This window comes from Halanaerocella petrolearia, assembly GCF_054657875.1.
Genome location: NZ_BAAHXW010000001.1, coordinates 1,324,824 through 1,382,494 on the forward strand (window position 1 = coordinate 1,324,824; position 57,671 = coordinate 1,382,494).

The following is a 57,671-nucleotide window of genomic DNA, read 5'->3' on the forward strand; positions in this document are numbered from 1 at the left end:
TCAGTATCTCTCGTTAACTGTTTCCATCTTAACTTGGTCTCTATCTCATGTTCTTGATTAACAACTAGAGAAGAAAACTTAAATTTATTCTTATTGACTTCAAATCCATATTGGAATTGATCAAAATAGTTCCTAATCAAATTCTGTTGAAAGAAAGAACGATCTTGACCATAAAAAACTCTAGGATTAAAACTTAATTGGTCAATTAAAATTCGATTATACTTTAGATCAATAAATTCTTCTGTTAGGTCTCTTTTCTTTCTCTTAGTAGACAGACTAAATTTAATTCCTCTCTCCTGTAAAGCAGCTTTAATTTCTGGGATCTTTTCTTTAGTATCTTGATAACCAGTTTTGATAAGATCTTGAGCAGCAGTAAAGTCTAAAAAAGAATAGGCCCCTACATTACTATAGATTACTTGATCAGCATAATGATTAATTATCCGGTTAGTATTATTTAATTCAATCAATTCCATATATCTACCTGCAATTTGACCTGGTGTCTCATATGTATTAGTTTCAATGTTACCTTTAGCTGTAGTAGCAATCACAAAATCTGCCCCTAATACCTTAGCTGCTTTGGCTGGTGTATTCTCTACCAAACCAGGATCAGCAAAGATCTTACCATTACGCTGATAGCTAGGAAAAAAATAAGGGATAGCATAAGAGGCCTGCAAAACATCAGAGATATTGCCTGTAGTAGTTAAATATTTATTACCACTAGTCAACTCTAGACTCAATAGAGCCGTAGGCAGAGGAAAGTCTTCTAAATCTTGATAAGGAGCTACATTCTCTATAAATTGATCAAGTTTAGCTGTTCTTAAAATTGAATCGCGACTGGCTAGATTTAAATCTAACATATCAGCAAATGATGTTTTAGTTACTATCTCTTCTATCTGTTCTATAGGCAGACCACTACCATATAGTGTCCCAATAATTGAACCCATACTAGTACCTACTACAATATCAATTGGAATTTTAGCTTCTTCTAAAGCCTTGATAACTCCTATATTAAATAAGGCTTTAGCTCCTCCTCCTGTTAAAGCTAGAGCTACTGTAGGATGATCAAATTGGTTAAAACGATGATAGTCTTCTATTATATATTGATCTCCACTCTCTTTTATTCTAGTAATATTACTATCTGCCTGCACATAAATACCACTATTAACTACTAATAAAATAACAATGAGTACCTGTATTAACCTCTTCATCTATATTATGCTCCTATTTCAGTAACTGAACAGTAAGTTCTTTTTGCTCATTACTTATCACTGGTTACTGCCCTTTAATAATCATAATAATTTCTCATATGCTCTCCAGCAATCTCATCAAATTTATCAAGCATCTCCTGATCCCAATCTGTCCACTTAGGAATGGCATATTCTTTAGTAGAATTAACTCGTCTATTCATCATTTTGTCTATCATTTTATCTGTTTCTGTTTTAGGTAAATCTATGTAATCAGCAATTCTATATATACCTTTAAAATTATCATCTTTGAATATATCCTCAAATGTTACTGTAATGGCATTATCCATTTCTTTAACACTCTGATAGATAAATCCATCTTTCTTCTGCCAACGCCAACATATCTTCTCAAATCTACTCATCTGGTTCCACTGATCATAATATGGATCATCAGGAAAATAAATAGCTCTTAATCGTGAACCATCACTTTCAGTATACCAGTTACGACTCATTCCAGAACGTACATAATCTCTACCATCTCTTACTATATGAACTACTTTAAAATCATCACCAAATGTTTCACTTAAAGGCCCTAATAAAGAAAATAGTCGATTATTCGATTCAACATATTTATCAACTTTCATTTTCTTGACTTTTCTACAAAGTGCTCGTCTATTTCTTTCAATCTTTTTGGTAGCATATGAACCTGTTACTTTACCTGTAGCATAATTAATAGCTAACCTCAAAAAGACTGGAGCAGGTTCATGAACTCCATATACTCCAGAAAAATCATTTAGAAAATGAGCAAAAAACTTAGTTCCAGTCCGACCTGTTGAAACAATAAAATATTTATCCACTTCAGACCAATCTTGTTCTCCTAATAGCCTTAACCTCATTCTTATCTTATCTAATTTATAAGGCCACTCTTCATCTATATTACCTAAAAAATTATACAAACTTCCCTCACTCATTTTATTCACTCCTTACTAATTTATAGATAGTCTAGTTCTTCTAGTAACTCTACAACTTCATCATGTTGCATCACTTCTGCTACCCGTTCTTGATTTTCTTCTTTTTTCCATTTTTCTACAGACTTAGAATGAATCTGTTGAGCTTTATCATACCAAGCATTACTATCCTTAACATTAGTATTTTTAAACCAATTATCTAATTCTTGGGTAGGTTCTTCACCAATAAAATTAAAAATTTTATTAATAGTATCTTGATACGATAAAATTAGATCTTCATACTTAATAGTTAATACCTGTGGATGATCTACAAATTTCAATCCAGCTTTTACATCCTTTACCCATCTCTCTGGTGATACCCAGTATTTATCTGGCGCAGATGGGTGCTGAGATAACATTACATCTCTTCCATCCCTTACTATATGAATCAACCTGACTTCTTCTCCAAAATAATCTAATATCTTATCAAATTTAAGTACATTACTAGGGCTTTTCTCACACCACCGAGTACACTGGCTAGGGATCTTATGAGTCAAAGCATACCTATATAGCCTATCCATTCGAGGTAAACTCTTATTATCCTCTGTATACCAGTTGACAAAAGCAGCAGTTTCATAAGGAAAAGTATAAATATTGGGATGAGCTCCTATAATTGATAACAATAAAGTTGTCCCTGAACGACCACAAGCACCGATGATAATTGGAGTATCATTAAATTTACTTTTAAATCTCTGTTTTCCTAAATAATTGATAATATAATTCATTTTCTTTTTTACTATATTAAGTGCCATACTTCCCTCCTTTATAAATAATTTAATTCATCTAATAATTTAACCACTTCATCATTCTGCATCACTTCTGCTACTCGTTCTTGATTTTCTTCTTTTTTCCACTTTTCTACAGACTTAGAATGAACCTGCTGAGCTTTATCATACCAGGCATTGGTTTTTTGGACATTTGTATGTTCAAAATAAGAATATAACTCTTCAGTACACTCTTCATTAATAAAATCACATAATTTTTCAATAGTTTCTTCATAATTTAAAACTAAGTTCTCATATTTAATAGTCAATACTTGAGAATGATCCTTATACTCTAATCCTTTCTTTACATCATTCACCCAACGTTCTGGTTTCACCCAATACTTATCAGGAGCATTTGGGTGTCTAGATAATGTTACATCTCTTCCATCTCGAACAATATGTATTAATTTTATATCTTCATTAAAATAATCTAATATTTTATCAAGATACCGAATATTTTTTGGAGTCTTTTCACACCACCTAGTTACATTATTAGAGATATCATATTTTAAAATCAAACGATAAAATTTATCTAACCTAGGAACTTTATCTCCTTGACCTTTCTCATTCTTAAACAGATATTGGACTTCATTATACCAATTAATAAATACTCCAGTTTCTTTAGGAAAAGCATAAATATTAGGATGAGCTCCTATAATTGATAACAATAAAGTAGTTCCTGAACGACCACAACCAAAAACCATAATTGGTGTATCACTAAATTTAGCTCTTTCTTTTTTTCTACCTAAATAAGTTATTACAGGATTTATTAACTTTTTAAATCCATTCAATGCCATTATGATCTCACTCCTTATAATTTAAAACTGATCTATATTCCCATTCTCATATAACAGATTACATTTATCAGTAATATCTCTTCTATTACTTTCTTTGTAAAATTTTCTCCTCAATCTCATCAATCATTTTTTCAAAAGAAAACTTCTTTTTAGCAATTTCAACACTTTTTTGACCTAATTTATCACGATCTGGATGCTTAATCATCTTTAATATTTTATCTGCTATATCATCAGGATTCTTATTTTCAGCTAAATAACCATTTATATCATCAATTACAAATTCAGAAATAGTAATGGCACCAGTAGTCACTATTGGTAACCCAGACATCATCGCTTCTAATATCACCCAGGGGGCTCCACCTTCATAAATAGCAGTATGAACCATAAAATCTAACTGTTTTAAAATCGAAGGTATATCTTCTCTAAAACCAGTGAAAATAACCTTATCTTCTAATTCTAACTCTTTTACTTTATCTTTAAATAACTCTTTTTTAGGTCCATTACCTACAAATAACAATTTCAGTTTCTCATGCTCTGCTAAAACTTGAGGTAAAGCTTCAATTAAATATTGTTGTGCTTTCTGTCTACAGAGTTTACCAATATTTCCAATTATCAATTCATCATCTTTAATTCCAAACTCTTTTCTAATATCTGATTCAATCTCAGAATCAATAAATTCATCCTTCTTGACACCTTTATAGATTAACTTTATCTTTTCTTCTGATAGATAATTAGATGGTAGATCCTTTAGATTCTCATCTCTAGTAACTTTAGAGATAGACATAAAGTCTGTTACACAATTCTTCAATAACCAGCGATTATAAAACCGATTATTAATCGGTTTAGCCATTGCTCTACGATATATTATTCTTTCTACTCCTGCTAACTTAGCAGCTAAAGAAACAAACTTAAAATGAGAGGACTGACAAAAAAAGACAGCATCTATTTTATTCTTTTTAAAGTACTTAACTAGTTTAAATATTCGATAAGGATTCACAAAAGTAGCTCCATCTATTGAAGAGATATGCTCTACATTAAATCCAGTTTCTTTACATTTTTTATAAAAGGGTGTCTCTTCAGTGGCTCTAATAAATATGTTATAGCCTCTTTGAGCTAAAGCAGAAGCTGTTTGATAATGCCAAGCTTCTACTCCTCTCCAGACCACTCCACTATTAACAAATAGAATATTCATATTTTTTTAATATCTTCCTTCCTGATATCTTTGCTTAAATCATCTTGATTACTAGAAAAATCATTAATAATAATCATATTTATAGCTATTAAAAACCAAAAAAATCGTAATGGCTCAGTATCACCAAAACTAAACTCTGTTAATCCTTGGATATTAAATACAATAAATGATCCTAACGAAGCTAAGATAAATAATTTCCATTGCTTATTATCTATTCTTCGATACCATTCATATAACAGTTTTAAAATCTTAAACATTAACCAACTAAAAGCAAGAAAACCAATAGTCCCTGTAGTAGCAAGAAAATGAAGAAAATTATTATGGGCATGGCTGTATTTCTGAAATCCAATACCATTGTATTCACTTGCATAATCACCTTTTCTATTTGCCTCTTTAAATCTTCCTATTCCAACTCCATTAATAAAATTATCTTGCCACATCTCAATAGTAGACTTCCATAAAGCTACTCTTGTTAAATTAGACCTCATATTTCTATCTAAATCATTCCAATTTGAAACGTTAATATCCACTACAAAACTACTTTTAAATCTATTGATAAAATCATGTGGTAAAAATAAAGTGCCTACCAACAGACAAATGACTAGCCCAATAATTAGTTTTTTATCTTGTATCCAAATTAAACTTACTATTCCTCCTATAAACCCTAACCAAGCGCCTCTTGATTTAGTAAATAATAAATTCAATGCCATAATAACTATTATTAGCAATGAACTTACGTTAAGTTTCCAATTTAAATTACCCCATAGTAAATAGCTAATCATAAACAATAAAAACATAGCCAATAGACCACCAAAAGCTAAAGATAACATAAACCCATGGGCTCTATTCACATCTAAATAAAAATGTTGATAAAGACCTAATCCACTTGCTACTAACATTGAAAACAGAGCAACATATGATAATTTCTTGACAGTTTCAAGTTCAGTAATTGTATTAACAATCACATAATAAAATAATATAGCTAAAATAAATTTATCGACACTATCTAGAAATTGTAATCCCCAATTATCTAATCCTGAAATAAATAAACTAGCTACAAAGAGTAAAATGGTCCTATCTAAATCAGTCTTTTTAAATTGATAATCTTTAGTCACAATAATTCTAATCAACCATAATAAACAAGCCAAACCTAACCCTATACTAGATAAACCCTTTGATGTCAATGAAGCTAAAGCAAAAAGAAAAATACTTATTATTATTCCATTATCTAAGAAAGCCATTAGTTTTGAATTATCTGTATCTTCTTTTGGCAATAGATTACCTCCTTGTATATTATTACATCTTCTATTCTTTCTCTATCAATTTAAACTAGACTATACCTTAGTTAGTAAAAAAATTACTTTCTTTATTAATGGTAAATTGATCTGGTTGATAAATATCAATCTTAAATTTATCTAAAATGGCAAAAGCCTTTTCCTCATCAGAATCTGAAATCTTATTTTTCCATTTTTTTATTAAAGATTCTTTGTCATTTTTATTAATAAATTTCCTAGCTTTTGTGTCAGCAGTAGTTCTAGAAGGTCTACCAACCTGTTTATAAAGTTTATCTAAATCATCTAAGTTTAATTCTTGATATAATTTATTTAAACTCTTTTCTTCTTCAATCACCAGTTCTTCATAACTTATAATCAACCAGTTTTTATTCTCTGAAAACTTAAGAGGCGGTAAGTTCTCAATACACCACTGTAAGATTCTAACTTCAAATTTTGATCCATTCTTCAAAATAGAATTACTAAATTCAATTAATTCTTGATTTAGAAACTGTTCTCTGTATTCTTTATTATTTAAATAATGTCTAACACGCCCTTCCATATTTTCCTTTACTAAAGATAAAGCAACTGCAATAGGATGCCTCAATAAATAAACTACTTTAACTCCAAACTCCTCTTCAAATTCATTAATTAAATCTTTTCCTCTTAAAATCTTAAAAACTCTTCTATTAGTAAAGTAATCAAATTCACCTCTAAATATATGTTTGAACTTTTGTTGGCCAACAGATAATCTACCTTTTATGATTCGACTGAAAAAATCTAAAAATTTCTTTTCTCTATTCGAACTTCCATATATCTCAGACCATGTAGGATCAATATCTGTTAAGAATCCTTTGTGACGATTAGTATGTAATGGTTCATCAATATATTTTATATTGTCTTGAGAGACTATTAGTTCCATTAACCAAGTTGAACCACTTCGGGGACTAGTAAAAATAAATATATCTTTTTCATTACCTGCTGTGTGAAAATTAAATAATCTAGCCGGTAAATACTTTATATATTCCCTAACTGTTCTTACAGCATCTATCAATATCTTCCCTCCTACACTTTACTTTCTAAAGAAACTTCTAATCTTTCTTTTCCATTCTTTAAATCTCTTTCTCTTCTCCCTTTGTTCAATCATTAATTGTAATAGTTCTTCATAACCTTCTGGGCTATAACTTTTAAGGAAAATCTCTTGTTCCTCTGTTGTTAATTTAAATCTTGCCAAGTCCTTCATTCTTGCTTTGATACTTAATTCATCCTTTATCCGACCTCGATTCAAATCGATATAGTAGAATTCAGGCTGGGGTTCTCTCTCCTTAACTAGAATATTACCTGCATGAAGATCATTATGAATTATTCCTGCATCATGCATTAGCTTTATATCTTGAGCAATCAAAGGTAATAAATCTTTTAACTTTTTTCGTTCTGGGTGATCATAATCCTTTACAATATCCAATAAATTATAATCATGATCAACATACTCAGTAATAAAGTAACTATAAATTAACTGATTGAAGTTACCTCTCTCTTCTATAACAGCTAATGGCTTGGGAGTCTTAATTCCTACCTCCTGCATACCTAAAGCTAAACGCAAAGAACGAACTGCCTTAGAATTTAGAAAACAAAACCGAAACTTATCATACTTTCTCACTAGATTAAACTTCTTCACCATAATATCATTCTTAAGACTATCCTGAGTATCTGCTGAAATACTAACTAGTAAATTCCGATTATCATCAATAATCTTACCTGTCTCTAAGTTTTCTCTATAATTTATAAATTCTCTAAAACTATCACTATCCCATTCTTCAGCCAGCCAAATTAACTTATCACTTACAGTCTTCTCTTCTATTTCATAATCTATATTGTCCACTACTTTTCTTAAACTTGTAGCCATTGATTATCACCTTCTCTTCTTTATGTGCCGTCTGCCATCAGAAAACATATAATGATAGCTCATAGCACACAGCCCATCACTCATTACTTGTCACTGATTATAAGATACAACTCTTCTAATTCCGTCACCTTATCTTGAAAAGCAAAATTATCTTCTACTATCTCTTTACCTGCTTGTCCCATCTTCTTTCTTTCTTCTGGGCCAAGATCGATCATCTCAATAACCTGATTGGCAATATCTTTAGGATTCTTACTTTCAGCTAAGTACCCTGTTCTTCCGTCTATCATAATCTCAGAAATATTACTTACATCAGTACTTACAACTGGTTTGCCCACAGCCATTGCCTCAGCAATTACAAAACCAAAGCCTTCCCATAAGGCAGTATGTAGTAAGAAATCTATCTGCGTCATAATATTATAAACATCACTTCTAAACCCAGTAAAGATTATGTATTCTTCTAAACCTAAATCTTTAACTTGTTCTTTGATTTCAGTTTCTAACTCCCCTTTACCAACTACTAAAACTTTAAAGTTATCTAGTCTATCTTTTAATAAACTAACTGTTTCCACTAGATATTTATGGCCCTTTTGTTTACTCAATCTCCCTACATTTCCTATTAGAGTTGTTTCCTTATTTATTCCAAATTCCTCTCGAATATCAGGGCCAACTTCCTGCTCTTGTTCTACTTTATCTAACTTTATTCCATTATAGATAATCTCTATCTTCTCTTCAGATAACCATTGGGCTGTATTCTCTAAAATCGTCTCTTTAGTAGATTGAGAGTTAGCTATAATATCAGTTACACAATCTTCTAATAAGAACTCAGTATAAAACCTATCTTTAATAGGAATTGCACTACCTCGTCTATAGATGATTTTATCTACTTCAGCTAATTTCCCTGCTAAACCACCAAATTTTAAATCTTGAGATAGATTCAAGAAGATAATATCTATCTCCTCACTCTTTAGGTAATTAACAAAAGATACTAATTTAACTGGATTTAAAACTGACAGACTACCTTTCACAGGAACTACTTTAGTATTCAGTCCACTTTCTTTAGCTCGTTGATACAATTCACTACTAGGTACACTACCAACAGTCACTTGATAACCTCTATTATGTAATTCAAGAGCTGTTTCAAAAGTCCACTTCTCTCCGCCACCCCATTCTACACAACTATTGAGGAATAGTATTTTATTCATTCTTTATCTCACCTCCTTTTTGTGTCGTGTGTCTTGTGCTTTGTGTCTTGTGCTCATAGCACATAGCTCACAGCACACAGCTCATAGCTCACGACCCATCGCTATTATACTTCTCCCACAACTTAATATACTTTAAAAATTGATAATAAGATGACAAAATAGCTAAGATAAGTCCCTGAGAGCCTAGTAAAAAACCTTTCTTAAGAATATACTTCTTGATAAACTCTACAACTGGTCTCAATAATATGTATAATAATCCTTTCTTCTTGCCAGCTTGATACTTCTTTTCAGCATCTAAAGTAGTATATTGATTGATCTTAGCTAGATAATGATCTAAATCACGATATGTATAATGGATAAAAGGACTCTCTAGCTTTTCTATCTTACCTTCTATCTCTAATCCTTCATGCACCAGACCACTATATCTATTATCAGCTGCTTTGAATAAGCGTAAAGTATAATCAGGATACCAACCAGCATATTTAATCCATTTACCTAGAAAGTAATTTTTACGGGGAATCTTATAACCACTGGCCTGAGGGGTAGATAACTTATTTAAGACTTCTTCCTGTAAATCAGAAGTAACTCGTTCATCTGCATCAACTACTAGCACCCAATCTGATTCAATCTGCTCTAAGCCATAGTTCCGCTGACTTGCAAAATCGTCAAATTCTCGTTGATAGACCTTAGTAGTATACTCTCGGGCCAACTCTAGAGTATCATCTTGGCTATAAGAGTCGACCACTACTATCTCATCAACCCAGCTAACACTCTCTAAACAGTCTTCAATATTATCCTCTTCATTATAAGTTAAAACTAATACTCCAATAGACACCATTTGACTGCCTCCTAGTTTTGTGTCGTGCGTTGTGTGTCGTGCGTTGTGTGTCGTGTGCTTTGTGTCGTGTGCTTTGTGTCGTGTGCTCACAGCACACAGCTCATAGCTCATAGCACATAGCACATAGCACATAACTCACAGCACATAACTCACAGCACACAACTAAAATACAACTTCTCAGTCTGCTCAATCATAGCTTCAATTGTAAACTTATCTACTACTCTTTTATATCCTTCTTGTCCCATCTTTTCTCTTAATTTAGTATCATTTATTAACTTTAGCAATCTATCTATAAATTCTTCTTCTACTAAAGGTACTAAAAATCCTGTTTTATTATCCTGAATAATCTCTTTTAAACCACCAACACTACTGGCTACTACTGGTTTCTTCATAGCCATAGCTTCAATGGCCACAATCCCAAAAGATTCTTCCTGTGATGGAACAACAAGAATATCAAAGATACTCATTAGCTGGGGAATATCTTCACGAAAACCTGTCAAAATCACCTTATCTTCTAACTTAAATTCTTTAATCAATTTCTCGAGTTTATTCTTATAGTTCTGATTGGGACTACTATCTTCTCCTACAATTAAATATTTAACATCTACCTTATCCTTTAATTTGGCAGCCACTTTTACTAATAACTCTTGATTCTTAGTTGCACCTAGTCTACCTACAGCTCCAACTACTAATTCATTATTCTTAATTTCAAATTCCTGTTTCAAACTATGATTAGCAACATCGCTACTAAACTCTTTAATATCCACTCCATTATAAACTACATCTATCTTCTCATCAGCTATCTTATTCTCCTGAACTAAAATATTCTTTACCTCATTAGATACAGCTATAAATCTACTAACATTCTCATATAACCTAGAATAGACATAACCTTTTCCTAATGGCTTAAGAATATGTCGAGTAGCTACAACCTTACCTCTTCTAGCCAACTTAGCAGAGGTAATGCCTAACCAATATCCTTTACCTCGATGAACATGAATAATATCTACTTGATTCTCAGTTATAATTTTAACCAGCCTTGTAATAGAAGAAAGATCTAACACATTCCTTAATGGTAATTCTTCTATCTTAACATCTAATTCAGAAAACTTTTCCACCATAGGTTCTCTAAGAGCCAAAATAAGATTATGACCTCTAGCAGATAGCCCTTTAGCCAATTGGTAGAGATGGACTTCTCCTCCTCCAAAATGTTTAGCAGAATGAATATGCAGTATATTTAAGCCTTCCATTAGTCGCCCCCTAAAGTTACTATTACTCAATCTGAATAGTTACATACATTTAGAGGGGGATTTAGTTGAGTGCTTTGTGTCATGTGTCGTGTGTCATGAGCTTTGTGTCATGAGCTTTGTGTCTTGTGCACACAGCACACGACTCACAGCTCATAGCTCATAGCAGACGACTTAAAACTTGAAACACTTCCTCAGCTGTAATATCTGCCATACAACGATGATGCTCTAGAGGACACTCATGCTCACCACAAGGTCGACAGTCGATTTCATTAGTTATTAACTGATTATTATCTCCATAAGGATGATACTTTGTCTCATCTGACGGGCCAAAGATAGCCACCGTTGGGGTATCTACACTAGCAGCTACATGGACTGGCCCAGTATCGCCACTGATAAATAAATCACATAAAGAAGCTAAGGCAGCTAGCTCTTTTAGGCTAGTCTTTCCAGCAGCTATAATCGGTTCTTCTTCCATCTTGTCTATTATCTCTTCTACACGATCAATATCACCTGGCCCACCAAAGAAGACTACTTTAGCTCCTTGGTGTTGTAACTTATCAGCTAAGTTGACCCAATTCTCTTGTGGCCAGCGTTTAGTAGCCCAACTAGCTCCTGTATTCAAACCAATAACTCTATCCTCTGCAGTAATACCAGCTCCAGCTAAAAACTCTTTCATCCTCTCTAAAGCCTGACTATTAACTCCTAACTCCTGACCTGCTTGGTCAAAGACTTCTAGATCTATCTCTGGTAATAAAGCAAGGTAATTCTCAACCATATGCCCCTCTTCTACTGGAATTAGAGCTTTATCTAGGAAGATTCCTCTACCTTTAGTACCATAACCAATACTATAATCAGGGTCGATTAACTTTAGTAATAAAGCAGTTCGCCAATTACCATGAATATTGAGTCCTAGATCATAATTATTACTACTTATCTGCTGGGCAAAGTTCCAACTCTCCTGTAACCCCCAACCTTTATCGTAAGCATATACCTGATCTAAATGAGGATTATCTTCAATTATTTCAGCAAAATTAGCATTGGCTACTAAATCTATTCTAGCTTGAGGAAAATTCTTTCTTAAGTTACGAAAGAAAGGAGTAGCAAATAGTAAATCTCCAAGGTATAGTAGATCGATAATTAATATTTTCTCAGATTCTTTTATTTGTTTCATGATAAGTCAACTCCTTATCTTTTGCTATGTGTCGTGTGCCTTGTGTCTTGTGTCGTGTGCTATGTGTCATGAGCCACCATAAAAGTCTATTGTCTCACATAGCACAAAGCACACAGCACACGGCTCATAGCTCATAGCTCACTGCACACAGTACACAGCACACAGCACACAGCACTTAACTCACTGCCTTAATTAATCCAGCTAACATTCTGCTTATATCATTTATCTTTTCTTTAAATCGCAAATACTGCTTTTTTGTAATGTAATTTAAATCTTTGGCTAATAAAAGATGATATTTCAACTCACCTACTGAACCTCTAGCAATGCCAATAAATTGTTTATATTCTCCATCAGTATTTCGATGACTTCCTTCCATCAAATTAGCATTGATAGAAGAAGAGGCTCTTCTTATTTGATCAACCAGACCAAACTTTTCTTGATCAGGAAAATCATTTGTCAGCTTATATAAGTCTACTGTTAAACCATGTGACTTCTTAAATACATCTAAATCTTCAGCATTACTCAATATAATTCATCCTCCCTTGGTAAATGTTATTACAACATCTATCATTTACCAAAACAAGAGGCTTTATGTGCTGGCTGTAGTCTGGCATCTGCTATGTGTCTTGTGCCGTGTGCTATGTGTCATGAGCCACCATAAAAGTCATTGTCTCACATAGCACAAAGCACACGGCTCACAGCTCATAGCACACAGCTCATAGCACACAGCTCACTGCACACGACTCACAGCTTGAAAAACTTGTTCAACTTCTATTTGCTCCATACACAACAACTCATCTTTAGGACACTCTCGTTTCCAACATTTTATACATTCTATCTCTGGTTGCACTACAATATTCTGATCTCCATAAGGACCATGTGTCTTGGGAGTAGTTGGCCCGAAGAGAGCTACAACAGGAAGTCCCATAGCTACTGCTAAGTGCATTGGCCCTGTATCACCACCGATAAAGTAATCAACTCTATTATATACTTCAGCTAACTCCTTTAGATTAGTCTCTCCAGCTAGATTATAAGCTTTATTGTCCATCATACTGATAATCTCTGCTACCCCTTCTCTATCGTCAGGACTACCTGTAAATAAGATCTGGCAAGCAGACTCCTCAATCAATCTATCGGCTAATTGAGCATATCTTACTTGAGGCCAATTCTTAGAGGTCCAACTAGTAAAAGGATTAATAGCTATTGTATTTTTATCTAAATTAAGATTCAGATCTGATAATAGCTTATCTACTTCTTTCTTCTCTTGCGAACTGACTTGTATATCAAAACCTACTTGTTTGCTGTTGGCCCCAATACCTTGGGCCAAATAGAGATTCCTATCGACTTGGTGCATCTCTTCTGCTGGGAGTTCCACCTTACGATCATAAAATAAAGTACTACCTTCTCTCCCATCAGCAGGGCCAACTATCCTGTCAGCTCCACTTAAATAAGCAGTCAATCCACTCTTAAAGAGACCATGTACATCTAAAACTAAATCAAAATCATTCTTCTGTAATTCCTTAAAGAAAGATCTAAATTCCTTTAGAGTCTGCCATTTATTCTCCTTAAACTTATCCTTCCATTCTGCTTTAGTCAATAAGATCACCTGATCAAGATTAGGGTTATCTACTACCAAGTCTTTAGCCTTTTCTTCTACAATCCAACTGATTTCAGCCTCAGGATAAGACTCTCTTACAGCTCGAGCAACTGGTAAAGCATGAATTACATCACCGATTGCACTTAAGCGAACTATTAAGATCTTAGGCTTTAATAGTTCACTAGCTAATTCTATATTCCGCTTAGCAGCCCCTTGATTCTCTTCAATCATCTCTATAGCTTGTCTACTCTTAGCTCTTAATTCTTCCTGATTAGTCAAATAATAGAGCATCTCTTCAGTTAATTGCTCTACTCCCTCGACTTGCACTCCAACCTGATGCTTTAATAATAATCTAGTACTATCCTTAAAATTAAACATATGCGGGCCAAAAAAGACTAATTTACCTTGCAGTGCTGGTTCTAATAGGTTATGTCCGCCTCGTTCAATCAGACTACCACCAACAAAGACAAGATCACCAATACCATATAACTGGGCCAACTCACCAATAGTATCAACTATAATCACTGACTCTCTGCTGGCATCTCTATCTTCTATGCTACTTCTTTGGACTGTCTCTATTCCTGCTTGATTATATAATTCTTCTATTTCATCTGCTCTCTCTACATAACGAGGAGCCAAAATAAAGACTAAGTCTGGCTCTTCTTCTTTTAATCTCTGGTAGAGTGAAATCAACTGCTCTTCTTCATCATCATGAGTACTACCAGCTACTAGAATTGGCTGGTTAGGATCTAACTTATACTCTTGATAAATCTCTTCTTTTTTCTCTTTATCAGCCTGTCCATAGTCTTGATCAAACTTTGTATTACCATAATTATAGACTTTATCTTGACTAGCTCCTAACTCTATAATCCGCTCTGCATCCTCTCTAGACTGCATAGCAAAAGCATCTACCTTATCAAGTAAGTCTGCCAATAAAGGACCTAAGTACTTATATTGTTTATAACTCTCATCACTGATTCGACCACTAGCAATCATTACCTGACTACCTTCTCTTTTAGCATACCTAATAAGATTAGGCCATAACTCTGTCTCCATAATGACAACTAATTCGGGATTGATTATTTTAATAACCTTATTTACAACTGAAGGAAGATCTAAAGGAAGATAAATAAAGCCATCTGCCTCTTTTATTATCTTCTCAGCCATACCTTGACCTGTCTCAGTCATAGTCGAAAATAATAATTTATGTTCTGGATATCTCTTTCTTAACTCACTTACTACCGGATTAGCTGCTCCTGTTTCTCCTACTGATGCAGCATGAATCCAGATTGTTGGTTCTTGACTAAAGGTATCTTTAATAACTTGTGGTAAAAAACCAAATCTTTCTGCTAAACCCTCTTTATATTTACCTTTTACAACTACTTTATATAAGATAACAGGAGAGTAGAGAATGAATAAAATTATCAACAATAAATCATATAACCAATAACCTAACCTCATCATTATCTAAACACCCTCACCAATATTAGTTTAAGTTTGAGCCTAAGTATTACTCAAACCTAAGCTCAAACTTAATTACTAACTGTTATTATACAACATCTACCATTTTTCTGCAAAGTTATACTTAATATTTGAAATCAAGTTTCCAACTTACACTCTTCTCCAACTGATCAATATTAAACTGAGCATTAAAACAATCAAATTCTCTAGTAAAAGAGTAATCAAGTTCTGATAGATCATGATCTATAAAATCATAAGCTGTATTAATCTCTACGTCCCAATAAGGAAACGCTTTTTTATTAGTCTGGAAGTTATAAGTGGCACTAAGTTCATTAGTTATAGCTAGATCATCTTGACTAATAAAGTCTAAATCATCAGCTGCATCCTCTCGCTGATCTTCATCAGTTAAATCATAATCTTCATTGGCTGAAAAATCATTTTCTGATAAAGCTTGATAATTATAACCTACAGCTAAACTATTAAACTTATCAATCTGATAGTTAGCCTCTGTATCTAGACCATATTGTCCATATTCTACTCCTGTTTCATAAAAATTACGATTAGCAAATAGATTCCAATCTACACTTACATCATTACCTAGTTTAATATCCTGTTGCCCAACACTTCCTGCAACCAGATGTCTATCTCCTAAACCATCTGTAATTAAATCATCAAAATCAAAAGGAGTTTCACCTTGATCTCCATGATACTGATAATCTAGATTAAGATTTAAGAATGGTAACTCTCTATCTAAACCTAAATCAAAATTATAACTACTATAATCAGTACCAGTTCCATAACTAGAGCCAACTACTTCTCCATTCCAATGGAAATTAGTATAGTCAGTCAACTGATAATCTTTATTTAGATTTAGCCTAATCTGTTCTCTATCTGCTTCTACATCTATATCTTTTTCGTAAACCTTCCCTTTCTTAATGGCACCTGAGAATAATGTTCCATTTCCTATATCTTTATTTCTAACACCTATAGTCAACTGTGGCTTATAATCAACATCAAAGTATTTACTAGCTTCTAACTGCCAATAATAATCTGACCAATTTTTAGTAAAAGCCAACTTACGATTTAGATTCTCATCATCTTCATCCTGAGCTAGAGTAGTAGCCACTCCAATATCATTGATTTTAGTATTTAAATTCCATTCAGCTGCCCACTTTCTTTCTTGATGATCATAATCTTCATCATCATCCAATCCGATTCTTTCTTGATAGTTATCATCTTCATCCTCAACTAAATAGGAACTATATTTTAACTTACTTGTTGTATCACCAAACTGATTATTTAAAGAAATTTGAGAGTTTAAACCATATTCTTGATTGTACTCTAAGCGAGGATTAAAAGTAAAATACTGATTAGGTTTATAAGTGTAATCTAAATAAAGCTGGTTAGTCTTCTTAGTAGCTGCCTTAGCATGAAATTGACCTTCTAAATCTTCATTAACATAATGATCATAATCTACCTCTACATAAGCTCCATCATCAGTATTATAACTTAGACTGATTTCTGGAATTGACTCTTTCTCTCTTTCTTCCTCATCTAAACTAGTAGTATAAGTTGGTAGAGGCATAAACTTATGATCTCTAACCCATAACCAGACGTCAGTAGCTATTATTTTACCCTGTTTATCTTCATCCACATTGGCATCTTCTGGATAAACAGTAACCTCTTTAGCAGTTAACTTATAATGAGGGTCATCTAATAAACAAGGCGTTAAAGTCGTTTCTTCCATTACCATCTTTTCTTTCTGCAACTTTACTCTCTTACCTTTAAAAGTAATCTCTTCTTTTTTAGTAGCTGGACTGACTAACTTTCCTTCTTCTGTTTCATAATTATACTCTAAAGATCTACCAGTCACTTCCTGAGACCCATCAATCAATACTACATTTCCTTCTGCTCTAACTAGTTTCTGATCTAAGATAATATTAACTTTATCTGCTTTAATAGAAGCGTCTTCTAATTTAACTACCACATTTCCTTCTGCTTCAATCTGCTGTCCTGATTCAGCAAAAACTACATGATCATCTGCTTGAATAGTAAATGGTGTATCTGCTGCTAGACTAGGTTCTACAAAACAAACTAATATCAGTACTGTAATAACTACTACTTTCCGCACTACTTCCACCTCTCCTTTGTATCAGTGTACAATTTACAATTTGCAATTGACAGTTAAAACATAAAATCCAAATCCTTTTATATCAATTGCAAGTATGGGCTTAATATATTAAGCCCTCTACATATACATATTTTGACTATTATTTATTAAATCTCAATTCTCAATTTTCCATTCTCAATTCCTATAATAATTTAAATTTTTAACTAGCTCATAGCACACAACTGACGACTATTCTCTATTATAACACGAATCGCTTTAAACATCTATCACCATAAAATAGAAAATACCTACTTAACTAGAATATCATAGCTAAGTAGGTATTTAAAACTGATATTGATAATTAATAATTAATTTTTTATCTAACTTAGAACCATCTAAATATTTACTTAAATTTAGCTGTAGATTTATCTCTTGTTTCTTTGTTATATAATAATTAATATTTTGATTTAAATCTACTTCCCATTCTTCACCTTTACTAATCTCAGTTCCTAAACTATAATCTGTATTTTCAGATATTTGATGGTCATAATCTAAACTTAAATTTAATTTTTTATTGTATTCATCTTCATCCTTATCTTCATCAGCATTTAACTTGTCCAATTGATAACTGCCCTCTACTTGATATGACCCTCTATCATAGCTAAAAGAAGCAGCAAAGTCATCTTCACTAGATCCTTTATCATTTAGCAGACCATAATCTCTAGTATGGATCCAAGATAAGTCACAATCAAAATCTCCTTTTTCATAACCTAATTTGAAACTGGTTCTCTCATCTTTATCAGTCTGAAATCTATCTTCAGTCCGATACTCATTGTCTCTACTAAAACTGAGAGCTGTAGTATAAGTAGTATCAAGGCCAGCATAATACTCTAATCTCAAATTACTACTCCAGTCTTTATCTATATCATCTGCTTCTTCATTTAAATTATTCTCACTGTATTTTAATTTACTACTGATTAAAGTTGGCCCTAGCTTACGATAACCATATAATCGAGTCTTATATCTACCATATCCTTTATCAAACATACTAGTAACTGCTTCAAAGTCAGGTGATTTATACTCTAATGTTACATCATAATTAAATCTACCCCAGTTAGAATTAAGATTTAATTCACTAGCAATTCCAGTCAGGTTCCTTCCTGTTTCTGTTCCTAGACTTATATTGGATAAAAGATAGTACTTATCTATTAGGAATTGATCATTATAACTAACAAAGTGATTAACAGATTCTCTTTCCTGAATAGATTGATAGGTAAATTCCTTTTCTTGGCCTTGATAACTTAAGCCATATTGTTGCTGACTATTACTCCCAAAGCCACTACTCTCTTCTGCTAGATAGCCTTGCCACAACTGATAGTTGGCCCACTGCAAATAAAGCCCTTCTATCTGCCCAGTATACACAAAAGATGATGTAGCTTCAGGATCTACCAGACCAGCTTCTAATTTAGTATCATCCTTAGCAATAGAAATATAATAATCACTATATTCCCATTTATCTTCTCTTTTGATTCCCTTTAAAAACCTATAATTTTTATCTAAATCAATCTGCCCTCGAAATCTATAATCTGCTATATCTCCTTGATAATCTAATTGAAAGCCATGGTCTATTTCACTAATATGTTCCCCAATCTCCATCCTATAAAAATAACTACTATTACTCTTACTAGCAACTGGATTAGGAAAAATAGTTATTAGAAATAAAATAGTTACAATTAATTTACGCATCAGTTTAAGCTAACCTCTCCTAATTCCTTATAATTAATAGTCATATAATTAATCTTCCACTTATTATCTTCATTAACTGCTAATTCAAAAGTAATAGTTCCATTATCAGTCAGTAGTCTCTTTCCATTATACTCTTCAAAAACTTGGAATGCTACATCGTAGACAGCAGTTGTAGAAGTATAATCACCACTATTATAGTTACCCTTATAAGAAGGCTCTCCAGTTGGTTGCTCAAATAAAAGCTTATAATTATGATCAACTTGAGCTTTAAAGATAGTTTTTTGGTCTCGAACTTCTTGTGCTAATTTATCATAGGATTTATCATAATCTGATCCTATAATTGGATCAATAGTTAAAATATCACTTTTACCTCTATCTTCAAGGAGGTTGATTAATTCTTCAGCGTTATACCCTGGGTTATCTGCCGTTGAATCATACTCATTATAAGAGAAGAAGTTAGCTGTTATATTTTTAGCCTTAAGCTTAATTTTTTTTTCATCATCTGTTCCTATATCAGTCGATTCATCCATTACTAAACAACCTGTAAAAAGTATGCTAATACTAATTAATATACTAAGCACAACAGACTTTTTTAGCATATTAGTTGGCCCCTCCTTCTTCAATCAATAACCTACCGAAACCAAAGCCATGTCGATAGTTATCTACCATAAATTCAACACTATCACTAATTCTAACTCCATTATTATCGACTACTTCAACTGTAACTTTATTTCTACCACTAGGTAATGGCTGTCTAGCAAAAATAACTATTCTTCGTTTTTCACTACCAAAGAATAATACATCAAAACCTTTTTCATCATAGTTCTCTTCCTGATAATAAGGTGTTTCATCATCATCCTGATGATAAAGAGTACCATCACCATCACCATCTAAATATTTAGTATCCTCTTTATATCTATTGCCACTATCAATTTCTGCATCTTTATCTTTGATTAGTTGGCCTTGTTCTACTATTACAGCTCCATTGACAAGGATCTTTAAGGAGTTACTGGGTTCCAGAGAATCATTAGTGATTCCAATTCTTAAGGCTGATGACTGATTAATATTTAATCTATCTCCATCTTCAATACTAAAATCAAATTCTCCAGTATTATTAGTAGTAATCTTAAATGTCTTGGTAAAGACCTTTGGATCCTCCTTTTCGGTAGTCGTATCAGTATCAGTGGTGTTCCCGAATATATCTGTTGCTTTAATAGACAGATTATATTCTCCTTGAGATATGCTAACAACAGGCTGGAACCGAATAGTATGTTGTCTGTTAGTAACTTCTGGTGGCATAATCAGTACTCCAGAGACTTTACGACCTGTTCTATTATTTTCAAAATAAATCTCAATATCTTCTCGTTTTATTTCAGAAGAATTTTCTAGTACTGCTTCTAAAACAGGTTGTCCTTGATTAATTTCTACTGGTTCAGTTGGTTCATCTACTAAGGCTTCAAAAGTATCAGTAGCAGGATAGTTATCGTAATACTTTAGACTATTCTCATTATAAACAGGAGGAGTACCATCAACTTCAATCTTAAAGTGAGCATAAGTCCTTCTTTTATCTTTAACATCCTCATTGATTAGTTTCCCAATATAACTTGTAGAGTCAAAAGCATCATTAATTAATTCAGAATCAGAAATTTCACTCCAACTACTACTGATTTCTGATAGATCACCTGTCCCATTATTATTTTCATCATAAAGTTGTCCAACTTTATCTTTAGTTAGTCCTTCTTCATCAGCAATGATAAAGATTTCATAGATTCCATCTTGAGTATAAATGTTTTCTCCATCAACTTTATCATATTTACCATTAAAATAGGTCCTTAAATACTTAGTTACATAGCCTACTTCGGCCGATTTCTTTACCCACCATTTACTATTGTCTCCATCTAAATATTTGATTCCATAAATTAAATCTTCTGCTCCATATAGCTCAAAGTACATATTTAATCTATCAGAGCTAACAGGCTGTGCTTCTAGAGTCTGTGTATCTATAGTTCTATTATTAACACTTACATTATTGATCCTTGGCCCAGTCTGGTCTATCTCTAGATAGAATAAGCCGGGCTGGTTTCCAGATTTTATATCATCATTATCACTCATATTACCTGCTTTATCTTTTGCAGTAATCTTAACTGCATATTCACCTTCTCCTAATTCATTATAAGGCACAAAAGTCACTACCTGCTCTAGACTGTTATCTTTTCGACTGGCCAAACGAGATTCCAGATCAAGAATATTCATCTGATTTGCATTCTTAAATTCTTCATTATCAAGGTCATTCTTAGTCTCATCAGCTTGCAATCTCCTATACTTAACAATAATATCATCTGTACTTTCAATTCCAGCAATACTATCTTTAATTTTAGCTTTTAATTGAGGCCGACGACTTCTATAAGTATCAAAACTATCACCATAGCCACCTTGATCTACACTTCTAACTTTAATAGTAGGAGGATCATTTGCATCTCGTACAAAATAATAAGTATGGGTTGTATATTCTTTTGCTCCATCTCTCCAAGCTATAACTCTTACAACTCGGAAGTTTAGATTTCCATTACTCTCTAAACTGGATAACTCATCTTCTACATCTTCTGTTATATCTATGCCCCATAGATCAGTATTTTCTCCAGCTGCTAATGGATCGCTAAAATTGACTGTCTGGCGAGGTTGATTGTCTAATTGTAAACCCACCTTACTTGCATAAGTTTTAGGATGTGCCATTAGATCTGTTCTATACTTAATTGTAGTAGTATCAACAGGTAAGGCATTGGCTATAATATTACCATAGTCTCCATCTACACTATCAGGTGGAACATAATAGACATTCTGAGAATTTAAGATTCCTAAGTCAATATCAGAATGATCAATCAACTCAGACTCTATAGTTGGTTGTCTATATTCTGGTTCAATATTTATAGTAGTGAATTGATTCCCATTGATCCTTAACTGTAAAGTATCCCCTTCATAATCATCATTAGTTAAATCATATCCACCAGCTTGAAAAGGAACCGTAATAGTCACTTTCTTATGGTTATCGGTGTCACGATTATAGGTTATATTATCAGCTATATCTGTCAAACTTACTCCTCCACTAGTATTTTCTAACTCTATAGTAGTAGCATTTGAAGGAGCTTCTTCAATTGAGCTAAAGACAAAAGTCATATAACTACTAGTTGTTGATTCACTGCCTGTCTTTAAGGCCTGTGGTCTAACATCAAACTCTCTATTATTTACTTTCTCTATCATATAATCATGATCTGTAATTGGACGTCCTTCAACTATTCCATTCATAAAACTTTTAAAAGTAATCTTCGTAATTGTTATATTATACTCTTTAGTTATTCCATCTTCAGTTACCTTAATTGTTACTTCATTATCTCCTGTCTGTAAATTGACTGTTTCAGTATATTCATAGGTATTATTAGTATTCCCATTAATCATAACCTCTGCTACTGGATCTCCATCGGTAGTAGTTTGATCTTCTGCTTTAGCAGTGACATCAATGGAACTAGTTTCACCTTCTATAATAACATCATATTGCGTAACACTAGGATCAAAAGCAGGATCTAAGGTAACACCTCCAGAAAGACTGATAGAACTTAAATTACTATCTGCAGCCATACTATATCCAGAAAAAATTAATATAAGAGAAATTACTATTCCAAAACTCAATATACACTTTCTATTATTCATCGGTTCACCCCTTTCAAAAAATTAAATCAATAAAATACAAGTTCACTCATCTATTATAATTTATATACTTAAATATTAATCTAATTTATTTTCGTATCAAATCAACCCCTTCTACCTCTTAACTTACTTTTTTCTAATTCCATGCCTTTATTTTATTTCTTTCTTTAATAATTAATTTATTTCCTGCTATTAATTTTTTATTTTTTGTTCTTAAATGTAAAACATTTCATGATATAACTTAATTTACAACTAATATGCCTGTTTTTTATGTAAATTTATGTAAATAAAAATAGTCAGATGCTCTAAGCATCTGACTTAATATTTAATCTATTTGATAATAAATCATTATCTCTTCTACTTGGTACTTAAAGTCTATCACATTTATCTTGGCTAGTTTTATTTCTTCTTTAACTGTTGATAAATTATCTTGGACTAACTTCTCCATTACTTGCATTAAACTATTAAATTTCTCTTGGGTTGCTAATTCAATCAATTGTTCTTCCTTAACTGTTAATACTTGATGATCTGCTTGAACTGTCTGGGCCAACACCACCGGTGCTTGTACAGCTAGAAAGGTAAAGACCAGACAGAAGATTATTATCTTCTTCATTAACTTTCCCTCCTCTTTTTGTCGTGTGTCGTGTGTTGTGTGCTGTGTGTCGTCTGCTGTCTGAGCAGAAGACAGGCGACAGATAACTGACTTCCCATCTTCTTGTTAAGAATTAAACACAAGGTTTAATTCTACCTAATCGAATTAACGTACAGACTCAATATATTGAGCCCCTTCCTGTCTGAAATTAAACAGAAGGTTTAATTCTCCTGGGTTATTCCTCACACTGATTCCTAATTCCTGGTTCCTTGTAACTCATCACTGATTACTTGTCACTTATTATTGATTCCTCAACAAGTACGAGCTTAATATATTAAAGCTCTCTACACACTAATTCCTCACCAAGTACGGGATCAATATATTGATCCCTCTACTAATTCCTGATTCCTCATACCTAAAATAAAAAGACCCCTGGCAAAATACCAGGGGCCAACTATTAACTATGATACTAATTAAAAGTTAACACTAACTTGTCCATTTACAGTTTGAGTATTGAAACTATCTGCACTATTAGCTCCAGTAAATTCAGCATTTTCATAATTAACAGTTGCTGTAGCATCTTCAGTTACTTGATAGTCTAATCCAGCATTAGCAACTACTTTTTCACCTTCGATATCTACACGATCTTCTTTGTTGGCCCAAGCGTATCCAGCTTTTGCAGTCAACTTATCATTAACTTCATAAGTTGCATCTAAGCTAGCTTCTTTATTAATAGCTTGGTTATTGTTCTTATCATAGATAGCAGCTACCTTAGCTTGTGGAGCTAACTTAACTCCAGCTACTTTAAATTCTGGTGCATAAGCAGCACTTACTACCTTATCAGACTTATCATCAGTATTGTCATAGTCATAAATAGCAGCTAAATCAACATTACCTAAGTCTTTATTAGCCTCTACATATCTTGCTTCATCTTTAGAGTTTACTTCATATTCATAGTTACCGAATACTTCTACACCATATACATTATAAGGATTCTCTTCAGCTACATTAGCAGTTAAAGTAGTTTCTTCTCCTGCATCATAATCAGTTTGAATACCAGTAAAGTTATCAGTATGCTGATACTCAGCTGCTAGGTTAAGTTTTCCTAGGTCTTTACTTACTCCTACTCTAGCTAATGTCTCTTCTAAGTTCTTATCACTAGTAGCAACTTCACCAGTTAAATCAAGACCAGCTAATTTAAATGCTGTATCAGCAGCAACTACAGTATTGTCTTCAGTCTTACCTGCATATAAGTTAACAGGTAACTCAAATAAGTTATCTTGCTTAGCAGCAATAGTCTTCTGCTCTCCATCTTTACCTAGAGCAACTGTAGAATCTCCTGCTTCAAGAACTACACCATTGATGTTATCATCATTAGCAAATAAATAGTCTTTCCAACCTAGGTCTTGGTCATCTCCAATATTAGCTACAAAATCTTCAGTAGTAATCTTTCCTGAGATACTATCTAACTTAAAGTTACTCTCATCTGCAGTATTACCAAAGTAATTATTAACTACTTCTAAGTCTAAATCAGCCTCTAATCCATCTTGAGCAACATTTACATTAAAGTCAGCATACTGCTCAAAGATATCTTCTGTTTCTACAATATCATCTGTATCTCCATCATCAGCATAATTCTCATCATCACCATCAAAATCTTTGTTATATGGGTCTTCATAAGAAGTTCCAGGTCCTTCAACTTCAACATCATTATACTCTACGCCAGTCTCTCCATTAATCTGTACAGTCTCTAAATCTTTTAGTCGACTATCAACTTGAGCTAACTCTTTATCAAACTCAGTAGCTAACTTATTAATAGCTTGAGCTGTCTCTTCACTTACTTCTTTATCTTCTTCATTAATCTTATTCAATACTTTTGCAGTTAAAACAGCAACTTCATAACGATTTAAATCTTGATCTCCCTTGAAACTACCATCATTATAACCACTAATCAATCCAGCCTCAACAACCTGCTCTAAAGCATCATTGGCCCAGTGATTAGCTGGTACATCTTGAAAAGGACTCGCCATTACCGGTACAGTTAATGTAAATACTAAAGTCAATGCCAATAAAAGTGTTAGTTTAGATTTCATTAATAAATCCCCCTAGTTAATTTCTAGTTTAAATATTATACTGTCTATTACTCCAACTCCTACTCTATAGCAGGTGTTATAGCTAAGCGACTTTAACTAGGGATAACTCGAATTTGAGTGGCCGTGTTTCCTCACTTTCTTATTATCCTCAGTCTTCTTCTGCTAGCTACAACACCTGTTTAAGCAGCTCATTATTCTATGGCTAATGGGGGCACCTCCTTTCTTGCCAGTCTAAATGAACTGCTTAAAAACAAAGTTAAAAAAACATATTTCGACATATTTCGACAATAGGGGTAAAAAATAAATAGTAAATTAGAAACTCATAATTAAATACTAATATAAGTTAGTAGATAATAATCAATTTCCAATCTACAAATTCAGTAATTAGTTGTCTGTCCTCTGCATTCTGCTCAATTCTAACAGACAGCAGATGGCTCACAGCTACTATACTTATTTAACGTTTCCTTCTTAAATCCTTTAGGTAAGATTATCCAAGAATATTCAGTGTCTAATTAAAATATTTTTCTATTCTTTACTTGTCACTCATTATTGCTATCTGTCTTCTGCATTCCGCTTTCTGCTTAATTCTAACAGACAGCTGATAGCAGACAACTATACAGCACATAGCTCACGACACACAACTCATAGCTTGTCTATTATACTTATTTAATATTTCCTGCTTGAATCCTCTAGGTATTTTTATCCAATAAACTAAGTATTAAGTCTAAGCCTGAGTTTAAGTCTGAGTCTTTACTCAAGCTTAATCTCAAACTCAATACTGATTTATTCTCTATTATTTATTACTTATTCTTTACTAATTGTCAATTTTCAATTACCACTGCCACTATACTACTTTGATCTTTTCTCCCAATTTCCTTTAAGAAAATTTATCCAATTGTTTTGGCTCATAGCTGATAGCAGATAACCCATAGCTACTATACTTATTTGATATTTCCTACCTCAATCCTTTAAGTTAATCTAACCACTGTTTCCAAATAGTGTCTAGCTACCTATCTTCTGCTTGGTTCTAGCAGACAGCTGATAGCTGACAACTCACAACTCATAGCTCATGACACATGACTCACAGCTTGTCTATTATACTTATTTAATATTTCCTGCTTAAATCCTCTAGGTATTTTTATCCAATAAACTAAGTGTTAAGTCTAAGCCTGAGTTTAAGTCTGAGTCTTTACTCAAGCTTAATCTCAAACTCAATACTGATTTATTCTCTTGTCAATTTTCAATTACCACTGCTACTATACTACTTTGATCTTTCCTCCCCATCTCCTTTAAGAATATTTATCCAATTGTTTTAACTCACAGCTCACAGCACAAAAAATAAATAAACCTCCAGGGCAGTTGGCCCTAGAGGTTTTAGTATCTTGATTACAACTAAATTAGAAGTTAACGCTTAACTTAGTAGTTAATGCACTACCTTTTCCATCTTCATCGCCTTCAGTTGTACCATCAATTAACTTAGCTTCTGTATTCCAGTTAACGTTCTCAGATACTTTAGTATCTAAACCAGCTGTTAGGTAATTGAACTCAGCTTGGTCACCAGACTTATTAGTTAAAGAAGCACTTGCAGTAGTAGCTTCAGAAACATCATACTCAGTTCCTAAAGTAATAACTGTAGTATCATTATCTTTAGTGTAACTATCATTAGTTACTAATTCTATAGAAGCAGTATTAGTGAAAGCTCCCATAGTATTGTCTAAAGATAACTCAAGAGTACTCTTATCTTCATCATTAGTAGCACCTAATACATCACCAGGTGTAACTACAGTATAAGAACCTTTAACAGTATTGTTAGTATTTAATACATAATCAGCACCTACTGTCATTAAATCATAATCAGCATCTTCTTCAAGATCGCCAGCTACTGAAGTAAAGTCTTCTCCAGCACTTTCATATCCAGCATTTACAGTTACAGCATCATTTACTGCAACATCAGTACCAATAGTAATTAAAGTATCACTATCAGCTTTTGAATTATCAGAAGAAACAATTTCACCATTAACAGTTACCATATCATTTACAGCAACTTCAGCAGATACAGCTAGATCTGTAACACTTTCTCCATTCTCTCTAGCTTGATATAACTTACCAGTTACATCAGCAGCACCTAAATCTCTTGCAACAGTTACACCATAGTAATCTTTCTCTTTAAAATCAGCATCCTCACTCTCAGATACCATAAAAGCTCTAACATCACTACCTGCAATAGCAGTAGTTAACTCAGTACCTTCTAGATCTTCCTCATCAACAAAGTATACATCGCCATGGAAATCATTGATATCTCCTAACTTAAGAGTAGAAACTCCCTTATTAAGAGTTAATAATGCACTATCCATTAGAAGATCATTAGAATCACCTTGGCCACCCAAAATAGTATCTGTACCATCTGCATCAGCATCATATGCTGGTCCTTCTGTTGTAGTAAAACTATTCACTAATGTATCAACAGCAAGATCAAAAGTGATATTTTCATTTACAGTACCTGCTACACCAAAGTCAATCTCTTGGTAAAATGCTTTTTTAGCTGGAAAATCATCTTCGTCTCCATCTTTATCAGCAACAGGATTATCTAAATCTAAGGCATCACCATCAGCCCATAGAGTAGTAGTTGCATCTGCATTATCACCATAACCAGCAGTTTCAAAAACAGTATCTACAGTACCTGTAACCTCTACATTATCTTCAGCTGCAAATACTGGAGCAGCTAAAGCCATAACTAAAACAAACGTAAGTAACATTGAAGTCTTTTTCATTATTTTATATCCCCCTTAACACTTTTAAATTCAAAGATTAAATAACTTAATCTAAACAAATCATTCTATACTCCGACGTCTGGGGATTCACCTCCTTTCCCGTCAAAGACTATGTATTTTTTAATTCACTATTTATATAATTATGGAAAGATTATAAATTACCTGCAAACTTGATTAAAAAAATCAGAAAAAATTATATTTTCTATCCTTAAATTCGATATTATTATAACATATTAAACCAATATTAGCAACTTATGTCGGTTATTTTTAATAAATTGAATAAATGAGGGGGGGCTTAATGAGAAGTAAAGTATCTATTAGCTAAAATAATAGCTACATAATCATCAATTGGTTGTTGAGGAGTCTGTAGTGAAGTAGGAATCAACCTTCGCCAACCAGAAGGTGGTTGTTCTTGCCAATAAAGATCACGAGCTTCTAAAGTAGAATGAGATTCATTAACTATATTAATCTTCTTAAAAATATCTATAACTTCTTGCTGTAACTCTTGGCTCTTTGTTCCATCACCTAATACTAGTTCTTCAATTTGGTACTCAGTCTGTAACTGCTTTAATCTTAATTTTAATTCATTAGTAGCTACCACCTCCTTATACTCTACAGTTAAATCTTCTTTAACTACTGCTACACCACATTTGTTTTTTCCAGGATCAACTGCAATAATCATCTTATTTTTTCACCTGCAATCTGATATTATTAACTAAATCATCATTTCGCCAGATATCATCTTGGGCTACTATCTTAATTGTTCTAGAATTTTTAGCAGATAACATCTTATCTACCAAAGGATATAATTGGGCCAACTTAAAGTCAACTACCTGCCCTTTGGTATCAGGTAACATACCATCTCTTATCACTTGCTTATTCAACTTATCTACCAATCTATCTAACTCCACTTCTAAATCAGATAAATTACTAAAACTTATCTTCTGCTCCAAGATAGTTGTCCCTAAATTATAAACTCTATAATCGCGATAAAGATCAAACTTCAATTTTAAATCTTCATTTTGGAAAGTATTTTTAGCTACTAATAACCGAATGATCATCTGTTCATCTCTGTTAGCTAAAATATCAATTACCTTTTCAAATTCCTGTTGATTATAGGTAACCTTGCCTCTCCCTAATCCTTTCTCTTCTGCTACTTTTCTAGCATCTTCAATTAGTTGCTGTAATTTATTCTCTAAACTGCTTATTGAATTGACTTGTCTAACTGTCCCACTAGTTATTACTTCTCCTTTAGGATAGATAATATCTCCAGTTAAAGAAGAAAAATAACGCTTACCAAATAAACCCAAATTATGGGCCAAGTTATTGACTTGTTGATTTAACGCTTCCTGTTGTAATGATAATTCTTCAACTCGAGACTCTAGCTTTAGCTTATGCTCTTTAACTTCCTCATATTCTTCTTTCAAATCACCTAATCTATTATTCAACTTCTTCTTATCCTGCTGAATAGTAGTTAACTCTAGAGATTTATCTTCAATCTCATCTTGTAGAGTAGTTAGTCTATTATTTTTAGCTTGTACCGTCTGATTGAGATTATTCAATCGCTCTAATAGAGCCTGCATATCAAATAAAGCCTGGCGTACATTTTGAGAAGATAATAATAATAAACCTAAAGAACTTAAAGCAATTAAGACTCCTGTTATAATAGTAATAATAATAGAAGTATATTTAGGCCGTAAACCACAGAGGGACAGGCGTTTTCTTCCTACTTTCATCCCGATCTTATCACCAACATAAGCTATTAATCCACCAGCTACAATCAAAATTAATACTAATTGTATTCCATACATCCTGTTCCCCCCCTTTCTGTATTAGTTTACAGTTTACAGTGTATAGTGTACAGTTAAGACCAAAACAATTAAAAATAATAAAGTTATGAGTGAATTTAGTTTGAGTCAGAGCCTGAGTTTAAGCAGATTTAAAACAACTGGTTTTATGAATTACTTAAACTAAAACTCAAACTTAACCTTAATTAACTCTTTCTTGCTTTTGAATTTAACTGTAAACTGTAGATTGTGCATTATCAATTCTCAATTGCTTACTACCTTGTTTCCTTAACTAAGAGTCCAACTCCTACTATAGTAAAGACAATATTCTGCAACCAAGCCCCTAACCAAGGAGTCAAGTTACCTGCTTGCCCTAGAGCCGAACCAATAGTCATTAGTGTATAATAGATAAAGATAACAATAATACTTAAACCTAAACCAATAGAAGAACCAGACCGATTAGGTTTTAGACCAAGTGGAGCCCCTACTAAAGCAAAGATAAAAGAAGCAAAAGGAATTGCATAACGCTGATAATAGGTAACTAATAACTTCCTAATATCTCTTCCTTCTTGTTTCATTAACTGAATATGCTCTCGTAATTCATTTAAAGTCATCTCTTCAGGCTCTTTTTGGTTTCTAGCTATCTGGTTAGGCGTTCTAGGTAATCTATTTTGCATATTCAACTGTTGAAAATCAGTTTGAGGAACTCTACCTTCTTCAGTAATATTATAACTAGTCCCATTAATAAAGACCCATTTATCCTTTTGCCATCTAGCCTTTTTGGCTTGAATAATCATTGCTAATTTACCATCTTCATAATTCTGCCAAGTAACTCCCTTTAGAGTCTGAGTTCGACCGTCAAATTTATCTGCTGTTAATACAAAATTTATTTTACCTGTCTTATTATCTACAGGAGAGATTCTTAAATTACTTTGCGTTTTAGGCATCTGTTTACCATGTTTTAACTCCCAGACAATCTCTTCGTAAGCATTTTTACTGGCTGGTACTAAGGTATTATTAAATAGAATTGTTAGACCACTGACTAATAAAGCCACAGCTAAAACAGGAACTATAAGGCGAATTAGGCTGACTCCTCCTGCTTTAAGAGCAATTATTTCACTATCACCTGATAAACGTCCAAAAGCCAATAAAGTAGCTAATAAAGTAGACATAGGAAAGGTCCAAACTATTATCTGAGGTAGACTAAGAAAGAATAACTTAACAGTTGTTAATAATGGTACACCATACTTCATCATCATTTCAGCTAGACTAATTAAGACATCAGAACCAACAAAAATACTAGTAAAAGCAAAGACACCAAATAAAAAAGGTTGGATTAACTCTCGCAATAAATAGCGATATACTATCTTCATTTTTTATTGCACCTCACATTGTAAACTTTTCACCTAAATAGAATTCTTTAGCTACTTCACTATTAGCTACTTCATCAGAAGTCCCTGATAATAATATTTCTCCTTGGTGCATAATATAAGCTCGATCAGTAATTGCTAAAGTTTCTCGTACACTATGGTCAGTAATTAAAACCCCTAGCCCTTTATTCTTTAAATGAGAGATAATATCTTGAATATCACTAACAGCAATTGGATCTACCCCAGCAAAAGGTTCATCCAATAAGATATAATCAGGATCAGTAGCCAGCGAACGAGCAATCTCTACTCTACGCCGCTCACCTCCAGAGAGCATATATCCTTTACGATCTCTAATTTCTTTTATCTCAAACTCTTCTAATAAAGACTCAACAATCTCTTCATCAGGTTCAGAACGATCTATCATCTCTAAAATAGCCATTAAATTCTCTTCTACTGTCAATTTTCTAAAGACAGATGCCTCCTGGGCCAAATAACCAATACCTTTCCGAGCTCGCTTATGCATTGGTAATTTAGTTATATTATCTTGATTAAGCTTAACAGCTCCACCATTAGGCTTAACAAGTCCTACTACCATATAAAAAGTAGTAGTCTTGCCGGCACCATTTGGCCCTAAGATCCCTACTACTTCTCCTGGGTTAACTTCAAAGCTGACCTCTTTAACTACATCCTGACCATCATAGGTCTTAATTAGCTTTTCTGCTTTGATTGCCATCTTAATCACCTTGCTTTTGTGGAATTATAAATTTAGTTCGTCCCTTAGTAGTCATCTTCTTATTTTCTAAATCTACAATAACTTTAGGAGCCGTCATCTGTCGTTTACCACGTACAACATCTACATTACCAGTTAAAATAGCCTCTTGTTTATTTTGATAATACTCAATTCTATCAGCATCGGCTACTAAATCTTGGGCAGAATCTTCTAAATGTGCCTCTCCTATAACTTTTAAATAATTATCTCTTAGATTAAATTTAAATCTCTGTCCTGTAATTAAAGAACTTCCTCTATTCAAACTAGGATTACCTGTCAAACTCCCTGTTTGGCTATTATAATCTAACTTTAATAGTTGACCCTTTAATTGACTACCCTGCTCTTCTAAGACAACTTGTCCTCTAGCTGTTAACTGTTTTAAGCCTTGTTGAGCTATTATTTTTTTCGCTTTAATCGTTGTAGCTCCTCTTTGTAAGCTAACATTACCTTGAGCAATCACCTTGCTATTAAGATCATCAACTACTAATTTATCAGCTGTCAATTCTATTTCTTGCTTATCAGTGGCTGCCAGACCTACAGATATAGATACTAATAAACTAAAAATTATACCTATTAGGATAATTATCTTCTTCTTCATAATATCACCTTCCTTTCAAGCTCTATGCTGTCTGCTATCTGCTATAAAAAAATAAATTCAAGTACGGGCTTAATATATTAAGCCCTCTACCTCTACTACTTGATTTTGACTTTAACCACACAACACACGACTCACAGCTCACGATTCATTACTCACAGCTTTAGCATTTCCTAATACTTGTAACTTCTTTAAGTCAACTTGACTAATAAAACTATCTCCAGTAATCTTTAAGCCAGGCTGTTTAATAACCACATTACCACGTCCAGTCAATTGATTCTGGGCTTGATTCCATTTAAGATGATCAGCTTTAACTATCTTTTGCTGACTTTGAATAGTTAATGAACCATGCAATGATAAGAAACCTGTCCGAGGATCAAAATCTCCTTTCTCAGCTATCAAAGAAATAACTTCTTTTTCTGCTTGATAAACAGTAGCCCGAATCTGATTTAACTCAATTCTTTTAGGTTCTTTAAACCTAGAAATTGACTGAGCACTTAAACGCCACTTAGTACTATCATCTTCACTATAGAGAGTAATTGCTGCATCTTCTAACTCGGTCTCAGGTCCTTTTTCATCCTGTACTGGTTCTTTAGAAATCTTACCTTGAGGTTGAGAAGTCAATTGATCTATTAAAAAATAGCCACTTCCTAATAAGATAACAATTATTATAGCAATCCCGACTTTCTTCATTTAATATCCTCCTTAGGAGGTGCGGTCTTCCACCTCCGATGTAACCATAGCCACTGTTCTGGATATTCTCGTATTTTTTCTTCTAGAGAAGTAGTCAACTTCTGTAAGACCTCTTCCCTTTCTTCTGCCTTAGCTTCCTTAGCTATCTCTAATGGTTCTTCTATAAAGAGACGATACTTACCTGGTCCTTCTCTAACTAGATATACTGGCAGAATTAAACCTTGAGCTTTCTGAGCTAAAACTACTGGTCCTTTAGGCGTTGAAGCTAACCTATGAAAGAATTGCACAAATTCTCCATCTCCATGAGCATCTTGGTCACCTAAAATTAACAATAATTCCTTCTTTAGTAAAGCTTTAAAAGCAGATTTTACCTGATCTTTATTAAAAACAGTAGCCCCTTGACTTTCTCTAATCTGCCATACTTCCTTATTAATTAAAGAGTTTTTATATTCTCTAGCAATAGCATTTACTGGATAACCTAACCAAGAAAGATAAACTCCTAATAGTTCCCAATTACCGAAGTGACCTGTAAAAAGAACAACTCCTTGTTCCTGGTTATAAGCCTGCTCAAGATTATTTAACCCTTCAACCTCTATTTTAGTTTCAAAGTCTTGTCTACTCCAGTTAGATAACCGGCAAACTTCTATAAATTTAATAGCTATATCTTGAAAAATAAGCTTAGCTAAATCATAACTCTCTTCTTTAGAGTAGTCTAATGCACTTTGAATATTATTTACAGCCAATTTACGTCTTCTCTTAACTAAATAAAATAATAAACTTCCTAATTTTCTAGCTAAATAGTAACTTAGGTTAGCTGGCAATAAGTTAGCCAAACCTTGTAATAACTTAAAAGCATAATAACCTATCTTCTCTTGCATCACTAACAACTCCCTACAACTCATCAAGTTTGAGCTTCAGTTTAAGCTTGAGTCCCTTTATTCTTTAATTAGGTAACTTAACCTCAGACTTAAACTCAACCTTAATTTTATTAATCTTGTGCCTGTAAAATAAGCTCTATTGCTTCTCTAACTGCACCTCTACCTCCAGCATGTTCTGTAATATAATCTGCTGCTTTTTTAACCTGACTTACTCCATTATCTACAGTTAAAGCTAGTCCAACTTTATCCAAAATAGGTAGATCATTAACATCATCACCGATATAAGCTACTTCATCCTCACTAATTCCATAACGATTTAATAAATCAGAAAAGACACCTAATTTATCATCAATATTCTGATGAACCTCATTAATCTTTAATTCATCTGCCCTACGTTCTACCAACTTAGACTCACGTCCTGTAATAATTGCTGTCTTAATTCCTGCATCTTGGGCCAACTTAATCCCCATTCCATCCTGCACATGAAAGAATTTAAACTCTTCACCATCATTACCTAAAATAATCCTTCCATCTGTTAGAACGCCATCAACATCAGTAATAAATAACTTTATCTTAGCTGCCTTCTCTTTTAATTGATCATTCATTATTTTCACCTCGTATCAGTTATTATTAAATAATAATTGTCGTTAGTCATGAGCCATGAGCTATGGGCTAATTCAAAATCTTTACTCACAGCACATAGCAGACAGCAGACAGCACACGACTGATAGCTAACAACTAAATAACCCCTGCCTTAAGTAAGTCTTGGAAATTAACTAAGCCTAAAGGTTGACCTTCTTTGTCTACTACTGGCAAATCATTAATCTCTTTATCTTGCATAACCTTTAATGCTTCTGCTGCTAACTTATCAGGAGTAATAGCTGTTGGATCAACAGACATTATCTCTTGGGCTTCTTTATGCATCAGATTAGGATCTTCTTCTAATAATCGTCTAATATCACCATCAGTGATAATGCCAACTAATTTACCTTGCTCATCAACAATATTAGCTGACCCCATTCTAGTAGAAGTCATAACAAATAACGTCTCTTTAAGAGTAGAATCCTGCTCAACTATAGGATTGCGCTCTCTAACATGTAATACATCATCAACAGTCAATAATAGCTGCTTACCTAAACTACCACCAGGATGATAAAGAGCAAAGTCCTCTGGCTTAAAGTCTCTAGTTGCTACTAGCGCCATAGCTAAAGCATCACCTAATGCTAGAGCTGCCGTTGTACTAGCAGTTGGAGCTAAATCTAATGGGCAAGCCTCTTGTTCAATAGCAACTTTTAGGGAATAATCTCCAGTCTGGGCCAATGTAGAATCAAGATTTCCTGTAATAGACACAATCTGAGCTCCAATCCGTTTAATCACAGGCAGAATCTCAACTACTTCCTCAGTCTCTCCACTATTAGAGATAGCAATTACAATATCATCTTCAGTCACCATTCCTAAATCACCATGAACCGCTTCAGCTGGGTGGAGAAAGAAAGCAGGAGTTCCTGTACTAGATAAAGTAGCTGCTAGTTTTTCAGCAATAAAACCTGACTTTCCCATACCCGTCATAATTACTCGACCAGAACAATCTAAAATTTCTTGCACAACATTGACAAACTCTTGATCTATAGATTTAGAAACACCTTTAATAGCATCTGTTTCAATCTTTAATACTTCCTGAGCTTGTTCTATTATTGTTTCTGAAGATAATTTATCTACTGTAGACATCTACACCCCTCCATATTTAGTATTCAGTTTACTTAGTCTTGAGCCTTGAGTTATGTGTCATGGGCTAATTCAAAGTCTTGCAATCTAAAGTCACTCACAATTTCCAACTCATGACTCATAGCTTATAAATTGGTAAGGGTTGAATATATTAAACCCTCTTCTCTACTAATCTTGCTGATTTTATGATTTCAGCTCATAGCACACGACACACGACTCACAGCTCATAGCACACAGCTCATAACTCATGACTCATAGCACACGACACACGACTCACAACACATAGCACACGACTCACAGCTCAAAACTACTTAACGATACTATCAATCTCCTGAGCCTGCTTAAGTAAATCTTCTAAATCTTCTAATCGCACCATATTTGGCCCATCACATAAGGCAGTATCAGGTTCATCATGAACCTCCATAAATAAAGAATCAATTCCAGCACCTATAGCAGCCCGAGTTAAATATGGTACATACTCTCTTTCTCCTGTTGAAGAATCACCAGCACCACCAGGCAACTGAACACTATGAGTAGCATCAAAAACGACTGGATAGCCTGTTTCTCTCATACGTGGTAAAGAACGCATATCCACTACTAAATTATTATAGCCAAAAGAAGCCCCTCGTTCAGTTAATAAGATCTTCTCATTCCCTGTACTTTCAATCTTCCCTACTACTTGATCAACATCCCATGGCGCTAAGAACTGTCCTTTTTTCACATTGACTACCTTACCAGTTTCACCAACTGCAGTTACCAGATCAGTCTGTCGCGATAGAAAGGCTGGAATCTGAATTACATCTAGTACCTCTCCTGCTACTTTTGCTTGTTCTACAGAGTGTACATCAGATAAGACAGGTAGATCAAATTCATCTTTTACTCGCTGTAAAATCTTTAATCCTTTCTCTAATCCAGGACCACGATAAGAATCAATTGAAGAACGATTAGCCTTATCATAAGAAGATTTAAAGACATAAGGAATATCTAATTTATCAGTTAGTTTCTTTAGTTTTTCTGCCATTCTTAAGACATGATCTTCACTTTCAATAACACATGGGCCAGCTAATAAAACAAAAGGATTATCAGCTCCAAACTTAACATCATCATTTAATACTATCTCTTTTACCATTTATATCACCCCTAATTTATAGTTTTAAAAATCTAAACCCTAATAATTCCTATGTTTTAGGATATTGAATTGTGTCTATGATTTTGAGTTTGATTTGGCTGACAGCAGATGGCTGATAGCACATAGCTCAAGACTCACAACTCACTAACTCTCTTACCTTCTCTAAATCTTGAGGCGTATCAACACCAATAGACTGATGCTCTGTTTCAATGACCTTAATTCGATAACCATTCTCTAAAGCTCTTAATTGTTCTAAAGACTCCTGCTGTTCTAAAGGAGTAGCCGGTAGATCTGTATACTGTAATAGAAACTCTCTTCGGTAAACATATAATCCAATATGTTTATAATAAGTAATATCATTCTCTTGGCGTGGATAAGGAATAGGTGAGCGAGAAAAATAAAGTGCAAAGTCATTCTTATCAGTTACTACTTTAACCAGATTAGGATTTTCTAATTCTTCTGAGTCAGTTATCGGATGCTTTAAGGTTCCCATCTGTAAACTCTTATCTTCTAATAATGGGCCAACTGCTTGGTCAATCATCTCTGGAGCAATTAATGGTTCATCTCCTTGAACATTAACAATAACATCAGCTTCTATATCTTGAGCTACTTCAGCTAAACGGTCAGTCCCTGTCTGATGGTCAGAAGATGTCATCTCTACTCTACCACCAAACTCTTTCACTGCCTGATAAATTCTTTCATCATCAGTAGCCACAATAACCTGATCTAAATTCTGAGCTTGATTAGTTCTTTCATAAACATGCTGAATCATTGGTTTGTTATTAATTTTTTTAATCGGCTTACCTGGTAGCCGAGTAGAACTATAACGTGCTGGAATAATAGCTACTACTTTCATTGTTGTAATCCCTCCAACTGAGTAAAAAATTCATCAGATTTTTCTTCAGAATCAAGGATTTCAATTTCAATTCCTAATATTTCAAGATTAATCTGTTGCCGATTTATCTCTGCTATTAACTCTTGATCAATACTAACGGCATCTTTTTCAGTAGTAATGATTCGGTCTACATCCTGTTCAGAAGCAGTAGTAAAGATCTCCATAACTTCCTCTTTAGTATAAGTGTGGTGATCACTAAACCTAAATTCATCTACTACTTGAGCTCCTAAATCTTTAAGTGTCTGTTCGAAAGCTTGTGGATTACCAATCCCTGATACAGCCAACACCTTCTGATCTTCTAAATCTAATTCCTTATGCTCTTGATTACCTATCTTCCGTAAATAAGTTGGTTTATGTCGAGTAGTAATAATCATAGCTGTTGTATTAATCTCTCTTAATTTATCTTTAATTGACTCTAATCTTTTAGGTGTTACCTGATCAGCCTTAGTCAATAGTAAGCAGTTGGCCCGTTGTAGGCTACTTACTGGTTCTCTTAATCTACCTCGTGGTAATAGATAACCATTAGCAAAAGGATTAGTAGCATCAACTACTACTAGATCATAATCCCTCTCCACTTGCCAGTGTTGAAAAGCATCATCTAATATAATAAAATCAGGGCCAAATTCCTGTAAAGTAAATTCCCCTGTTCTACTTCTATCTTTACCAATGACTATAGGAGTAGAAGGTAAGTTATTAGCCAACATATATGCCTCATCACCAGCTTCTTGAGCTGATAATAAAACTTCTTGTCCATCTGAAACTATACCAATATCTTCTTCTAACTCCCCTTTATAACCTCGGTTGAGAATGACAGATTGATGATCTGACTCTAGTAACTTAGAGGCCAGCATCTTGACTACTGGAGTCTTGCCTGTACCTCCGACGGTAATATTACCAACACTAATTACAGGTGCAGACAAGTCTGTTGATTCTTTTAACCCCCAGTCATATACTTTACTTCTCATCCAGATTATACCTTGGTAAATCCAAGCTAAACCAGTTAATAAAATTAGGACAATTTTATCTTTAATACTTTCTCTTTGTCCTGTAATTACTTCTAATAGATACTCTTCTAAATTCATAATTAATCCTCCAACATCTCTTGGGCATTAACAACTGCTGATTCAAGATGTTTTTTTAGTTTCTGTTGATGTTCTTCATTAACTTCTGTTACTTCTAAAGGCTTACCATAAACAAATGCACCTTTAGCAAAAGGATAAGGTAATTCAAACTGATCCCAGCTAGCAAAAACTTTCTTCTTGTTAAAAGCTACCCCTAGAGGGACTATTATACTATCAGTCTTCTGGGCCAAATAGAGAATACCGGATTTAACTTCATGGCGTGGTCCTCTTGGCCCATCAGGAGTAATGGCTATATTCTTTCCTGCTTTTAGTTTCTTAACTAATTTAAGCAGAGAACGAGCTCCTCCTCTAGATGTAGACCCTCTAACTACATCCCAGCCAAATTTATCTAATACTCGACTAATATACTCTCCATCATTACTCTGACTAGCTAAAGCGACATGGCCTTGATCTCTAAGATGATAAATGGGCAACCATAATAAACCATGCCAAGTAGCAAAAATAATTCTACTATTATTTTTTTGTAGCTTATTCAGTCTAGATTCGTTTTTGACTTGTAAGTCCAAGCTACTATTAGTTAGCTTAGATAACCAATAAGCCAACCAAGGAATTGCTTTCTTCTTCATCCTATCACCTACTTATCAAACTGTGCTTGGTATAGTCCTTCATAAACTCCCTCTTGATTGAGTAACTCTTTGTGGGTTCCTGTTTCAACTATTCTTCCCTCATCCATAACTACAATTCTATCAGCATTTAATACTGTAGATAATCTATGAGCAATTACAAAAGTGGTTCTATTCTCCATTAATCTCTCTAGAGCCTCTTGCACTAAAGCTTCAGACTCAGTATCTAAAGCTGACGTAGCCTCATCTAGAATTAATATTTCAGGATCATTTAAGATAGCTCGAGCAATAGCTATTCTCTGTTTTTGACCACCAGATAAACCTACTCCACGTTCGCCAATCTGAGTCTGATAATCATCAGCAAAACTCATAACAAATTCATGAGCATTAGCAGCTTTGGCTGCTTGAACAACCTCTTCTTGACTTGCTGCTAGGTTACCATAGAGAATATTATCTTCAATAGTACCTCCAAACAGGATAGTTTCCTGTGGTACAATTCCTATTTTATCACGTAAAGAGTTGACTTTAAACTCTTTAATATCTACCCCATCAATTGAAACCATTCCTTGATCCGGATCATAAAAACGAGGCACTAAATTAACTAGAGTAGATTTACCAGCACCACTTGGGCCAACTAAAGCTACCATCTGACCTGGCTGTGCCTCTAAGTTAATCTTATCTAAAGCTAATTCATTATCATCATAGCTAAAGGATACATTATCAAACTCAATTACACCATCAACTTCAGTCAACTTCTTAGCTCCTGGCTGATCTTGAATAGCCGGTTGAATATCAATTATTTCAAAAATTCTTTCAGCAGCAGCTAAAGCTCGCTGAATAGTCCCTGATAACTTAGTTAATGATTTTAATGGATTAGTGATATATAACAATAAAGTAAAGAAACCTGTTAATTCACCTGCAGTCATCTTACCAGCAATTACTTCTCGACCACCATACCAGAGAACAACAATAAAAGAAAGAGCAGCTAAAAACTCAGTTACTGGCGTCAAGGTAGCCTTTAGCTGAGAATTTTTAAGGTTGGCCCTGAAATTAGCATAATTCTGCTCTTGAAAACGTTCATATTCGTATTCTTCACGACCAAAAGACTTAACTACTCTAACTCCACTAATTGTCTCTTGTAAAACATCTGAAACATTAGCTACTTTAACTTGGGCCCTTTTACTTACTTCCCTGATTCTACGATTAAATCTATCTACTACATAGCCAATCAAAGGAAATAAGACAAAAGAAACTGTAGCCAATCTCCAGTTATCATAAAATAGTTTCCCAATTCCACCTGCTAATACAAACACCTTACTGAAGACACCAATTGCTCCTGATACAATGGCTCCTTGGAGAACACCTATATCGTTAGTAGCCCGGGACATAATCTCTCCTGTCTTATTATCAGCATAAAAATCTAAGGATAAACTCTGCAAATGGCCATATAAATCAGCTCGTAAATCTTTAATAGCATTTTGGGATACATAAGCTGTCAAATACTTCTGCCCATACTGAAAGATACCTCTAAATAAGAATAAAAAGAAGATTCCAATAATTAACCAGTTTAATTCATCCATCTCTGCTTGACTAATTACAGTATCGATTAATTGACCAAATCTATCAAAAAAGAAAATAGATAAAGCAGCATTAAACAACATACAGATAACTGCTAATAAAAGCCGACTCTTATAAGGGTTCAAATAACTTAAGACCCGCTTAGCTAGTTTCATAAAGAATCCCTCCTGTATCTAGCACCAACTTAGCTACTCGTTTAGTAGCACCTTTAGGACCTAATTTTGCCTTAACTTCTACTAGGTCTTCTTCTATCTCTTCTCTCCTATCTTTTGAATCTAAAATATCTATTACTTCCTGTGCCAGATTAGAACCTGTAACCTCTTTCTGTAACAATTCAGGAACCACTTCTTTATCGGCTATAATATTTGGCAGGCCAATAAACGGAAGTTTAACCAATAACTTACCCAACCAATAAGTAGACCATGAGGTCTGATAAGCAATTACCATTGGTGTCTGCAGGCAAGCCGCTTCTAAAGTAGCAGTTCCTGAAGCTGCTAATAATAGATCAGATACTTCCATTACTTCATAAGAGTGGCCTGCAACTAATTGTAAATTCAATTTATAGTCTGTAACCTTCTCTTCTATTTTAGTTTGAGAAATAGTCTCAGCTACTGGTAAAATAAAATTAGTCGTTGGATATTTCTCAGTAATTATTTCTGCTGCTTCTAACATCGGTCTTAATAAACCATCAAGCTCCTGTTGACGACTACCAGGCAGCAAACCAATTACCTTGCCTTCTAAATCCAGATCAAATTCTTCTTTAAACTCATGAGAGCTCAATTCAGGCTCTACCATATCCAATAAAGGATGTCCAACAAATTCAACTTCAGCTCCTGCTTCTTGATAAACCTCTTCTTCCATAGGAAAGACAGAAGCAATATTAGCTCCATATTTAGCCATTTTTTTGGCCCTCCATTTGCCCCAAACCCAAGCAGAAGGCGCAAAATAATTAACTATAGGAATTCCTAGTTTATGAGCTCTTTTAGCTACTTTCATATTAAAACCTGAATAATCAACTAAAAATACAGCCTCTGGCTCTCTTTGCTTCATTGCATTCTCTAATTGATTTAACTTGTCATACATTAATCTTAAATGTTTAATAGCTTCAACAAAGCCAATTGTACTTAATTCTGTCGGATCATATATCACATCAACTCCGGCCTGACACATTCGCTGACCTCCAAAACCAAAAAACTCTACTTCTGAGTTTAGTTTCTTAACTTCATCAATTACTTTAGCAGCATGCATATCTCCAGATGCTTCTCCTGCTACAACCATAATTTCCTTCATGTAACCACCAACCTTGGTATATATAATTAAGGTCAAAGTTGAGGCTAAGGTACAATCTGCCCTTAACCTCAGCCTTAACCTCAACTTAATACTAAGCTATCAATTAGGATTCAAGTACAACTATTGGTATTCCAGATTCATCAGCTTTCTTAATTACCTGTTCTTGATTAACAATAAAAGTCTTGTTAGCTTCAATAACTAATCCTTTAGCTTCTACTTCAATTAAATTCTCTAAAGTCTGTAAGCCTATAGTTGGAATATCAAAACGTAAATCCTGATCTGGTTTACTAACTTTTGCTACTACTACCTCTTTGCGCCCTAACTCTCCACCACGTAGTATAGCTTGATCAGTTCCTTCAATAGCCTCAACAGCCATAACAGCCTGATCCTTAACTACTACTGTCTGTCCAATATCTAGGCCACCTATCTCTTTAGCCATCTTAAAACCATATTCCATATCATCTAATGTCGCTTCATCTGGCTCAATATCAGTTAAAGTTCCTGGTTGAGGAAATAATTCTTCAATAAATGCAGTCTGATCAATGACTTCAAATCCTGCCTGTTTTAATTCTTCTACTACACCTAGCATAATGGCATCATCATTCTTCTCTGGTAAAGAAGTTAATATTTTTTTGAATCTTCTATCTAATTCAACTCCTTGATAGAGCAGTTCTTTGGTTACTTTTCCTAACATAATAATCTGATCTATTTCTTCTTCTTGTAAGGTAGTAATTATTTGATCTAACTGTCCTACTTCAATTTGCTTTACTTGGTCAAATAAAGCATTTAATTTATCGGACTTAGCATTAGGTGTTACAGTAACTGCCACTACTTCACTTCCTTGGGCCAAAGCAGCTTGAGCAAATAGAACTGGTAGATTTCCATCACCAGCAATCAAACCTATTTTAGACATATTTTGCCTCCTAATTAGAAAATTAATTCAGGATTGAGTTATAAGTCGTGAGCAAGTCTTATAACTGAAATTATTTACTCACAACTTATAGCTCATAGTTTATATTATAATGTCCTATCCAGTCTCAAAATAAGACTGACTGTGATAAAGAATAACACATGTTATTCTTTATCTACATATACCCCGTTGGGCATTCCGCAAGAAACGTAAGAAGTTTTCAACCATTGAACTACTATCTAATTCTTCTTCCATCTCATCAATAGCCTGATTAGTATTTAAGTTAGAACGATATAGAATCTTATAGGCCTCTTTAATCTTGCGACGAGTTTCTGGGTCAACACCATTTCTTCTTAAGCCTACAATATTAATTCCATTGACACTGGCTGGATGTCCATCAGCCAAGATATAAGGGGGAACATCTTTAACAACTTTAGAAGTTCCACCTATCATAGCCATTTCACCAATTCGAACAAATTGATGAACTCCAACTAAACCACCAATTACAACAGCATCCTCAACTACTACATGTCCTGCTAAATTAGTAGAATTAGACATGATAATACCGTTACCTAATTTACAGTCATGAGCTACATGACAATAAGCCATAATTAAATTATCATTACCAATCTTAGTTAAGTTACCACCATCTTCTGTTCCACGGTGAATAGTAGCAAACTCTCTAACAGTATTATTATCTCCAATTTCTACAAAACTCTTTTCTCCAGAAAACTTTAAATCTTGAGGCTCCTGTCCAATAGAGGCACTATTGAAGATTTTATTGTTCTTACCAATCTTAGTCCAGCCTTTAATTACAGCATGAGAACCAACTTCAGTTCCTTTACCGATTTCTACATGCTCTCCAATTACAGAATAAGGGCCAATTTCAACATCTTCTCCAATTTTAGCATCAGGATGAACTACAGCTGTTTGATGGATCTGACCACCATTATTTAGATTAATTACATTATCTTGTTCTTCAATCATTTTCTACCCCCCCTGTTATTACTTATCCTGAATAAAACAAGTTAGAGTAGCCTGGGCTACTACTTCATCATCAACTAAAGCCTTGGCTTCAACTTTGCCCATTCTACCTCGTAGCTTTGCTACTTCTACTTCCATAATTAATTGATCTCCTGGCTTAACTGGTTTCTTAAAACGAGCATCATTAATTCGGCCAAAATAAGGTACTTTCTCCTCCGGATTATCAACAGTTGCTAGCAGACCAATTCCTGCTACTTGAGCCATAGCCTCAACAATTAAAACACCTGGCATAATTGGATGTCCTGGAAAATGTCCATTAAAGAATTCTTCATTACTTGTTACATTCTTTAAGCCTACAACTTTTTCACCTGCTTCTAACTCTACAACTCGATCAACTAATAAAAAAGGATAACGATGTGGTAACACCTCTTTAATTTGGTCAATATCCATTATATCTTCCATAACTATAATTCCTCCCCTTCCAGTATTGCTTTAACCTTCTTAGCTAACAAAGAATTTAAATAATGTCCTGACCTAACAGCCATAACATGACCTTTGAAGTCAGGTACTAGCTTTAAATCACCAATTAAATCTAAAATCTTATGACGAGCAAACTCATTCTCAAATCTTAGTTGATTAACTGGACCATCTTCTTCAATTAGAATAGCATTATCTAAACTTCCTCCTAAAGCTAAACCTTGTTTCTGTAACTTTTCTATCTCATCAGCAAAACCAAAAGTTCTAGCTGAAGCAATTTCTGTCTCATAATCTCCACTTGCAAAGTTAAATTCACTGAATTGGTCCGTTAATCCAGGATGATTACCTACAAAAGTATAACTTACCTTAAATTCTTGGGCTGGTAGAAGAGTCAAATACTGATCACCTTCTTCAACATAGATTGGCTCTTTGATTTGATAAATCATCTTATCAGTAGCCTGCTCTTTGATTCCAGCCTTTGTTAATAACCGATAAAATTTTTGAGCACTTCCATCAGTAACTGGTGTCTCATTAGCATCAATTTCAACTAATAGATTATCTATTCTCAAAGCATTAAGAGCTGACATTAAGTGCTCAATAGTATTAATCTGCCAATCAGCTTGACCAATAGTTGTACAACGTTGCGTAGAAACTATATTTTCAACTTTAGCTTCTATCTCTGGTTGGTCTTCTAAATCAACACGCTTAAATATGATCCCTTGATTGACAGATAAGGGCTTACAAGTAATTGTTACATCTTGCCCTGTATGCAATCCAATACCTGTATAACTAAATTTTGACTGGATTGTCTGCTGTTTTCTCAACCTTGCTCCTCCTTTATAAAAAAATTAACTTAAAAACTAAGCTTGAGGTTAAGTCCAAATCTGATTTAGACTCAATCTCAAACTTAATCAACATAGCTATGAGTCATCTGCTATGAGCCATCAGTTAATCAAAACTTCTACCTTCAAAATCTTTCTTTATAAAAGCTTTTCTTTTAAAGAAGGTAAACTATTTTATTGCTTTTGAATCTGAACAGGCTCATAGCTTTACATCAATAGTATTCCAGCAACTCCTGATATTTCTGACCTACTTCAGATTGAGGATCAGTAAAGATTGATTTAGGGCTCCCTTGCTCAACTACTTGTCCATTATCTAATAATAAGATTACATCTGCTACCTTAAGAGCAAAAGAAACTTCATGAGTTACTAGTACTACTGCTCGATTCTGATTCCTAGTCAACTCCTCAATCACTTCTAATACTTCCCTAACCAAGATAGGATCTAAAGAAGCAGTTGGCTCATCTAATAACATCAGACTAGGCTCAATAACTAAAGCTCTAGCAATTCCTACTCGTTGCTTTTGACCTCCACTTAACTGATTAGGATAACTAGTTGCTTGTTGAGCTAAATGAACTCTCTTTAAAGCAGTTGATGCTTTTTCAATTCGCTCTTCTGCTGTTAAGTTGAATTTAAATAAAGGCAACATTACATTCTCTTCTACTGTTAAGCGCTCAATCAAATTAAAATTCTGGAAGACAAAACCAATCTCCTGTCTAATTTCTAATAACTCTCTAGTAGATAAATCTAATAAAGAAGCTCCCTGAAAATTAATCTCTCCACTATCTGGTTCAGTCAAACGATTTAAACAACGAATTGTAGTTGATTTACCGCAACCACTAGGCCCCATAATAGCTACTGTCTCCCCTTGCTTTACTGAAAAATTAACTCCCTGTAGAATCTCATCTTGACCATAGCTTTTTCTTAAGTTAGTTACCTGTAACATAGCTCCTCCGTTAAAGATAGGTTTTATCTCGATTTAGTAATTTTAGGATACCTGGTTTGCCAGCTGGAATCACAATTTGACGCATAATTTCAGAATAATTAAATCCTAAAGCTCTTGCAGCTTGATATTCAGATTCTGAAATTGGATTGAGACTATCAGCCTTATTAGCTACAACCAAACCTAAGAAACCTCCTACTAAAACAATCTGCCATAGAGTAAGATACGGTACATTTATATCGGCAAGCCAAAAGATGAACCCTAACATTATAGCACCGATACTAAATCCATAATAGATCCCTAAATCAGAATACCAGTTTCTTCCCTCTCCTTGCCATAAACGTAATGAATTAATGACCAAAGTTTGATCAAATAATAAAGAAAAAAGAGTTATCAAAACTGCTGTTACACCAGCCAAAACCATCTTTACTTCACCTAAAATACGATATAATTGGGCTCTATAATTGGCTGTTATAACTCCTAACTGCGAAGTTACAAAAGAGACTGGTTGAGAGATCAGACTCTGAATTCTTTCCTTAACCTTTTCTTTATCAATACCTTGAGCTGGTAATAAAAGTGATATCTCTGAACCAGGAATTACTTTACCAGCTAAATACTGATCAATTAAATCGATAGTAGCAGTAATCTCTTCATCCTTTAATTGAGGTAGTGACTGTTGAATATACTTTAATTCACCTACTACTGCCTGAAAATCTACCTGTTTTAAATTATCAATCTGTTCCTGTAATTGTATTAGATCTTGATCTAAAGCTGCTGTATCTAAATTATTAATCTCCTCTATTAATTGAGGATTAACAACCTGCTTTAGTCTAGATTCTAAATCTATTTGATCAACAGAATCAACTTTATCTAAAACTTCTCTAAAGATCTCTACCTGCTCTTGCCAATAAATAACCTCTTGTAAAACTGGATTATACCGGTTGATATAGCCGATGATTTCTTCACTATTAGTCTGTAAATTAGTTGCTAACTCAGATATAGTATCTTGTAATCTCCTTAATTCTTGTCGATAAGGATTAGTTAATGGTAACTCATGGCTAACAGCTTGTAGCTGATCATTTACTTGATTTAATTCTTTAATTACATCTGTTAATAGATTCTGAATTAAATTTAATGCCCTAGCTACCTCAGTTAACCAAGATAGATTCTCCTCTAAATCAGTTACTGCTTCTTTTAATTCTTTAAAGTCAACTTCTGATAAATCTTGTTGATAAATAGATAATTGGCGATTTAAAAGCTTTAGTTCAACTAGTGATTCTCGAGCTTGTTGTAAAGTAGAGTTTAATTCAGTCAATTGAGTCAATAAAGTCTCTGACCTACTAAAAATCTGGTCTAAATTAGGAACTAATTCTACCAACTCTTCAACTACATAAGCCAACTCCTGACGAGGATTTTGGACTTTAATAGTACCTACAGTTGGCCCTAGCTTATTAGGCTGAAACTGGTAGGCTTTCTTACCTAAGATCTGGCGACTATCTCCTTGAATAATTAGCCCTCTAGCTTGGTTACCATCTACCTTAGTTATTCGTAGAATAATCTGCTTTGCCTCTTGGCCAGGAAGAATTAATTTATCTCCTGTTTCCAACTTAAAGTTTGGCTTTAACTTTACTGTTACTTGACTAGTATAACTGGCCAAAAAAGACTTCATCTCTGTCATTGTCTTAACCAGTGCTTTTAAATCACGTTTACCTGTTGCAGTAATATTGATAATAGAAAATGGAAACTCTTCCTTTAAGCTAGCTGTTACGTCTTTAGATAAAGACAGTATTCTCTCTGATTGGGAAGTAATAGGAAATCTAACTGACAATACTTGATACTGTTGTAAAATAGAATCTATTTCTTTCTTAAGCTTAGTCAGTCTATCAGAATCTGATACTATTATCTCCAATTTATCTCCTTCTGGTAGAGTAAAATCCACACCTGCTAACTCTTTTACTCTAGACTCTACAAAAGAATTAGCCTGACCAGTCAATCCTCTAATAGTAATCCTTGGTTGAATAATTAAAGATAAACTCTCTAATCCATCAACTTCATTAAAATAATCTTCTATTTTAAGCAATGTCTGCCGAGTTCTATATTTATCAGCTACTTCTATAAAGAAGTTGGCCCTACCTACTAAACTAATGCCTGATTTCAATTTTGAACCTGGAATTCGTTCTTCAATAACCTCTTGAATCTGCTTTTTAGCTACTACTTGTTGCTGTTGGTCTACAATTAATAATAAATCATTATCACCATACCCTCCTATCAAACTAGCAACTAAATTACCAAAGTAAAAATCACTTAAATAGCCTACTAGTAGAGACAATAGGGATGCTAGAACAATTGTAGCAGCTAATAAAATTATTATATCTTTGCTAAACTCTGATTGTAAAAGAGGCACTACGTTATCCTCCTCAAATTATATCATCAAGCCAGCAGAGAGTAAACAGCTTCTATTAAATAACTGCTGGATATTTAAGTAAAATATTGACTGTTCATTCTTATCTTTTGTTAAAAATGTTACTTTTAAACATTAAAAATAATTTATTGGCTGATTTCAAATTCCATTCCTACATTTCCTGTAGCATCCAGAGTATCATCGGCTAAAGAAAGAACTACTTTCCTGGCGTTAATCCAGTTCCCATCTTCTTTAATCTTTACTTCCTGCTTAACAATCATCTCTTCAGTCTTAGCATTATATTTCAACCTCTCTCCTCTAACCTCTTGTCCATCATAGTCAACATAAACATCACCTTTAGCTAATAAGTCACTACTCTCTGTCCACATCTTTAAATAATTACTAGTTAACAGAAGTGGTTTATTCTGTTTAATAGAATCAAGCTTTACCTCTTCTTTAGCTATTAAAATATTTTCTTGTAAATCTAACTCTAACTTTTGACTCCAAACTTGATCCTGCTCTTTAGTCAGTTGAACATTATTACTAAAATAAGCTATATTCTCCTCTTTATCCATCTTCAAATGTTGAGAGGTAACTTGAGTACCATTATAATTTAACTCAACATCTTGTGTAGCAATAAATACATTTTCTTCCTTTTTATAACGTAAATGCTGTGAAGTAAGTTGACCTGTTTTAGCATTAACTGGTTGAATAGTTAATAGCATTAAACCTAGCATTAATAATAAACACTTATTCTTCATCAGAGTCACGCTCCTTAATTTGAAAAGTCATCTCTACTTGATCTTTAAAATCAATTATATTTTCTTCTACTTTTACTGTCATTTGTTGAGCCTTTAATCGACTATTAGTCAACTTTACCTCTACTTTATTAGTTGTGCTCAACTCTTTCTCTTCTGATAACCACTTTAACTTACTAGTCTTAATCTGCTCTCCATCTCTTTCTTGTAAAACAATATTTCCTTTTAAAATCATATCTTTACTATCTGAAAAATGAATGACTTGATCAGCAGTTAGAGTATACTTCAATCGATCTTGACTAAAATATTTTCCTTCTTTAATCCTCTGTAGAATAGTCTTTTGTTGCTCTTTCTTATCTACCTTAGGTTCTACTATCTCTTCAGCCTGTAGATCCCATCTCTTCTCTCCTTGTTGATAACTGATTAGACGTGGTTCATTTATTTGATACTGGTAAGTTGAATCAGAATTTGAAGAAGTATTCTGCTGACTTCCTAACCAGACTACCCCTCCAATCATAAATACTAAAACAACTGCTAACTTGTTACTCCACCTCATCTAAAACATCTCCTAAATCACCATCAAATAACATCTCTCCACCATCTGTAGTACCAAATTCAACTTGTTTCTCTGGAAAAGCTAAAAGTTGATACTGGAACCAAGCTTCTTGATTAATATGATCATAGGCCAGAGTTACTTTTCTACGATGTAACCTCTTCTCTATCTTTAAGTTAGCCTCTCCAAATTCTTGGTCTGCATAATAATAACTACTATTTAAACCAATCTGCCACTGCCAATCTGTAGGGCCAACTTTAACTTTAACACTATTATCCCATCTCTGTAAAGTTCCTGTATTCAAGTCTACTTCAAAAGCAGTATTATACTTTATTTGATCATAATCAACTTTAAAAGTAGTAGCAAACTCCTCAAACTGGCGCCGATTTATATCATATTCTACTACTGATTCTAAATTATAATAGTCATTAAAATAATAATCTAGTTCACTAGTCAGATCATTATATTCCTGATTCAAGAAATCATAACCCAAGTTAATATTAAGTTCACTATTACTATTACGCCAATTCAAACTTTCTTTAATCTCATGTTCTTTCTCTTCTGTTGGAAAACCTTCGGGAGCTAATCCAGTTAAAGTATGATAATCATGACTAATTTTATTTGACCAACCTGCAGGTAATCTAGTCATTAAATCAAGATCACTCTGATATGACCAACGTTGACGTCCTGTACTATAAATATCCTGCTGAAACTGTTGGTCGTAACGTAGACTATTAGCTTGATTTAATTGTAAATAATCGGCATAATCTAATCTATAATAACCATGCTGTTTAGCTCCAGACCAACTATCATCATACCTATTCACTCCACCAAAGGTAATATCTAATGGATCTAAAGTCTTATGAGACCAGATTCGTCCTGGATGAATAGTTAATTCCCCTTCAGGAAGATTATAATAATCTATTTTTTCATTACTCCGTTCAAATTCAGTACCTAACCACCAATCATACTTAATTTTATTCTCTTTTAACTTCAAACTAGTATCATACTGCCAGCCTTTATCCTCTTCCTCTTTCCGATGTTCATAATCATAGTTATAATCTAAATAAAGATCATCAGTCAAATATCTTCTATAATCCAATCCTGCTTCATATTTATTCAACTCAGTTTCATCTTCTTGATAACTATAATCTAAATCAATTCCTAAATCATCATCTCTAAAATCCTCTTTAAGCTTGTCCAATCTAAAACCAATTTCAGCTTTATGCTTATACCATTTATTTTTATCATAGTCTAAGTCTAACCTATTTCTCCAGTTATCAAAAGTAGTAGTCTGGTCAGCTGATAGGCTAAGCCAGGTCTGTTTTTGAGGATTAGATAAATAATCACTATAATGATCTTTATACTTTAAGTTTAAATTTTTCTCTACATCCGCCTGCTCATAATGGCGATTAAACTCTAGACTAAGCCAAGGACTCTGGTTTTCATTTCTCTTATCCTGTTCTAAATATAGATTAAGTGAGGCACTATCATCTTTAAAGGTCTTATAGTAATGATTAAATCCCCAAGCAAAACCTAGTCTACTAAAGTAATCAACATATAGCTGGCCAAAATCACCAGCAACTGGTTTTAATAAAGGGGATTGATAATTAGAATCTAAATAATAGTTATAGGTAGTCTTAATAAACCAACCTTTCTGTCTACTATAACCAACCTGTGGTTGAAAAACATTCTGATCATTTTTAAGGGAGTAAATTAAAACAGGCCAATAAAAAATAGGTATTTGTCCGTTAAATTCCCATAAAACTGCATGATAGGCAATAATCTTATCTCCAGGATAAATAATCATATCTTCAGTCTGAAAATGATAATGTGGTTTATCTAGATCACAACTTGTAAATTGAGCATCAGATAATTTACTCTTATCAGAACTATAATCAACCTTAGGAGTATCTAAATAAAAAGGATCTTTAATACTATCACTAATAATAGTTCCTTCTGCATCAATAAAAATACCTTTATCAGTCTTTAAATCATATTCTAGTCTGTTACTAGTATACTTACCAGTTTCGTCTTTAGTCTTTACTTGACCAGTAGCTACTAGCTTTTCTTTATCTAAATTAATTTTCATATAGTTGGCCCAGAGCTTAACCTCTTCAGTCTCTAAATAAACATCTCCTGTAGCTATAATTATTCCGGCTTTACGTCTATATTCAACTTTTTTAGCTTGTAAATTAGCCCTTTCTTGGGCCAAAGCTGGCATTATAGCCGATAAAATAAAGACTAAACTTATTATTGCTACCTGTAGCGACTTCATACCTATCACCTCCCTTTTTCTTTTACGTTACAGGTAAATATTCTTGTCGAATAATTAAATAGCTACCTAATACAACAAAAGATAGATTAGGCAACCAAGCTGCTAACCAAGGAATTAATAGTCCATTTCTACCTAAAGAACGGCTGATAGACAGAAAGACATAGTAAGCAAAAATGATTACTATACTGGCTATCAAACCAAAAATTCGTCCTTTATCAGATTTGATACTTAACGGAGCCCCAATTAAAATAAAAATTAGGCTGGCCAAAGACTGGGCCAACTTAAAATGATACTCAACCTTTAACTTCTTAGTATCTATTCCGCTATCTGCTAAGAGCTTAATTCTTTCCTTCAGTTGGGCTCTATTTAACTCTTCTGGTTTCTTCTTACGACTATATAGCTCCTTAAGTCTTCTCTTAATTTTAAAAGATACCTTCTCTAATTTACTTTCTCCAGTTACATACTCACTTCTTTCTAATCTATGCTTAATCCCTGTCTCTAAATATAAGGTCTCTTCTTTAAAGGAACCAGTCTTAGCACTAATTAAATTTTGGCTTTCAGTCTGCTTAGTATAGACTAAAATATTGTTTACCTTTCTAGTCTGATCGTTAACCTGTCCTAAATAAAAATAACGATTATTTGGCCCTTTAAAAAAGAGATCTTTATGTCTTGCTGTAGCCTTCTTCTTCTGAACTGATTCTTTAATTACTTGTTGGTATTTATTATTAGCTCTTGGTACTATACTTTCATTAAACCAATAAGTCATTAGACTAATAACAAGCCCTAATAATAATAAAGGAACTAATAAACGAGAAAACTTAACTCCTCCCATCTGTAAAGCAGTAAACTCATTATCCTTAACCAATCGACTTAGAGACAATAAAGTAGCAAATAAGACTGCCATCGAAAAACTTTTCACCATAATCCGAGGCACTCTATAGACTAATAATTTAATTACTATTCTAACAGGAATCTTTTTAATAATAATAAAATCTGTTAATTGAAATAGAAAACTACTGATTAGAATAATTACTAAAGCAAATAAAGTAAGTAAGAAAGGTTTAATAAACTCTATAGCTAAATATCTATCAATTATCTTCATTACTGCCACCTACCCTAAATTAAAATACTCCTCTTTAACCATTAAATATAATCCTATTACTCCAAAAACAAGATTAGGCAACCAAGCTGCTATTATAGGTAATAATAATCCATTCCGACCTAAAGATCGACAGAAAGATAAAATTACATAATATAAAAAAACAATCACAATACTAGCTACAATTCCAAAGACTCGTCCCTGCTTTGATTTAATAGTTAGTGGAGCACCTAATAACACAAAAATAAAACAAGCAAAAGGCTTAGCCAACTTAAGGTGATAATCAACTAATAAAGAGGCTACATCTAACCCACTTTCACGAAAGAGCTTAATATCTTCCTTTAGTTCAGACCGGCTCATCTCTGAAGTCGTCTTCTGCTCTCCATAAAAGTTTTCTAACTTCTGATTAACATTTATCTCTAATTTCTCAAAATCAGACTGATAGATTATTTCACCTTGTTTATTAAATTTATGCACCATACCTGCTACCAAATGCCAGACTTTATTCTCAAAATAACCAGCTTTAGCTGTGATTAACCGTGGAAAATCTTTATCTTCTTTCAACTCATAAACCATAATATCATACAATTTATCCTGCTGTTCATCAATCTCTCCAATATAAAAATAACGGTTACCTACTCCCTTAAAGAAAGCCCTCTCCTGTAAATCAGGCAGACCTTGTTGTAAAATAATTCGCCGTACAATATTTTCAGCTCGATGGTTGGCCCATGGTACTACATCTTCATTAATTATAAAGGTAGTCAAACTGACTAATAATGCTGTTACTAGGAAAGGAAGTAGTAAGCGATGTAAAGAGATTGATCCCATTCGTAGAGCAGTAAGTTCGTTATTTTTTACTAATTGACTCAATGATAATAGAGTAGCAAATAAAATAGAGATAGAAAAGCTCTGTACCATTACACTAGGGATTTTATAGATTAATAGTTTTAAGACTTTAATCAAAGGTACCTGTTTAACAATAATCAAATCTGTTAACTCAAATAGATAACTACTAATCATAATCACAGTTAATGCTACAATAGAAAACAGAAAAGGTTTTAAGAACTCCTTTACTAAATAACGATCAACTAACGATACTCTTAACTGCACAAAATGATCCTCCTTCTTTCGACATAGTTCTACATATATAATTAAATAAAAACCCCTTCATACCTCCCTAAATTAAGAACCCAGCCTAAGCTGGGCCAACTACTTAACAGTTACTGAAAGATCTGTATCTGTTATCAACTTAAGATTAAGATTAGTATTTAAGCCGCTACCTACTGGACTATCTGTCTTACCAAAGTAATCTCCTTCATCTACCCTATCATTATTATTTACATCTAGCCAAGCATACAGGTGCCTCCGTCCTTCTTTGGCTTCAGATAACTTATAGACTCCACTAGAGGCTGGATTAACTACTTTACTTTTCTTCTCAATAATAGAATCAATCTTTTCTCCAGCAAAGACCTGTGCCTGATTAATCTTGGCATCAGCAACTGCAGCATAAGCATTAATCAAACCAGAACCATACTTTAAATCCCAGCCTGGATTACCTAAATCCTGAGCTGTCAGTTGCAATTGTTCCTTTACTTCAGTAGGAGTAGTAGCTTGTCCACTAGCCAACACTAAAGCAGCTACACCTGCTACATGAGGAGCAGCCATTGACGTTCCAGCCATTCCACCATAACCATCAATAACAGTAGAATATATATACTCTCTATTGGCCTCTCCATCTCCTCCTGGCGCTACAAAATCAATCCTTCTTCCATAGTTAGAAAAATTGGATTTATCTAGGTTAGAATTTATTGCTCCTACAGCTATCGTCTTTTCATATCGAGCTGGATAAAGTAGATGAGGATCTCCTAATTTATCCTGTCCTCCATTTCCAGTAGCAGCAACTACTATTACTCCTTCTTGATAAGCATAATTAATAGCTTGTTTAAGAGTTAACGAAGGAAGAGAAGATCCTAAGCTGAGATTAACTACCTCTGCTCCATGATTGACTGCCCACTCAATTCCTTTAGCTACATCATAATTACTTCCACCAGCAGCACTTAAAACTCTAATAGGCATTATATTTGTATTAGGAGCTACAGTAGCAATTATTCCTGATACATGTGTCCCATGACCATAAGTATCATCTGGATTATAATTAATATTACCAGTAGAAAAATCAGACTTAGTCACATCCACTCCAGTAACTAACTGTTCCTTTAGATCTGGATGATCTAAATCCACTCCTGTATCAATAACTGCAACAGTTAGATTACTATTATTATCTAGTTTAGTCTGTGACAGACTAATAGCTTTATAATTCCAATTTTCTTTTAATTGCTCAAAAGTATTAGTGGCAGACAGTAGTTGCATCCTATTATTTAATTCAGCAAACTCAATTCGTCTATCTTGATTTAAATCTGTAAGCAAGTTAGCTAGATTGATATCATTAGTAGTTTCTACTAACAATATACCTAGATCTTTAAGACTTCCTTTCTGAGTCAACTTATAATCTTCTAGTACCTGCTTTATATTATTATCGGACCTACAAGATAGCAATAATTCAGACGGATTAGCCTGAATTAATGTAGCTTTATGTATATTATTCTCATCTACTAGCTGATTAGTGGTATCATTTATCTGCTGTTGAGCACTAATCAACTTTACTTGTCCCTTAATACCATTGAATTCATCTTCTTCTCTACTACACCCTAATAATGACAAGACTAATAATAAACCCAATAAACTAAATAGTAACTTTTTCATCACTTATCATCCCTTTAAAATTTAAATACTAATCCATTCTTTATCTGCAAACCACTAAAGTCAAACTCTTCGGCCTCTGTATTACCATCATAAACACTAAAAAAAGATTTATTGGCTCCATCTTTTAATTGGTCAAATGATAGTTGACGATAACTGATTTCTGTATTAAAAGAGAGATCTGGGTTGATTGGGATTTTAAGTGATAGACCTATCTCTCCTCCTAGTGTAAAGCCTGAATAAGATTTAGTAGTCTTCTCTTGTATATCAATAGAATAATCAACTCTTTTCTCCCATTTTAGATTAGAATAATAAGGGCCAACTCCTAACTCTAATAATAAATCTGCTTTTGCTAGAGGCAAAAGATAGCTTATCTGTCCTAACATTCCAGTTAAAAACAGATCATAAGTTTCATGATAAGCAGGATTTTGGGCTGTAGTATTGGCCCAACTAGTATCTATTTCAGCTCCTAAAGCCAACCTATCAGACCACCAATACCTACCTTGAACATAAGCTCCTAGACCAGACTTTAACTCTTCAAAACCAAATTCTCTACTTACAAGTGGAAACTCTTGCCTCAAATAATCTGCTCTTGCTTTA

49 protein-coding genes (2 of these 49 cut by a window edge) are annotated in these 57,671 nt (G+C 33.7%); all 49 read right to left on the reverse strand.

Annotated elements, in window-relative coordinates; all coding sequences use genetic code 11:
• Positions 1-1,208: the 5' portion of a patatin-like phospholipase family protein gene (locus tag ACYQ39_RS06725; RefSeq protein WP_459841377.1), read on the reverse strand. 616 nt of this gene lie to the left of the window's left edge; the window shows 1,208 of its 1,824 coding nt (coding positions 1-1,208); its start codon is at positions 1,206-1,208; its stop codon lies off the left edge, out of view.
• A 74-nt stretch (positions 1,209-1,282) separates the two neighbouring features.
• Complete coding sequence (locus tag ACYQ39_RS06730; RefSeq protein ID WP_459841378.1) at positions 1,283-2,155, reverse strand: sulfotransferase domain-containing protein; 873 nt, start codon at positions 2,153-2,155, stop codon at positions 1,283-1,285.
• A gap of 20 nt (positions 2,156-2,175) precedes the next feature.
• On the reverse strand, positions 2,176-2,943 hold the full coding sequence (locus ACYQ39_RS06735) for a sulfotransferase family protein (protein ID WP_459841380.1): 768 nt from the start codon (positions 2,941-2,943) through the stop codon (positions 2,176-2,178).
• Between the two features lie 11 nt (positions 2,944-2,954).
• The gene (locus ACYQ39_RS06740; RefSeq protein WP_459841382.1) at positions 2,955-3,752 is read right to left on the reverse strand and encodes a sulfotransferase family protein; all 798 of its coding nucleotides are present in this window, start codon (positions 3,750-3,752) and stop codon (positions 2,955-2,957) included.
• A gap of 85 nt (positions 3,753-3,837) precedes the next feature.
• Positions 3,838-4,944: a glycosyltransferase gene (locus tag ACYQ39_RS06745; RefSeq protein WP_459841384.1), complete on the reverse strand. Its 1,107-nt coding sequence runs from the start codon at positions 4,942-4,944 to the stop codon at positions 3,838-3,840.
• Positions 4,941-6,218 (reverse strand): O-antigen ligase family protein, encoded by a 1,278-nt coding sequence (locus ACYQ39_RS06750; protein WP_459841386.1) that lies wholly within the window; start codon positions 6,216-6,218, stop codon positions 4,941-4,943. The genes ACYQ39_RS06745 and ACYQ39_RS06750 overlap by 4 nt, the downstream gene beginning before the upstream one ends.
• 67 nt (positions 6,219-6,285) lie before the next feature.
• Positions 6,286-7,269 (reverse strand): sulfotransferase domain-containing protein, encoded by a 984-nt coding sequence (locus ACYQ39_RS06755; RefSeq protein ID WP_459841388.1) that lies wholly within the window; start codon positions 7,267-7,269, stop codon positions 6,286-6,288.
• Positions 7,270-7,287: 18 nt separating this feature from the next.
• A complete protein-coding gene (locus ACYQ39_RS06760) occupies positions 7,288-8,121 on the reverse strand; it encodes a lipopolysaccharide kinase InaA family protein (RefSeq protein ID WP_459841390.1) in 834 nt (277 codons plus the stop codon).
• 83 nt (positions 8,122-8,204) lie between these two features.
• On the reverse strand, positions 8,205-9,323 hold the full coding sequence (locus ACYQ39_RS06765) for a glycosyltransferase (protein ID WP_459841392.1): 1,119 nt from the start codon (positions 9,321-9,323) through the stop codon (positions 8,205-8,207).
• A gap of 88 nt (positions 9,324-9,411) precedes the next feature.
• Positions 9,412-10,161, reverse strand: a complete 750-nt coding sequence (locus ACYQ39_RS06770) for a glycosyltransferase family 2 protein (RefSeq protein WP_459841394.1) — start codon at positions 10,159-10,161, stop codon at positions 9,412-9,414.
• A gap of 149 nt (positions 10,162-10,310) precedes the next feature.
• Positions 10,311-11,411, reverse strand: coding sequence for a glycosyltransferase family 4 protein (locus ACYQ39_RS06775; RefSeq protein WP_459841396.1), 1,101 nt, complete (start codon positions 11,409-11,411; stop codon positions 10,311-10,313).
• Positions 11,412-11,568: 157 nt separating this feature from the next.
• On the reverse strand, positions 11,569-12,582 hold the full coding sequence (gene waaF, locus ACYQ39_RS06780; protein WP_459841398.1) for a lipopolysaccharide heptosyltransferase II: 1,014 nt from the start codon (positions 12,580-12,582) through the stop codon (positions 11,569-11,571).
• A gap of 175 nt (positions 12,583-12,757) precedes the next feature.
• Positions 12,758-13,108, reverse strand: a complete 351-nt coding sequence (locus tag ACYQ39_RS06785) for a four helix bundle protein (RefSeq protein WP_459841400.1) — start codon at positions 13,106-13,108, stop codon at positions 12,758-12,760.
• Positions 13,109-13,312: 204 nt separating this feature from the next.
• The gene (gene waaC / locus ACYQ39_RS06790) at positions 13,313-15,643 is read right to left on the reverse strand and encodes a lipopolysaccharide heptosyltransferase I (RefSeq protein WP_459841402.1); all 2,331 of its coding nucleotides are present in this window, start codon (positions 15,641-15,643) and stop codon (positions 13,313-13,315) included.
• A gap of 121 nt (positions 15,644-15,764) precedes the next feature.
• Positions 15,765-17,771, reverse strand: a complete 2,007-nt coding sequence (locus ACYQ39_RS06795; RefSeq protein ID WP_459841404.1) for an LptA/OstA family protein — start codon at positions 17,769-17,771, stop codon at positions 15,765-15,767.
• Between the two features lie 321 nt (positions 17,772-18,092).
• A complete protein-coding gene (locus ACYQ39_RS06800; RefSeq protein ID WP_459841406.1) occupies positions 18,093-19,496 on the reverse strand; it encodes a hypothetical protein in 1,404 nt (467 codons plus the stop codon).
• The gene (locus ACYQ39_RS06805; protein WP_459841408.1) at positions 19,496-20,095 is read right to left on the reverse strand and encodes a hypothetical protein; all 600 of its coding nucleotides are present in this window, start codon (positions 20,093-20,095) and stop codon (positions 19,496-19,498) included. The genes ACYQ39_RS06800 and ACYQ39_RS06805 overlap by 1 nt, the downstream gene beginning before the upstream one ends.
• 1 nt (position 20,096) lies before the next feature.
• Positions 20,097-23,201, reverse strand: a complete 3,105-nt coding sequence (locus ACYQ39_RS06810; protein ID WP_459841410.1) for a cadherin-like beta sandwich domain-containing protein — start codon at positions 23,199-23,201, stop codon at positions 20,097-20,099.
• A gap of 322 nt (positions 23,202-23,523) precedes the next feature.
• Positions 23,524-23,811, reverse strand: a complete 288-nt coding sequence (locus ACYQ39_RS06815) for a hypothetical protein (RefSeq protein ID WP_459841412.1) — start codon at positions 23,809-23,811, stop codon at positions 23,524-23,526.
• Between the two features lie 452 nt (positions 23,812-24,263).
• On the reverse strand, positions 24,264-25,883 hold the full coding sequence (locus ACYQ39_RS06820; protein WP_459841414.1) for an S-layer homology domain-containing protein: 1,620 nt from the start codon (positions 25,881-25,883) through the stop codon (positions 24,264-24,266).
• Between the two features lie 1,397 nt (positions 25,884-27,280).
• The gene (locus ACYQ39_RS06825; protein ID WP_459841416.1) at positions 27,281-28,654 is read right to left on the reverse strand and encodes a hypothetical protein; all 1,374 of its coding nucleotides are present in this window, start codon (positions 28,652-28,654) and stop codon (positions 27,281-27,283) included.
• 295 nt (positions 28,655-28,949) lie between these two features.
• On the reverse strand, positions 28,950-29,336 hold the full coding sequence (locus ACYQ39_RS06830) for a RuvC family protein (protein ID WP_459841418.1): 387 nt from the start codon (positions 29,334-29,336) through the stop codon (positions 28,950-28,952).
• A gap of 1 nt (position 29,337) precedes the next feature.
• The gene (locus ACYQ39_RS06835; RefSeq protein ID WP_459841420.1) at positions 29,338-30,465 is read right to left on the reverse strand and encodes a DUF3084 domain-containing protein; all 1,128 of its coding nucleotides are present in this window, start codon (positions 30,463-30,465) and stop codon (positions 29,338-29,340) included.
• 251 nt (positions 30,466-30,716) lie between these two features.
• A complete protein-coding gene (locus tag ACYQ39_RS06840; RefSeq protein WP_459841422.1) occupies positions 30,717-31,814 on the reverse strand; it encodes an LptF/LptG family permease in 1,098 nt (365 codons plus the stop codon).
• Between the two features lie 13 nt (positions 31,815-31,827).
• On the reverse strand, positions 31,828-32,544 hold the full coding sequence (gene lptB, locus ACYQ39_RS06845) for an LPS export ABC transporter ATP-binding protein (RefSeq protein WP_459841424.1): 717 nt from the start codon (positions 32,542-32,544) through the stop codon (positions 31,828-31,830).
• Position 32,545: 1 nt separating this feature from the next.
• Positions 32,546-33,178: an LptA/OstA family protein gene (locus tag ACYQ39_RS06850; protein WP_459841426.1), complete on the reverse strand. Its 633-nt coding sequence runs from the start codon at positions 33,176-33,178 to the stop codon at positions 32,546-32,548.
• 138 nt (positions 33,179-33,316) lie between these two features.
• Positions 33,317-33,868, reverse strand: coding sequence for an LPS export ABC transporter periplasmic protein LptC (gene lptC / locus ACYQ39_RS06855; RefSeq protein ID WP_459841428.1), 552 nt, complete (start codon positions 33,866-33,868; stop codon positions 33,317-33,319).
• Complete coding sequence (locus tag ACYQ39_RS06860) at positions 33,865-34,746, reverse strand: lysophospholipid acyltransferase family protein (protein ID WP_459841430.1); 882 nt, start codon at positions 34,744-34,746, stop codon at positions 33,865-33,867. Before ACYQ39_RS06860 ends, lptC (ACYQ39_RS06855) begins: the two co-directional genes overlap by 4 nt.
• A 110-nt stretch (positions 34,747-34,856) precedes the next feature.
• Entirely contained in the window at positions 34,857-35,351 is a 495-nt protein-coding gene (locus ACYQ39_RS06865) for a KdsC family phosphatase (RefSeq protein WP_459841432.1), read from the reverse strand.
• A 133-nt stretch (positions 35,352-35,484) separates the two neighbouring features.
• Positions 35,485-36,474: a KpsF/GutQ family sugar-phosphate isomerase gene (locus ACYQ39_RS06870; RefSeq protein WP_459841434.1), complete on the reverse strand. Its 990-nt coding sequence runs from the start codon at positions 36,472-36,474 to the stop codon at positions 35,485-35,487.
• Positions 36,475-36,778: 304 nt separating this feature from the next.
• Positions 36,779-37,600 carry a 3-deoxy-8-phosphooctulonate synthase gene (kdsA, locus tag ACYQ39_RS06875; protein ID WP_459841436.1) on the reverse strand — a complete coding sequence of 274 codons (822 nt, stop codon included), beginning with the start codon at positions 37,598-37,600 and terminating at the stop codon, positions 36,779-36,781.
• Positions 37,601-37,727: 127 nt separating this feature from the next.
• The gene (gene kdsB, locus ACYQ39_RS06880; protein WP_459841438.1) at positions 37,728-38,456 is read right to left on the reverse strand and encodes a 3-deoxy-manno-octulosonate cytidylyltransferase; all 729 of its coding nucleotides are present in this window, start codon (positions 38,454-38,456) and stop codon (positions 37,728-37,730) included.
• On the reverse strand, positions 38,453-39,577 hold the full coding sequence (gene lpxK / locus ACYQ39_RS06885; protein WP_459841440.1) for a tetraacyldisaccharide 4'-kinase: 1,125 nt from the start codon (positions 39,575-39,577) through the stop codon (positions 38,453-38,455). Before lpxK ends, kdsB begins: the two co-directional genes overlap by 4 nt.
• A gap of 2 nt (positions 39,578-39,579) precedes the next feature.
• On the reverse strand, positions 39,580-40,203 hold the full coding sequence (locus ACYQ39_RS06890) for a lysophospholipid acyltransferase family protein (protein ID WP_459841442.1): 624 nt from the start codon (positions 40,201-40,203) through the stop codon (positions 39,580-39,582).
• Positions 40,204-40,211: 8 nt separating this feature from the next.
• Positions 40,212-41,933, reverse strand: a complete 1,722-nt coding sequence (locus ACYQ39_RS06895) for an ABC transporter ATP-binding protein (protein WP_459841444.1) — start codon at positions 41,931-41,933, stop codon at positions 40,212-40,214.
• A complete protein-coding gene (lpxB, locus tag ACYQ39_RS06900; protein ID WP_459841446.1) occupies positions 41,920-43,068 on the reverse strand; it encodes a lipid-A-disaccharide synthase in 1,149 nt (382 codons plus the stop codon). Before lpxB ends, ACYQ39_RS06895 begins: the two co-directional genes overlap by 14 nt.
• A 103-nt stretch (positions 43,069-43,171) precedes the next feature.
• Positions 43,172-43,981: an LpxI family protein gene (locus ACYQ39_RS06905; protein ID WP_459841448.1), complete on the reverse strand. Its 810-nt coding sequence runs from the start codon at positions 43,979-43,981 to the stop codon at positions 43,172-43,174.
• A 168-nt stretch (positions 43,982-44,149) separates the two neighbouring features.
• Positions 44,150-44,965: an acyl-ACP--UDP-N-acetylglucosamine O-acyltransferase gene (gene lpxA, locus ACYQ39_RS06910; protein WP_459841450.1), complete on the reverse strand. Its 816-nt coding sequence runs from the start codon at positions 44,963-44,965 to the stop codon at positions 44,150-44,152.
• A gap of 18 nt (positions 44,966-44,983) precedes the next feature.
• Positions 44,984-45,415, reverse strand: coding sequence for a 3-hydroxyacyl-ACP dehydratase FabZ (gene fabZ, locus ACYQ39_RS06915; protein ID WP_459841670.1), 432 nt, complete (start codon positions 45,413-45,415; stop codon positions 44,984-44,986).
• Between the two features lie 11 nt (positions 45,416-45,426).
• Positions 45,427-46,263 carry a UDP-3-O-acyl-N-acetylglucosamine deacetylase gene (gene lpxC / locus ACYQ39_RS06920; RefSeq protein ID WP_459841452.1) on the reverse strand — a complete coding sequence of 279 codons (837 nt, stop codon included), beginning with the start codon at positions 46,261-46,263 and terminating at the stop codon, positions 45,427-45,429.
• Between the two features lie 230 nt (positions 46,264-46,493).
• A complete protein-coding gene (locus ACYQ39_RS06925; protein ID WP_459841454.1) occupies positions 46,494-47,225 on the reverse strand; it encodes an amino acid ABC transporter ATP-binding protein in 732 nt (243 codons plus the stop codon).
• 10 nt (positions 47,226-47,235) lie between these two features.
• The gene (locus tag ACYQ39_RS06930) at positions 47,236-49,626 is read right to left on the reverse strand and encodes an ABC transporter permease (protein WP_459841456.1); all 2,391 of its coding nucleotides are present in this window, start codon (positions 49,624-49,626) and stop codon (positions 47,236-47,238) included.
• 143 nt (positions 49,627-49,769) lie between these two features.
• A complete protein-coding gene (locus ACYQ39_RS06935) occupies positions 49,770-50,384 on the reverse strand; it encodes an LptA/OstA family protein (RefSeq protein ID WP_459841458.1) in 615 nt (204 codons plus the stop codon).
• Positions 50,374-50,937, reverse strand: a complete 564-nt coding sequence (gene lptC, locus ACYQ39_RS06940) for an LPS export ABC transporter periplasmic protein LptC (protein WP_459841460.1) — start codon at positions 50,935-50,937, stop codon at positions 50,374-50,376. Before lptC (ACYQ39_RS06940) ends, ACYQ39_RS06935 begins: the two co-directional genes overlap by 11 nt.
• A complete protein-coding gene (locus tag ACYQ39_RS06945) occupies positions 50,924-53,212 on the reverse strand; it encodes an LptA/OstA family protein (protein WP_459841462.1) in 2,289 nt (762 codons plus the stop codon). The genes lptC (ACYQ39_RS06940) and ACYQ39_RS06945 overlap by 14 nt, the downstream gene beginning before the upstream one ends.
• A gap of 22 nt (positions 53,213-53,234) precedes the next feature.
• Positions 53,235-54,314 (reverse strand): LptF/LptG family permease, encoded by a 1,080-nt coding sequence (locus tag ACYQ39_RS06950; RefSeq protein ID WP_459841464.1) that lies wholly within the window; start codon positions 54,312-54,314, stop codon positions 53,235-53,237.
• Positions 54,315-54,323: 9 nt separating this feature from the next.
• Positions 54,324-55,421, reverse strand: coding sequence for an LptF/LptG family permease (locus ACYQ39_RS06955; protein WP_459841466.1), 1,098 nt, complete (start codon positions 55,419-55,421; stop codon positions 54,324-54,326).
• A 99-nt stretch (positions 55,422-55,520) separates the two neighbouring features.
• Positions 55,521-57,074, reverse strand: a complete 1,554-nt coding sequence (locus ACYQ39_RS06960) for a S8 family peptidase (protein ID WP_459841468.1) — start codon at positions 57,072-57,074, stop codon at positions 55,521-55,523.
• Between the two features lie 14 nt (positions 57,075-57,088).
• Positions 57,089-57,671 carry the 3' portion of an outer membrane beta-barrel protein gene (locus ACYQ39_RS06965; protein WP_459841470.1) on the reverse strand. Its footprint extends 137 nt past the window's final position, so the window shows 583 of its 720 coding nt (coding positions 138-720); the start codon falls outside the window, past its right edge — the gene reads right to left on this strand; it ends in the stop codon at positions 57,089-57,091.

Coding starts and splice junctions, on each gene's coding strand:
- ACYQ39_RS06775 (WP_459841396.1), bottom strand. CDS start 11,411: ATGGAAGGCTTAAATATACTGCATATTCATTCTGCTAAACATTTTGGA.
- lptC (WP_459841460.1), bottom strand. CDS start 50,937: ATGAGGTGGAGTAACAAGTTAGCAGTTGTTTTAGTATTTATGATTGGA.
- ACYQ39_RS06760 (WP_459841390.1), bottom strand. CDS start 8,121: ATGGCTACAAGTTTAAGAAAAGTAGTGGACAATATAGATTATGAAATA.
- ACYQ39_RS06850 (WP_459841426.1), bottom strand. CDS start 33,178: ATGAAGAAGAAGATAATTATCCTAATAGGTATAATTTTTAGTTTATTA.
- ACYQ39_RS06805 (WP_459841408.1), bottom strand. CDS start 20,095: ATGCTAAAAAAGTCTGTTGTGCTTAGTATATTAATTAGTATTAGCATA.
- kdsB (WP_459841438.1), bottom strand. CDS start 38,456: ATGAAAGTAGTAGCTATTATTCCAGCACGTTATAGTTCTACTCGGCTA.
- ACYQ39_RS06740 (WP_459841382.1), bottom strand. CDS start 3,752: ATGGCATTGAATGGATTTAAAAAGTTAATAAATCCTGTAATAACTTAT.
- ACYQ39_RS06960 (WP_459841468.1), bottom strand. CDS start 57,074: ATGAAAAAGTTACTATTTAGTTTATTGGGTTTATTATTAGTCTTGTCA.
- ACYQ39_RS06735 (WP_459841380.1), bottom strand. CDS start 2,943: ATGGCACTTAATATAGTAAAAAAGAAAATGAATTATATTATCAATTAT.
- ACYQ39_RS06830 (WP_459841418.1), bottom strand. CDS start 29,336: ATGATTATTGCAGTTGATCCTGGAAAAAACAAATGTGGTGTAGCAGTA.
- ACYQ39_RS06860 (WP_459841430.1), bottom strand. CDS start 34,746: ATGCAAGAGAAGATAGGTTATTATGCTTTTAAGTTATTACAAGGTTTG.
- ACYQ39_RS06905 (WP_459841448.1), bottom strand. CDS start 43,981: ATGTCTAAAATAGGTTTGATTGCTGGTGATGGAAATCTACCAGTTCTA.
- ACYQ39_RS06730 (WP_459841378.1), bottom strand. CDS start 2,155: ATGAGTGAGGGAAGTTTGTATAATTTTTTAGGTAATATAGATGAAGAG.
- ACYQ39_RS06870 (WP_459841434.1), bottom strand. CDS start 36,474: ATGTCTACAGTAGATAAATTATCTTCAGAAACAATAATAGAACAAGCT.
- ACYQ39_RS06770 (WP_459841394.1), bottom strand. CDS start 10,161: ATGGTGTCTATTGGAGTATTAGTTTTAACTTATAATGAAGAGGATAAT.
- lpxK (WP_459841440.1), bottom strand. CDS start 39,577: ATGAATTTAGAAGAGTATCTATTAGAAGTAATTACAGGACAAAGAGAA.
- ACYQ39_RS06895 (WP_459841444.1), bottom strand. CDS start 41,933: ATGAAACTAGCTAAGCGGGTCTTAAGTTATTTGAACCCTTATAAGAGT.
- ACYQ39_RS06825 (WP_459841416.1), bottom strand. CDS start 28,654: ATGAAAAAGACTTCAATGTTACTTACGTTTGTTTTAGTTATGGCTTTA.
- lpxA (WP_459841450.1), bottom strand. CDS start 44,965: ATGATTGAAGAACAAGATAATGTAATTAATCTAAATAATGGTGGTCAG.
- ACYQ39_RS06835 (WP_459841420.1), bottom strand. CDS start 30,465: ATGTATGGAATACAATTAGTATTAATTTTGATTGTAGCTGGTGGATTA.
- lptB (WP_459841424.1), bottom strand. CDS start 32,544: ATGGCAATCAAAGCAGAAAAGCTAATTAAGACCTATGATGGTCAGGAT.
- ACYQ39_RS06810 (WP_459841410.1), bottom strand. CDS start 23,201: ATGAATAATAGAAAGTGTATATTGAGTTTTGGAATAGTAATTTCTCTT.
- kdsA (WP_459841436.1), bottom strand. CDS start 37,600: ATGGTAAAAGAGATAGTATTAAATGATGATGTTAAGTTTGGAGCTGAT.
- lptC (WP_459841428.1), bottom strand. CDS start 33,868: ATGAAGAAAGTCGGGATTGCTATAATAATTGTTATCTTATTAGGAAGT.
- ACYQ39_RS06745 (WP_459841384.1), bottom strand. CDS start 4,944: ATGAATATTCTATTTGTTAATAGTGGAGTGGTCTGGAGAGGAGTAGAA.
- ACYQ39_RS06800 (WP_459841406.1), bottom strand. CDS start 19,496: ATGCGTAAATTAATTGTAACTATTTTATTTCTAATAACTATTTTTCCT.
- ACYQ39_RS06945 (WP_459841462.1), bottom strand. CDS start 53,212: ATGAAGTCGCTACAGGTAGCAATAATAAGTTTAGTCTTTATTTTATCG.
- waaC (WP_459841402.1), bottom strand. CDS start 15,643: ATGATGAGGTTAGGTTATTGGTTATATGATTTATTGTTGATAATTTTA.
- ACYQ39_RS06815 (WP_459841412.1), bottom strand. CDS start 23,811: ATGAAGAAGATAATAATCTTCTGTCTGGTCTTTACCTTTCTAGCTGTA.
- ACYQ39_RS06765 (WP_459841392.1), bottom strand. CDS start 9,323: ATGAATAAAATACTATTCCTCAATAGTTGTGTAGAATGGGGTGGCGGA.
- ACYQ39_RS06950 (WP_459841464.1), bottom strand. CDS start 54,314: ATGAAGATAATTGATAGATATTTAGCTATAGAGTTTATTAAACCTTTC.
- ACYQ39_RS06840 (WP_459841422.1), bottom strand. CDS start 31,814: ATGAAGATAGTATATCGCTATTTATTGCGAGAGTTAATCCAACCTTTT.
- ACYQ39_RS06865 (WP_459841432.1), bottom strand. CDS start 35,351: ATGAATGATCAATTAAAAGAGAAGGCAGCTAAGATAAAGTTATTTATT.
- ACYQ39_RS06925 (WP_459841454.1), bottom strand. CDS start 47,225: ATGTTACAGGTAACTAACTTAAGAAAAAGCTATGGTCAAGATGAGATT.
- lpxB (WP_459841446.1), bottom strand. CDS start 43,068: ATGAAGGAAATTATGGTTGTAGCAGGAGAAGCATCTGGAGATATGCAT.
- ACYQ39_RS06935 (WP_459841458.1), bottom strand. CDS start 50,384: ATGAAGAATAAGTGTTTATTATTAATGCTAGGTTTAATGCTATTAACT.
- waaF (WP_459841398.1), bottom strand. CDS start 12,582: ATGAAACAAATAAAAGAATCTGAGAAAATATTAATTATCGATCTACTA.
- ACYQ39_RS06890 (WP_459841442.1), bottom strand. CDS start 40,203: ATGAAGAAGAAAGCAATTCCTTGGTTGGCTTATTGGTTATCTAAGCTA.
- ACYQ39_RS06820 (WP_459841414.1), bottom strand. CDS start 25,883: ATGAAATCTAAACTAACACTTTTATTGGCATTGACTTTAGTATTTACA.